Below are 57671 nucleotides of genomic sequence, written 5' to 3' on the forward strand. Positions count from 1 at the left end.
CCGTCGTTGATTAACGCCCTGGAAGCGGACGACAAGGGAAGCTCTCACGCGGGGACGTTCCGCAATATTCGCATTGTGGGTAAAGGGACCATCGACGGTAATGGCTGGACGCGGGGGGTGAAGCACGGCGGGGCGGAGTCTATCGTTGATGAAGCCGGTAATACGCTGCCGCAGTATCGCGCCAGCAATGCCAAAAAAGTGGGCGAAGACGGTATTCTGGCAAAGCATCAGACCGAGCTTGCGGTATCTGAAGGAATGGACCGTGACAGCGCGTATAAAAACCGCCGCTCCAGTCTGATGACGTTGCGCGGCGTCAGCAATCTCTACATCGAAGGGCTGACCATCCTCAACCCGGCATTTCACGGGATCATGGTGCTGGAGTCGGAAAACATCGCGCTGAATGGGCTTAGCCACAAGACCTTTGACGGCAATAACGCCGACGGTATTGAGCTGGGTAACAGCCAGAATGCCCTTGTCTTCAATAACTTCTTTGATACCGGCGACGACGGGATGAACTTTGCCGCAGGCTACGGCAAGGGCGTCGAAACCTTTAGTCAGAAACCGCAGAGCGGGGCGTGGATCTTCAATAACTACTTCCGCAAAGGCCACGGCGCGGTAGTGACCGGCAGCCATACCGGCGCCTGGATCGAGAAGATCAAAGCGGAAGATAACGTCATGTATCTGACCGATATCGGTCTGCGAATGAAAAGTCGCCCGTACTACGGCGGCGGCGCGCGCGAGGTGCTGTTCCGCAATAATGCAATGAAAGACCTGGCGAAAGAGCCGTTTATCTTCACCATCAAGTACAGCGCTGACGTTAACGACACCACCCCAGCCGCCGAGCCTGCGCAGTTCCGCAACGTCACCGTTGAGAACGTCACCGTTGATGGGACGGCGGCGAAGAAAAGCATTCTGGTGGATGGCATGACGGTGCAGGAGATGACGGCGGCATACGGCATTACCTTCCCGCGCGATGCCTATCATCAGAACCTGGCGTTCAGTAACGTGAAGTTCCGCAACGTGCAGGCGAGCAAAATCACCTTCCTGCATGACAGCCAGTTTACGCACGTCACGTTTGATAATACGGAGCATGCCTGGAACTTTGCGCAGGTGAGCGGTATTACGCTTTCAGACAGCGCGAATAACGAGGTAATAACGGCAGCAGGGAAGGAGACGGTCGTGCGGGAAGCGGCGAAGCAGTAAAAAAAAACGGCTCCGTAAGGAGCCGTTTTTTCGTCACGAAGACTTGTCGGCGATTAAGCGCGAACGAAGTCGATGTGAGCCAGTTTTGGCTTGAACGGGTGACGCTGCACCGCCTGAGCCTTAACTTTTTCTTCTTTACCATCAACAACGATGGTCAGAACTTCGCTGTAAAATTCAGCGTTGTTCTGCAGGTTCCACAGCTTGTCGTGATCCAGTTCGATAGCAATCGGAGCTGCTTCGCCACCATAAATGATAGCTGGGAACTTGTTAGCTGCGCGCAGGCGGCGGCTCGCACCCTTACCCTGCTCTTTACGTACTTCTGCGTTAATAGTAAACATTGATAGCTCTCTTAATTAATCCTGCTACAGGCGACCCAGCAGCAGGCAAATGATCTGCTTCACGGATGTGAAAGCGGGCGGCATTATAGCTTTCAATCCTCATGCGGGCAATTAAAAAGCACGTTTAAAACGTACAAGAGATTGTTGATAAAGGATTGTCGCGTATGCATGCCGGGTGGCGGCTGCGCCTTACCCGGCCTACAAACCCATTAATATCAAGGTTTTTGTAGGCCTGATAAGCGAAGCGCCATCAGGCACCCAAATGTCAATTTGCCGTTAAGCGCAGCCGCAGACTGTCCGGATACGGCGAAAAATAGCGCTGCGTCAGCAGGTAATCATCCGGGTGCTCGGCCAGATAGTGCTTGAGCAGCGTCAGCGGCGCGAGAATGGGTAGGTGCCCGGCGTGATAGTTGACGATAACGTCGCGAAGCTCCGCCCGCTGGCGGTCGTTGAGCTGTTTACGGAAATAGCCCTGAATATGCATCAGCACATTGGTGTGGTTTTTACGCGAGGCGGGGTGGCGCAGAATCGCCATCAGCTTGTCGCGGTAGGCGACAAAAAAGGCCTCCAGGTCCTCCCATTCGTGCAGATGGGCGATAAACGGGCCAATTTCACGATAGCCCGGCTGGTTGTGAGCCAGCAGGTGCAGCTTATAGCGGCTATGAAAGGCCAGCAGAGCCTGACGAGTCAGTCCTTCTTCCCGTAACGCGTTCAGTTCGTGCAGTGCAAAGACACGCGCCACAAAGTTCTCGCGCAGTACCGGGTCGTGTAACCGGCCATCTTCTTCCACCGGCAGCCACGGGTAGCGCGCCTGCAGCGCCGCGGTAAACAGGCCAACACCTTCCTTTGCGCCGCGGTTGCCGCGTTCATCGTACAGCCGTACCCGCTCCATCCCGCAGCTCGGGGATTTCGCACAGACAATAAATCCGGCGAATTGCGCCGCGCCCGGCAGCATCTCATCGGCAAAATGGTGCATTTTATCGGTGAGGTCGTTATCCAGATCCTGGCTCATACGTATGCGGGTATCGCCATTGGCGGTCTTCACCAGACGCAGCGCAGGGCGCGGCGTAGGCAGGCCGATGCCCATTTCCGGGCAGACGGGTTTAAAAGTCACCCATTCGGCGAGCTCGTCCATAATAAATCCCATCCGCTTATGCCCGCCGTCAAAGCGAACGGCGGCACCGGTCAGGCAGCCGCTGATGCCGAGAATCGGTTTGTCGTTCATATTATTGTCCTGTTTGTCGAGGGCCATAGTTCAAGCATAGGTTCTCCCGCTTGTGACAGCGTGGGTTTTTATCCTCTACACTTAACCCATTATTGTCAAAAGGGAGAGGTCGCATGAAGCTATGGCCCGTTGTCACCGGTGTCGCTATTTCGCTGGCTCTGGTAGCCTGCCGTTCACCGACGCCGCCTAAAGGGGTGACGCCAATTAGCCACTTTGATGCCAGTCGCTATTTAGGAAAATGGTATGAAATCGCCCGTCTGGATAACCGCTTTGAGCGCGGTCTGGAGCAGGTAACCGCGACCTATGGCAAGCGCAAAGATGGCGGTATCAGCGTGTTGAACCGTGGGTTTGACCCCGCGCGGGGCGAGTGGAAAGAGAGCGAAGGGAAGGCGTACTTCACCGGCGAGCCGAGCGTTGCCGCGTTGAAGGTCTCCTTCTTTGGTCCTTTCTACGGCGGCTATAACGTTATTGCACTGGATGACGACTACCAGTACGCGCTGGTCAGCGGGCCGAACCGCGACTACCTGTGGATTTTATCGCGTACGCCAACGCTGCCGCCGCAGGTACAGCAAAACTACCTGACCATCGCCCGCGGACTGGGGTTTGCCGTCGACGACTTGTTGTGGGTGAAGCAAACGCGCGACTAGCGTAGCTCATTAGCCCGGCGATAGCGGCCTTCATAGTCGAACACTTTTTCGCGCACCTGCCAGTAGATGCCTTTTTTACGGGCAACGACAAAATCCGGTGCGCGGAGCAGCGCCTGCTGAGCGATGATATCGCCCGGCGTTATCCAGCGCAGCGGTACGCCAGGCGTGCGGGTATGCGGGCGGATAAACAGCTGCTCGAACGCCGTTTTCTGCGCGGGCGTGTGCAGGCGGAAGCGCTCACTTACGTCTGCGCCGTCTTCGTCGTAATAGGTGATTTTGAGCCAGCCGCCTTTCTCGTCCATGCCGTCCTGTAACACCATGCCGCTACAGCGCAGCACCAGCGCATCTTTCAGCTTCAGCGCGGCTTTCAACATATCGTCGGGGTCAACCAGCACCGTGTCACACTCCCGACAGCGGCGGGCGGCGATGTCATTTTCAGCATTACACTGCGGGCAGTTTTTAAAGCGGAAACGGTAGTCGCACTGCTCGCGATGGCCTTCATCATCCTCCAGCCAGCCCTGACAGCGACGGCCAAAGTGCTCAATAATGGTGCCGTCGGCGGTGGTTTTCCCCCAGAAGGTATTGGCGAAGCCGCAGCCGGGGCAGAACACCTGCACCGGCACGTTATCGCTCTTGCCTTTTGGCGAACCCACTTCCGGCGTGTAGAGGTCGTGCGGGTTTCCGGCGTAGTCGAGAATAAGGCAGTCCGTTTTCCCCGGCGCCAGGCGCAGGCCACGACCGACGATTTGCTGATACAGGCTGATGGACTCGGTAGGGCGCAGAATCGCAATCAGGTCGACGTGTGGAGCATCAAAACCGGTGGTCAGGACGGCGACGTTAACCAGATAACGGAACTGCTGATTTTTAAAGGCTTCAATCAGCTCGTCGCGCTGCGGGCCTGGCGTTTCACCGGTAATCAGCGCAGCGTCATCGGCGGGCAGCAGGCCGGTAATTTCGCGGGCGTGCTCGACGGTAGCGGCAAAAATCATCACCCCTTTGCGAGTCTCCGCGAACTCCTCAATCTGGCTGATGATATGCGGCGTAACACGCTGTTGCTGCTTGAGTTCACGGTTGAGGTCAGATTCACTGAACAGACCATTGCTGTTGGCCTGCAGGCGGCTGAAATCGTACTGCACCACGGGCATGTCCAGCCGTTCTGGCGGCGCCAGGTAGCCGTGTTTAATCATGTAGCGCAGCGGTAACTCATAGATGCAGTCGCGGAACAGCGCTTTCTCGTCGCCGCGCACCATGCCGTGGTAGTGGAACTGGTAAATCCAGCCTTTGCCCAGACGGAACGGCGTGGCCGTGAGGCCAAGCAGGCGGATGTGAGGGTTCACTTTCCCCAGATGGGTGAGGATTTGTTGGTACTGACTATCGTCGTCGTCGCTGATACGGTGGCACTCATCAACAATCAGTAACGAAAATTCGCCCTGAAAATGGTCAAGGTTCCGCGCGACGGACTGCACGCTGCCGAACACCACCTTGCCGTGGCTCTCTTTACGTTTCAGGCCGGCAGCATAAATATCGGCCTCCAGCCCCAGCGCGCAGTATTTTGCGTGGTTCTGGGCAACAAGCTCTTTAACGTGCGCCAACACCAGCACGCGGCCACGCGCTAGCCGCGCCAGCTCGGCGATAACCAGGCTTTTCCCGGCACCGGTGGGCAAAACGATCACCGCAGGTTGAGTATGACGACGGAAGTAAGCGAGGGTCGCGTCAACCGCTTCCTGCTGATAGGGGCGAAGTGTAAAAGTCATTGGCGTGATGATTGTCCTTAATAGACAAATAGTATGCCATGAATCTTTTCACTTGAGTGGGATAACAACCCCGTTATACTTACAGATTGTTATACTCCTCGTCTTTCCCGTTGTCGGTGTTTTTTGCCCGACGGTGGAAAATCCAGAGAGTAGATTACCCCATTTTTCGGACGTTTCGTCCGGCACCCGGCACTATTACAGGCTAAAAATACTTCATGCGACTTGATAAGTTTATCGCTCAGCAACTCGGCGTCAGCCGTGCTATTGCCGGGCGTTTGATCCGCGGCCACCACGTGACCATCGATGACGAAGTGGTGCGTGACACCGCATTTAAACTGCTACCAGAACACGACGTAGCCTACGAAGGCAACACGCTGACGCAGCAGAATGGCCCGCGCTATTTCATGCTGAACAAACCGCAGGGCTATGTTTGCTCCACCGAAGACCCGGATCACCCAACGGTGCTCTATTTTCTGGACGAGCCCGTGGCGTATAAGCTGCATGCCGCAGGGCGTTTAGATATTGATACCACCGGTCTGGTGCTGATGACCGATGATGGTCAGTGGTCTCACCGCATCACCTCACCGCGCCATCATTGCGAAAAAACCTACCTGGTGACGCTGGAAAACCCGGTGAGTGAAGATACCGCCGAGCAGTTCGCCAAAGGCGTACAGTTGCACAACGAAAAAGATCTCACCAAGCCTGCCGTGCTGGAAGAGATTACGCCGACCGAAGTACGTCTGACCATCAGCGAAGGCCGTTATCATCAGGTGAAACGCATGTTTGCCGCCGTGGGTAATCGCGTAGTTGGGCTGCATCGCGAACGTATTGGTGAGATTGCGCTCGACCCTGCACTGGAACCGGGCGAATACCGTCCGTTAACGGAAGAAGAAATTGCCAGCGTTGGCGCGCCCGAGCGCTAATTAATAACCGAGGTAGATTGTGACGTCCAGGCCGCGCTCGTCGTTAAAAATTGTGTTTATTCTTGGCCTCCTGGCCATGTTAATGCCGTTATCGATCGATATGTACCTTCCGGCGCTGCCGGTCATTTCGGAACAGTTTGGCGTGCCGGCAGGCAGCGCGCAGATGACCCTGAGCACCTATATTCTGGGCTTTGCGCTGGGCCAGCTGTTGTACGGCCCGATGGCGGACAGCCTTGGACGTAAGCCAGTCATTCTGGGCGGGACGCTTATCTTTGCGGCGGCGGCGGTGGCCTGTGCCATGGCGCCGACCATCGATTATCTGATTGTTACGCGTTTCTTCCACGGCCTGGCGGCCGCGGCGGCAAGCGTGGTTATCAACGCCCTGATGCGTGATATCTACCCGAAGGAAGAGTTCTCCCGCATGATGTCGTTTGTCATGCTGGTCACGACCATTGCACCATTGGTGGCACCAATGGTGGGCGGGGCGGTGCTGGTCTGGTTTAGCTGGCACGCGATCTTCTGGATCCTGGCAGCAGCGGCGCTGCTCGCTTCAGCCGCAATCTGCTTCTTTATCGATGAAACGCTGCCGGTGGAAAAACGTCAGCCGTTTCGTCTGAGCACGACGCTTGGCAACTTTGCGTCGCTGTTCCGCCACAAGCGGGTACTTTCTTACATGCTCGCCAGCGGCTTCAGCTTTGCTGCGATGTTCTCCTTCCTGAGCGCCGGTCCGTTTGTTTACATCGAGCTTAACCATGTGTCGCCGCAGCACTTCGGTTACTACTTCGCGCTGAACATTGTGTTCCTCTTTATTACCACCACGATAAATAGCCGCTTTGTCCGTCGGGTAGGGGCGCTGTGGATGTTCCGCGCCGGGCTGACGGTGCAGTTCGTCATGGCAATCTGGATGGTGGTTTGTGCGCTGCTGGGCGTCGGCTTCTGGTCGCTGGTGCTCGGCATTGCGGTGTTTGTTGGCTGCGTATCGATGGTCTCTTCCAATGCGATGGCGGTGATCCTCGACGAGTTCCCGCACATGGCGGGGACGGCATCTTCACTGGCGGGGACGTTCCGCTTCGGTATCGGAGCCATTATTGGCGCGCTGCTGTCGTTTGCGACCTTCACCACCGCCTGGCCGATGCTGATTTCCATCGCGTTCTGCGCGACCTGCTCAATTCTCTTCTACCTCTACGCCAGTAGACCCCGCAAAACCTTACGCAAATCATAATTCGGCAAGCCGGATAGGGCATTTACGCCGCTATCCGGCAACGTAAAAGCGCGCACTTATCATCCTTTCGGAGGGCGAAATGCACTCCTTTGTTGATACACATCAACAGAAATTGCATTCCTGATAGGGTGCAATGTTTCTTTTATGTAAAATCCATTTATGTAAATAGTCACATTGTTGTAGATAAAAAGGTTGCGTTAGATCACAGATACGGGTACATATAGCGCGAAAACGCATCAGTGCACCGAACTATGTCGTAAGAAGAATGTTGAATGCTGGCGTTTTTTTTCTGGATGCAGGACGATTTGTCAACAATGTGTTAATATGGATGTGAAATAATTGTGAAGCTGTCGCTTCCGGGGAAAAGAACGTAATGACATTACAGCTATCTATCGTACATCGACTGCCGCAGGACTATCGTTGGTCTGCGGGTTTTGCAGGTTCGAAGGTTGAACCGATTCCGCAAAATGGTGCGTCCAGCGACAATACGCTGGTGGCGCTCAAATTGCTGAGCCCGGACGGCGATAGCGCCTGGCCGGTGATGCATTCCCTTAGCCAGGCGTTAACCGATATCTCCGTTGATTGCTCAGTGCTTGAGTGCGAAGGGGAGCCGTGCCTGTTTGTGAAACGTCAGGATGAGTTTGCGGCGACCTGTCGCCTGAAAAATTTCGGCGTTGCTATCGCCGAGCCGTTCTCAGGTAATAACCCATTCTAACCGTCAGCTCAGCGCAATGAGCTGACGCGTGTATTCCTGCTGCGGTGCTGAAAAGACGCGCCTGCATTCCCCTTGCTCGACCACTTCTCCCTGCCGCAATACCATCACCTGGTGGCACAACGAACGCACAACGTGCAGATCGTGGCTGATAAAGATATAGGTCAGCCGATGTTTTTCCTGTAATGCCTTAAGCAGCGTCAGAATTTGCGCCTGAACGGTGCGATCGAGCGAGGACGTGGGTTCGTCCAGCACGATGAGCTCAGGCTGCAGGATAAGCGACCGCGCGATAGCGATACGCTGACGCTGGCCGCCGGAAAAGGCCGACGGGTAGCGCTGTCGGGTTTCGGGATCGAGCCCCACTTCTCGCATCGCGTCAATCACCTTCCGTTCACGTTCCGCCGCGTTCAGCGAAGGGTGGTGTACTCGCAACCCTTCTTCGATAATTTGCTGAGCAGTCAGCCGTGGGTTAAGCGACGAGTTGGGATCCTGGAATACCACCTGGATGCGACGACGCAGCGGCAGCATCTGCTGACGGCTACGCCCCTGAATCACCTCGCCGGCAAAGCGAATATCACCCTCAGAGCTGATAAGACGCAACAGCGCCAGCCCGGTGGTGCTTTTACCGGAGCCGGACTCGCCGACCAATCCCAACGTTTCCCCTTTGCGCAGGGTAAAACTCAAATTGTTAACCACCTTATTGTGGCTGACGACCCGCCGCAAAATGCCCTTGCGGATGGGAAACGCCACGCTGAGACGGTTGACCTCAAGCAACGGTACGGCATCCTGCGGCAAAGGCACCGGGTCGCCTGTGGGCTCGCTGTCCAGCAGTTTGCGGGTGTAAGCATGCTGCGGCGCGGCGAAAAGCGCGGTGGCGCTGTTCTGCTCCACGCAGCGGCCCTGCTGCATGACCGCGACCCGGTCGGCCAGCTTGCGGACGATACTGAGGTTATGGGTGATAAACAGCAGCCCCATATTGAGCTCGGTACGAAGCTCTCTCAGTAACTGCAGGATTTGTGCCTGTACCGACACATCGAGCGCGGTGGTGGGTTCATCGGCAATCAAGAGTTCCGGGCGTGTCAGTAGCGCCATGGCAATCATCACCCGCTGGCGCTCGCCGCCAGAGAGCTGATGCGGATAGTCAGCCAGCCTTTTGGCCGCGTTGCGGATGCCCACGCGGTCAAGACAGTCGAGGATCTCCCCGCGCGCGGCCTCTTTACGCATTCCCCGGTGCAAGGAGAGCACTTCATAAAGCTGCTTTTCCAGATTATGTAGCGGGTTCAGCGACACCATGGGCTCCTGGAAAATCATCGCAATACGGTTACCGCGCACGCCGCGCAGCGTCTGCGGGCTGGCGTGCAGCAATGATTCCCCGGCAAAGCGGATATCGCCAGTAGGGTAGCTGACCGGCGGCTCTGGCAGCAGGCGAAGAATCGACAGCGCGGTGACGCTTTTTCCCGAACCTGACTCTCCGACCAGCGCCAGCGTCTCACCGGCATTCAATGACAGCGACAGCCGATCAACGACGGTGGTGGCGATGCCCTGCTGGTGGAAGGCAATAGAGAGGCTGTCGATTTCCAGAAGTGGTTGCTGCATCTTATACCGCCTTAGAAGGATCGAAGGCGTCGCGCACCGCCTCGCCGATGAAAATCAGCAATGAGAGCAGCACGGCGACGCAGAGAAACGCGGCGATCCCAAGCCAGGGGGCCTGTAGATTGTTCTTGCCCTGAAGCAGCAGTTCACCGAGTGACGGTGAGCCGAGCGGCAGACCAAATCCGAGGAAATCGAGCGAGGTGAGGGTGGTAATCGAACTACACAGAATAAACGGAATAAAGGTCAGCGTAGCAACCATGGCGTTGGGCAGCATATGGCGCAGGATAATACTGCGGTCGCCCACCCCAAGCGCCTGCGCGGCGCGAATATAGTCGTAGTTGCGGGTACGTAAGAATTCCGCGCGCACCACGCCAACCAGCGACATCCAGCCGAACAGCACGGTAATCGCCAGCAGCCACCAGAAATTAGGCTGTACCACGCTTGAAAGCAGGATAATCAAAAACAGCGTTGGCATCCCTGACCACACTTCGATAAACCGCTGTCCCCAAAGATCGATACGCCCGCCGTAGTAGCCCTGAACCGCGCCGACAATAACGCCCATCACGCTGGAACAGACGGTCAGGATCAGCCCAAACAGCAGCGAGATGCGGGTGCCGTAGAGAATACGCGCCAGCACGTCACGACCGTTAGCATCGGTACCGAGCCAGTTTTGCCGCGACGGCGGGGAAGGGAAGGGGACGTCGGTGCTGAAGTTAATGCTGCTGGCACCGAAGCGGATAGGTGTCCATAGTACCCAGCCGTTTTTTTCCAGCCGCTGCTGGAGCCACGGGTCCTGATAATCCGCGGCGGTGGCGAATTCTCCGCCGAAGGTTTTTTCGCTGTAGTTTTTGACTACCGGCACATACAGGCTGCCCTGGTAGCTCACCAGCAGCGGGCGGTCGTTGGCGATAAGCTCTGCGCCGAGGCTACAGATGAAAATAACGAGGAAAATCCACAGCGACCAGAAGCCGCGTCGGTTGTGACAAAAACGTGCCCAGCGGGCCTGATTGACGGCGTTTAACGTCATGGTTAGCGGCCCTCAAAATCAATGCGTGGGTCTACCAGCGTGTAGCTGATATCGCTGACGATATTCATCAGCAGGCCAATCAGGGTGAAAATATAGAGCGTGCCGAACATCACCGGGTAGTCGCGTGATACGGTAGCTTCATAACCCAGCAGCCCCAGCCCGTTCAGGGAGAACATCACCTCGATAAGCAGCGAGCCGGTAAAGAACATGCTGATAAACGTCGCCGGGAAGCCCGCTATCACCAGCAGCATGGCGTTACGAAAGATATGCTTCCAGAGGATCTGCTTTTCACCGACCCCTTTTGCCCGTGCGGTAACCACGTACTGTTTGCGGATCTCATCGAGAAACGAGTTTTTAGTCAGCATGGTCAGCGCGGCGAAACCGCCGATCACCGTCGCCAGTACCGGCAGGGTGATATGCCAGAGATAGTCGGTGATTTTCTGGTACCACGGCAGGGTGTCAAAGTTGGCGGACACCAGCCCGCGCAGGGGGAATATGTCGTAATAGCTGCCACCGGCAAAGAAGACGATCAGTACAATCGCGAAAAGAAATGCCGGGATGGCATAGCCGATAATAATGCCCGTACTGCTCCAGATATCAAAACGGCTGCCGTTGTACACCGCTTTGCGAATGCCCAGCGGTATCGAAACCAGATAGATAATCAGCGTGCTCCAGAGCCCGAGCGTAATAGAAACGGGAAGGCTCTCTTTCATGAGCTGCATGACCGAAGCGTTGCGAAATAGGCTATTGCCAAAATCAAAGCGCAGATAGTCGCCCAGCATTTTGAAATAGCGCTCGTGCAGCGGTTTATCGAATCCGTAGCGATGGGTAATTTCGGCGATGACCTCTGGGTCAAGCCCGCGCCCTCCGCGATACTGGCTTTCCGCAATATTGCCCACGCCCGCGCGTGCCTGCGTGCGCTCCATCCCGCCGCCGCCGGGTAATCCCCCCTGATGACCGAACTCAACCGCCGCAATCGCCTGGTCAACCGGGCCACCTGGCGCTATCTGTACGATAAAAAAGTTGAGCGTGATGATGGCCCACAGCGTGGGGATGATAAGCAATAGTCGACGAATCAGATAGGCGCCCATGTTCTCTCCTTAGCGTCGGGAAGCGGGTAACTTCGCCGCTTTGTTCACGTTGTACCACCATGTGTCGAAGCCGGGCGCATCCGTGCCGGAGGCATAAAGCGGGTGTACGCTGGGGTAGGAAAACTTATCCCAATAGGCCGTTCGGCTGCCGGACATATACCACATCGGCAACATGTAATAGTTCCAGGTCAGCACCCGGTCGAGGGCGCGTCCTAGCGGCAGCAGTTTCTGCTTGTTGCCCTGCCAGCGGATTATCTGGTTGATCAGGCTGTCGATGGCCGGGCTGGCGACGCCGGGCGAGTTGTAGGAGGAGTTGATGTACTCTGATGACCAGGAGATTTGCAGGTCTGAGCTTGGCCACGGCATCGCCCGCCATAGGCGCGGCATCATGTCATAGTCACGCTTACGCATGCGGTTGGTAATCTGCGAAATATCGACCTGGCGGATATCCATCTTCACGCCCAGACGCTGTAGATTACGCTGGAAGGGCATCACCCACTGATCGTTACCGCCGGAGGGGAGCAGCAGTTCAAAGCGCAGCGGCTGGCCGGTTTTCGCATTCACCCGCTGCTGGCCCTTCAGCACCCAGCCGGCATCGGTAAGCAGATTGCCTGCTTTTAACAGATTGTCGCGGTCAAAACCGTGGCCGTCAGAAGTGGCTGGTTGATAAATCGAGGTGAAGACTTCTGGCGGCAGTTCGCTTTTTAGCGGTGCCAGCAGCGTCAGCTCATCGGCATCAGGGTAGCCGCGTGCGGCGTATTCGGTATTCTGGAAATAGCTGTTGGCGCGGCTGTAGGCGTTGTAAAACAGCGCCTTGTTCATCCATTCAAAATCAAAGGCCATGCTGACCGCCTCGCGTACCCGTCGGTCTGTAAAGACCGGGCGCTGGATGTTAAAGGCCAGCCAGCGGGTGTCCTGCGCGGCATTATTCTTTTGTTCATCCTTAACGATATAGCCGCTGGCGAAGTTTTTGCCGATGTAGCGCGTGGCCCAGTTTTTGGCGCTGCTCTCGGTGCGTACGTCGTAGGCTCCGGCTTTGAAAGCCTCAAAGGCAACGTTGTCATCGAGATAATAGTCGTAGCGAATGGTGTCGAAGTTCCAGCGTCCACGGTTTACCGGCAGGTCCGCGCCCCAGTAATCTTTTACCCGCTGGTAGACGATGTATTGCCCCATACGCCAGTCGCTAATGCGATAAGGGCCGCTTGCCAGCGGTGGCGTGCTGAGCGGCTCGCTAAGGTTATGATCCTTCCAGAACTTCTCCGGCAAGATTGGCAGGGTAAAAAGGCTCAGCATATCCTCTTTACCCGGCTTCGCGAGCTCAATGCGCACCGTCAGCGGGGCGATAGCCTTGACGGTCGTGCCTTTATAGACCAGACGAAACTGCGGCACGCCTTCGGTCATAAACTTATTGAAGGTGAAGGCCACGTCGCGGGCGGTAATCGGGCTGCCGTCGTGAAAACGGGCGCGTGGGTTGATGGTGAGCTCTACCCAGGAGTAGTCGTCGGCATAGCGTGCCCGGTCGGCAACGAGCGGGTAGTAACTGCCCGGTTCGTCATCGGAAGTGGTGAACAGGGCGTCATACAGGGAATCGGTGCGAACGGCCGCGTTTCCCCGCAGCGCAAAGCGGTTAAAGTTATCGAAGGTGCCAAGTGCGGCAAGCGTCACGCTGCCACCCTTCGGTGCCGCAGGATTGACGTAATCAAAGTGGTTGAAGTCGACGGCGTATTTAGGCTCACCGATAACCGCAAACGCGTAGCTCTCTTTGATGGTCTGCGCCTGCAATGACAGGCTGAACAGCATCAGCAGGGGTATAAAGACGCGCGCTACGATCACGATAAGGCTACCCCGCATGGAAAAGTATTGATTGAAAAAGGCTTTTATCCTTGAATCTTAAATGACCTTGCTTAACTTGTGAAATACTTTGCCGGCTTACGATATTCCACAATCAGCTGTTGCAGCGTGAGCGGGCGGCTTATCAGGTAGCCTTGCAGGAAGTCGACGCCGTGATCGCGCAGCCAGGCCGCCTGCTCTTCGGTTTCAACGCCTTCGGCCACGGTGACCAGGTTCAGACGATGGGTCAGGGTGAGTACGGCATCCAGTACTGGTGAGGTAATCGTCTCACGGCCGATGGCGTTGACAAAACCACGGTCGATTTTCAGGTAGTCGAGAGTAAAGCGTTCAAGATAGATAAGCGCGCTGTGCCCGGTGCCGAAATCATCAATAGCGATCTCGATACCTTCACCGCGTAGCCAGGCAAACAGGTTCATCGCCCGTTCCTGATTCAGCATATCGCGCTCGGTTATCTCCAGCACAATCTGGAAATAGTTATCCGGCAGGCTTGCCGCCAGATGACGGATATCGTGCTGGAAGCTCTCGGCGTGCAGATGGCTGGGTGCGATGTTGATACCAAGCTTAGCACCCGGCGGCAGAAGGTCTTTCAGCACCTGCGCATCGCGGGCAATCAGTTCGAATAGATGATGGGTGAGGGGAACAATTAAATCCTGCGCTTCGGCGTAACTGATGAACGCATCGGGTGGAATATTCCCGACCGTTGGATGCGACCAGCGCATAAGTGCCTCTACGCCAGTAATCTGGCGGTTTTTCGCGTCCACTACCGGCTGATAAACTACATAGAACTGTCGATGTTTAATTGCGGCAAGGATCTCTTTTCCAGGGCGTGAGCGAATCGCCAGAATATAGAGGCAGAGCAGGCCGCCAATCAGGCCACACGTCAGCCCGAGCAGGAGAGAATAGAGCGAATTATCGGTACTGAGCGCGTTGCTGTAGAGATAGATCTCCAGCGGGACGCCTTTTATCTTTACGTGACGAACGGCGGTATCGGGTATCTGGTCGAGCGTAAGGGGTTTGCTACTGAAGGTGGAAATAGCCGTTTTGCCGTTGACGACCAGCGCGACGCCGTTATAGGGACTTTGCTTAGAGGAATAAAGTACCCAGGGCATCAGGTTGGCGTTAATGGAGGCAAAGATGCCGCGATTTTCCAGCAGCGGGCTTTTGACCCACAGCACGAATGCTGGGGTGGTTGGCATCATTGGCGTGCCGGAGACGATCCCCATTACATGTGATTTTGTGAGATCGAGATCCGGCACCAGTTCCTTGAGCCCCAGCGACATCGGACCGGTGGCGGAAGAGCAGTAAGCAATGTGATCTTTAACCAGCAGAAAGGCGCGTACGTTCATGCTAAACGCCGCGCGTTCGGTGAGTTCCGAAGAGACCGCTTTGCAGGGATCCATGGTGAGCGGTTGCAGGGAGTCTATGGTGACCAGTATCTGGTTAAAGTAGTTGTCCAGGTAGTTTTGCAGGCTGGAGATGGTGTTATCGAACTGGGCCGCACGACGATGGTGAAAGATAGAATACTGTGCCAATCCTGCAGCAAGGGCAATGAGCAGGCCGACGACAACGCTAGTCAGAACAATGCGGCGGTTAATTAATGAGTGACGAGTAAACATGCAACTTCTCTATGCTACGGAACTCTAAAGAAAAGAATACTGATTAAGCATAAAAAAAGCACTGCCGGAGCAGTGCTTTTTTTATGCTTACCGTCAGCCAAGGGAAACCGACGGTAAACGACATTACGAACGACTCAGGACGCGGCGAGCTTCGTTGTAACGTTTATTCCAGTACGGTTCGTTCATGCTGGAAATGGTCACACCGCTGCTGGTGGAAGCATGAACAAACTGGTTGTTGCCGATGTAGATACCGACATGGCGGCCAGTAGAGCCCGCGCGGAACAATACTAAATCACCGGTTCGGAGCTGGCTGCGTTTAACGGATTTACCCGTTTCCTGCTGCTCCCAGGTGGAGCGCGGCAGCTCTAAGCCAAACTGTTCGCGGAAGGTACGCTGCACAAAGCTGGAGCAGTCGATACCACGCTTGGTGTCGCCGCCCAAGCGGTAACGAACACCTTTCCATCCTGCGTATTGATCCATCAGACGGGACTTCACGTCGAGGTTACGCACCATGGTTTCAAATTCATCCTGAGAGGCTTGCAGTGACGAGGCATCTTCGGTGCCCACTGCATGCGTCTCAGAATGCATGTTCTTAGCGGTGTTACTTGTGTTACTACAGGCAGAAAGCAGAACCGCAACTGCTACTGCTGGAATCGCTCGCAAGATATATCTCAAAATCGGCTGAGATTTGACCATTTTCGTTGTTTTCCCTTGAAGTCCTTAACGATGGAGTCGTTATAAAAAATGCCAAACGCGTCTGAGACTAAATACACGCAATCAATGAGACAATTCTTTGAATTCAGTTTTGTGGCATAGCGCACAAAGTTTTATTTGAGAACCGAATAATTGCTCTTTGAAACGACAAACGCAAATGAGATTACCTTAACGAAAGCGGCATTGCGAGCGCTTTTGGCTGATTTTTTATAAGAAATAGTGATACACAAAGTTAAAAATTGTGAATGGGCAAAATTACGGCATTTATGAATAAAAAGTGGGCAACTCATTCATTATAAAAATGAATATTGTGACGAGAAGATGACCGTTGCGGTAAGCGATTAAAAAAAGAAAAGAGGGTGAATACCCTCTTTCTGGAATATCAGATGAATTGGTTATTTAATGCGCCGATTTTGCTTTGGTCAAATTGGGCAAATTTCGCTCGAATAGGGCAATCACATTATCGCTTAATGACGTCATCAGAACCCATGGCGCGCCAATCAGTACTGCAGTTAACGAGCCGACGGCAATATCGGTGAACCAGTGAGCGCCAATCATCACGCGCGGGAAGGCAAAAACCACAAAAATGACCAGCGAAATAAGAAACGCGTTACGGCCGAAATAACGCCACATGAAGGTCGCGAATATCAGCAGCATCATTCCGTGGTCGCCCGGGAAACTGTCCCGCGAACCGTCTTTGGTCGAGAAGTCGATAAAGTCGCTAACGCGGTGTACGCCCGGCACAGAGAGCGACGGGCTACTGCGGGTCACCGGCATCAGGTGCTGCGCTAACTGGTTAATAATCACCGCGGCCAGCAGCATCACCAGGCCGATAATCACAATACGGCGACGACCCGCCGTCGTTTCTTTCAGCCAGAAGCTCAGCATCAGGCAACCCATGGCCAGCAGCGAGCAGCCGTCGAACGCGCGGTTATTAATAATGGCTAAGAACCAGGCGTAACCCAGATTATCTGCGTTTAAACCCTGGTTAAAGGCGTGAAAAATAGCGAGGTCAGCAACGGACCAGAATCCGTGGTTGGCCGGCAGAAACCAGGAGAGAAATAACGCCACACCGGCAGCGTTAAGTAGAAGAATCAGGGGAAAACGTGTACGCATCTTAGTCATCATCGCAATTAGTCTCGGCTGAAACCTTAGCGGTTTCACCCTAAACGAAGTTTCAACAGCGCCGTTTGTAGTGGATTCCAGTCGGTTTGCGCATCGTTTATCAACTCAATACGGCTGTCTGGTGGCGCAACATTCTGCGTTTCTATGTGCAGGTCTGCGCCCTGGCGGTTAATGCGCACCAGCCCTTCAGGAATGCGCATGACCGCCTTCAAACGAGTGACAGGCGCCAGACGTGCCCACTCCAGCAGGCCGATGGTGTCAAATGCGGTATCGGCATCAAAAATCCAGCCGCAGGCAAAGTAGCCCTGTCCCTCATTGACGCTGCGGCGCCAGCGTTGGTGCTCCGGCAGGCTCAGCGCGCCAAGCCCCTTATTTGATGGGTGGGAGTGGGAATGCGCGGCGCTGGCTTTCAGTTCCACGGTGTTGCTACGGGGCTTATCCAGCAGGGCAATATCAATATTGCCCTGGGTGGCTTCAACGTGCAGGCGCTCGGCGCCATTGCGTTGCCACCAGTTGGTCATCGCGTGCTGGCTTTCCGGGGTCGCGCGGTCTGCCTTGTTGCTCACGATAATATCGGCCGCCGCGAGCTGATCGCGGAAGTTTTCGTTAGTGGCGATTTTTTCGTCCAGCAGCTGACGCGGGTCCATGACGCACAGGGTGGCGCGCAGGTCGATCCACGGCTCGTAAACCGGAGCGGTGAGCAAGTCGAGGATCTGCTTAGGATGACCGAGGCCAGTAGGTTCAATCAGCAGACGATCTGGCTTTCCCTGACGCAGCAGCGTATTCAGGCCGACCTGCATCGGCAGCCCGTTAACGCAGCACATACAGCCGCCGGGGATCTCTTTTAACAGCGCGCCGCTGTCGGCAAGCAAAGCGCCATCAATGCCGACTTCGCCAAACTCGTTGACCAGAACGGCCCATTTTTCATCGGCGGGTTTATTGGCGAGCAGATGTAGAATTGAAGTGGTTTTCCCGCTGCCGAGAAAGCCGGTGATCAGATTGGTTTTAGTCACGAAAACTCCGCCGAGGACATAGTGAGAGTGTTAACTGGATCACTTTATCCTGGCGAAGCTGGGTCAAAAAGAGAAGTGTTAAGGCGGGCCAATCCGCAGTTAGCCCACAAAACAGCAGAAAATGCTAACTATTGAGCGCGGTCAGCACGGCCTGGCGTGCACCTTGATGAACGAGATTTTGCCAGGCTTGCTGGACCGCCGCGACAAACTGCGGATTGGCAGGTAAATCGCTACCGAAGATTTCCTGCAACGTCAACAGCGCAGTAACGCGGTTTTCATCAGTGCTGTTAGCCACAATACCGCGGATTTTTTCCGCCAGCGGGTCGCGTACATCAATTGGTTGACCGGCATCATCTACCCCGCTCACGTAACGCATCCAGCCTGCTACGGCTAACGCCAGCAGCGGCCAGCGGCTGCCGTTTTTGAGATGAATGCGAATGCCGTTTAGCAGACGCTGTGGCAGCTTCTGGCTACCGTCCATCGCAATCTGCCAGGTGCGGTGCTGAAGCGCTGGGTTGCTGAAGCGCTCGATAAGACTGTCAGCATACGCGCCGAGGTCCACATCGGTAATCCGCAGCGTAGGAGCCTGTTCGGCCATCATCAGATGACGCGCGGCGCGGCGGTAGGATTCATCCTGCATGCAGTCGCTGATGTGCGCATAGCCAGCAAGATAGCCGAGGTAGGCAAGGAAGGAATGACTGCCGTTGAGCATACGCAGTTTCATCTCTTCCCACGGTAGGACGTCACTCACCATTTGCGCCCCGGCGCTGCCCCAGTCAGGACGTCCGGCAACAAAGTTGTCTTCTATGACCCATTGAATAAACGGTTCGCAACTGATGGCGCACGGGTCTTCTACGCCTAATTCCTGGCTGATTTCTGCCAGCGATGCTTCAGTCGCCGCTGGCACGATACGGTCGACCATGGTGCCTGGGAAACTGACGTGTTCCGCAATCCAGCTTGCTAATTGCGGATCCCGACGGGTCGCCATATCCAGCACGGCGTTTTTCACCACGTGGCCGTTATCAGGAATATTGTCACAGGAGAGCACGGTAAAGGCCTGCAGCCCACGCTCACGGCGGCGATGAAGCGCTTCGACGAGGATGCCTGGCGCAGAGTGCGGCTCGGTTGGATGTTCAAGATCGTGGACGATCCGCGGCTGGGTAAAGTCCAGATGGCCGGTCGCCGGATCGATGCAATAGCCTTTTTCGGTGATCGTCAGCGAGACGATCGCCACCTGGGGCTCGCAGAATTTTTCGATGATGGCGGCAAGCGAGTCGAGTTTAGCGTTCAGGCACTCGTGGACAGCGCCAATGACGATAGGTTGATTGCCCGTAGCGCTCTTTTCCATCACCGTAAAGAGGTGATCCTGCTGGCGAAGCTGGCTCATCAGCACGTCGCCGCTGAAAAGGCTGATTTCACAAATACCCCAATCGCCACCGTGCTGGTTCAGCACCCGGTTGGTCAGCAGCGCCTGGTGGGCGCGGTGAAAGGCACCAAAACCGAAGTGCACAATCCGCGAACGTAGCTGTTGTCTATCATATTGCGGTAACTGTACGTTGGCGGGGAGGGCGCTTGAGGCGATTGTATTCATTGTTCACACATCCAATTAACGATTAATTAACGTTTGCAGTGTAAAGTTATATGACAGCAAATTGAATTGGTGTGCCGTATTTATCGCGTTAATGTGAGCTTGATCAATCAATCCCAGCGGATTTATTGACGCTTATAAATAAACATGTATGGTAGTCGTCATTAACAGCGATTTTATTGGTATAACAACTTTAGAGGGTTGAGCAATGGAACAAACCTGGCGTTGGTACGGTCCGAACGATCCGGTATCTCTTGATGATGTGCGTCAAGCTGGCGCGACGGGTGTTGTAACGGCGTTGCACCACATTCCAAACGGTCAGGTATGGCCGGTTGAAGAAATCAAAAAGCGTATCGCGTTGCTGGCTGAGAAAGGGCTGACCTGGTCCGTTGTGGAAAGTATTCCGGTTCACGAAGACATTAAAACCGGCTCCGGTGAGTACAAAACCTGGATTGCTAACTACCAGCAGAGCATTCGTAACCTGGCTGAATGTGGCATTGATACCGTCTGCTACAACTTTATGCCTATCCTCGACTGGACGCGTACTGACCTCGAGTACACGCTGGAAGATGGTTCTAAAGCCCTGCGCTTTGACCAGATTGCGTTTGCCGCGTTTGAACTGCATATCCTGAAACGTGAAGGCGCACAGGCGGACTACACCGAGGAAGAGCAGCGCCAGGCGCAGGAATACTTCCAGGCGATGACCGAAGCGGAAGTGACTAAGCTGACCCGCAACATCATTGCTGGCCTGCCGGGCGCTGAAGAGGGTTATACCCTGGACCAGTTCCGTGCGCGCCTCGCGGAATACGACCACATCAGTAAAGAAAATCTGCGTGAAAACATGGCCGTCTTCCTGCGCGCTATCGTGCCGGTTGCTGAAGAAGTTGGCGTGCGCCTGGCCGTTCACCCGGACGATCCACCGCGCCCAATCCTCGGCCTGCCGCGCATTGTCTCCACCATTGAAGATATGCAGTGGCTGAAAGAGACCGTTGATAGCATCAACAACGGCTTCACCATGTGTACCGGTTCTTACGGCGTGCGTGCAGATAACGATCTGGTGAAAATGATTGAGACCTTCGGCGACCGTATCCACTTCACGCACCTGCGCTCTACCTGCCGTGAAGGGAACCCGAAAACCTTCCACGAAGCCGCGCACCTGCAGGGTGACGTGAATATGGTAGCGGTGGTTGATGCCATCCTGACCGAAGAACAGCGTCGTAAGAAAGCGGGCGATCTGCGTCCTATTCCAATGCGTCCTGACCACGGTCACCAGATGCTGGACGATCTGAAGAAGAAAACCAACCCAGGCTACTCGGCGATTGGCCGTCTGAAAGGTCTGGCGGAAGTGCGCGGCGTTGAGCTGGCGCTGAAAATGACTAAGTTCCGCGATCTGCTGTAATTCGTCATTCTCTCGAGATAAAAAAAGGGCAGCCACACGGCTGCCCTTCTTGTTTGCACTATCGAGTAGGCCTGATAAGCGAAGCGCCATCAGGCAGACCGATGCACATGGCCTAATGCAGATTAGTCTGCACGGCCCATATAGCGTTTTTCTTCGATATGAATGCGGATTTTCTCGCCGGTAGTCAGGTACTCAGGAACCTGGACAACCAGACCGGTAGTCAGCGTCGCTGGCTTAGTACGGGAGCTTGCAGATGCACCTTTGATACCAGGGGCCGTTTCCACGATTTCCAGGTCAACGGTTTGCGGCAGTTCCAGTGCCAGAACGCGGCCGTCCCACAGCAGAACCTGCATTTCCGGCATACCGCCTTCAGGAATGAACTGCAGCTCTTCAGCAATCTGGTCGTGGGTGAAGATGTACGGGGTGTAATCTTCTTTATCCATGAACACGTATTCGTTGCCGTCGATGTAGGAGAAGTCAACGAAGCGGCGATTCAGGGTCACGGTATCGACCATGTCGTCGCCTTTAAAACGTTCTTCAACTTTCAGACCGGTGCTGACGTCGGAGAAGCGCATTTTGTACAGCGTTGCCGCGCCACGGGCGCTCGGTGACTGAATATCAATGTTTTTTACAATCAGCAGCTTGCCGTTGTAATTCAGCACCATACCTTTTTTAATTTCGTTCGCTCTTGGCATTGCAATTATCCTGTGAACTAGGGTGTCAAAAATATCGCGTAAAAGTACTCGTGCCGGGCGTTTCAGGCAAGAGGATTTAAAGGCTTTTGCTATGCTTGCTCAAAAGGTGGTACTGTGCGCGCAATCACCTATCAACACAACTGAGAACCCGCGATGGAATGTCGTCCGGACTGCGGGGCTTGCTGCACTGCACCTTCAATTTCTAGCCCAATTCCCGGCATGCCCAATGGCAAACCGGCGAACACGCCCTGCGTACAGCTTGACGAACGTCAGCGCTGTAAAATCTTTGGTTCACCGCTGCGCCCTAAAGTGTGCGCCGGGCTACAGCCCGCACGGGAAATGTGCGGGGTAAACCGAGACGCGGCGATGACCTATTTGCTGAACCTTGAAGCGCTGACCGCGCCCTAAACGTCTTTAATGCGTACCAGACAGCCGAGGGTCGCGACGCAAAGCACCAGCGCAATCCAGAACACGGTGTGGTAGTTCCAGATTTCGGCTACCACGCCTGCCAGTGAACCGGCGATAATCCAGCCAACGCGCGAGGTGTTGGCGTACAACGTGGTTGCTGAACCTGCCTGGCCGGGCATCAGATCCTGGAAGTAAAGCATTCCAATCCCACCGAGAATACCGATATAGATGGCGTTCAGCAGCTGCATCGCAAGCAGTAACGTTGGGCTGTTGAAGGTCAGCATGCCTATATAGAAGCATAGCCCGGCGACGGCCGCCAGACGCATCAGAAAGCGTTTCCCCAACCGTTTAGCAAAATAGCCCGCAATGAGCATGGTTGGGATCTCAAGCCCGGCAGCCGTGCCCATCATCACCCCGGCCAGTTTCTCCGGCAGGTGCAGTTCATTGATGATGTAGAGCGGCATATTAATGATATAGAGGCTGTTGGTGCCCCACATCAGCGTGCAGATAACGAACAGCAGCAGGGCGTCTTTGCGGTTGGTACGCGGAGCCTGAATCGAACCGCTGGTGACCGCTTTCTCTTTACGCATGGTAGGCAAGAATAGCCAGACCATTGCACCGCACACCACAAACGCGACCGCAGCACTGAGATACATCACCGTAAAGCTGAAGCCCATCGCCAGGGCGTAAGCCAGCGGTGGGCCAATCACCCATGCCAGCGAAACCTGCGCACGCATAATCGAACTGAACATCACCGCTTCACGGCCGGTTTTATCGGCGTGCTCGCGGGCAAGGGCGAACATTTGCGGGTTTGCCGTTGAGCCAAAGCTGCTCAGGAAGACGCCGACAAACAGCAGAATAAAGTAGTTACGGTTCCAGGCAAACAGCACGCAGGCGAACACGCCAAGCAGACAGCAGCCAACGATCAGATTTTTACGGTCGCCGCGTTTATCCGAGTAGCTTGCCAGAAACTGGCTGACGAGAATGCCAATAACCGCGCTGCCGGTGAAAAAGAAGCCTACCATTGCCGGGCGAACGTGTACTTCATTACTCAGGAACAGACTCAATGTAGGGGTCTGTAGCGCACCGGCAATACCGGTTAAAAATGCCACAATCAGAAAAGACGACGAGGTGAAATCAAACGATCGCCGTGGGGCGGCGGCGGTACTGTTTTGCATGTTGTTTTATCGGTCACATAAGGAGAGGCGGGGAGTTTACGACGCGACTCAGAAAATGAACAGTAACCTAAATCAAATTCGGCACGAAAAAATAAAAGGCCATTTCAAAAATCTGGCTTACGTCTAGCTGAAGTGGCTGATGAGACCGTACGGGCGCTTCAGCAAATGTGGCGAGAATGATAATGAAATGTGCTGTAGATCTAATTTATGCAATCAATTTGTCAGCAAAACTTGCAGGCTGATTAAGAAAGGCACAAAATTATTGAAACGTTTCAGCGTCGTCTTCAGCACCTAACCCGCTAAGTACGGCGATTTTTTCTCACAAAAGCTGAATCGATTCAATTCAGCGAGCGAGGGGAACCATGTTCCAGTTAACTGTTCAGGATATTCATCCCGGCCAGCAGGCCGCGAATAAAGAAGAGGCTATTCGGCAGGTTGCTGCAGCGCTCGTCAGCGCAGGCAACGTCGCTGATGGTTACGTTGCCGGTATGCTGGCGCGTGAGCAACAAACCTCCACTTTCCTTGGCAACGGCATTGCGATTCCGCACGGCACCACTGATACCCGCGATCAGGTGCTGAAGACCGGTGTTCAGGTTTACCAATTTCCACAGGGCGTCACCTGGGGTGAAGGCCAGACGGCGTATGTCGCCATCGGTATTGCCGCCAGCTCCGACGAACATCTCGGCCTGCTGCGTCAGCTGACGCACGTCCTGAGCGATGACGCGGTGGCTGAACAGCTGAAAACCGCAACTACCGCTGAAGAGCTGCGTGCGCTGTTGATGGGTGAAAAACAAAGCGAAGCGCTGAAACTTGATAACGACACGCTCTCGCTTGACGTTGCCGCCAGCGATCTTGTAACGCTGCAGGCGCTGAACGCCGCGCGTCTGAAAGAAGCCGGTGCGGTAGACGCTAACTTTGTGGCGCGCGTGATTAACGATCAACCGCTGAATCTGGGTCAGGGTATCTGGCTGAACGACAGCGCGGAAGGCAACCTGCGTAGCGCCATTGCGGTGAGCCGTGCGGCGACGCCATTTACCGTTGGCGATGCTGCTGCCTCCGTGCTGATTACCGTCGCGATGGCCGATGCTCAGCCGACCGCGGTGCTTAACCGTCTGGTTAACCTGCTGCTGGACAACAAAGCTGAACGTCTGCTGAATGCTGATGCCGCTACGCTGTTGGCGCTGCTGACCAGCGATGACGCGCTGGCCGACGACCTGCTGAGCGAAGAGTTTGTCGTCCGTAACGAACATGGCCTGCACGCCCGTCCGGGCACCGTGCTGGTGAATACCATCAAACAGTTTAGCAGTGACATTACCGTAACCAATCTTGACGGCAGCGGTAAACCAGCCAACGGACGTAGCCTGATGAAGGTTGTCGCGCTGGGCGTTAAAAAAGGTCATCGTCTGCGCTTTACGGCACAGGGTGATGATGCTCGTCAGGCGCTGGACGCTATTGGCGAAGCCATTGCTTCAGGCCTCGGGGAGGGCGCATAAATGAGCAGAAGAGTAGCCACTATTACCTTAAACCCGGCCTATGATTTGGTAGGGTTCACGCCAGAAATCGAGCGTGGAGAAGTTAACCTGGTGCGTACCACCGGTCTGCATGCCGCGGGTAAAGGCATTAACGTTGCGAAGGTGCTGAAAGATCTTGGTATCGACGTCACCGTTGGCGGTTTCCTCGGTAAAGACAACCAGGATGGTTTTCAGCAGTTGTTCAGCGAGCTGGGCATTGCTAACCGTTTCCAGGTCGTACAGGGCCGTACCCGTATTAACGTCAAGCTGACCGAGAAAGACGGCGAAGTCACCGATTTTAACTTTTCCGGCTTCGACGTTACCGCGTCTGACTGGGAACGCTTTGTTAACGATTCCCTGACCTGGCTTGGCCAGTTCGACATGGTGTGCGTGAGTGGTAGTCTGCCAGCAGGCGTTAGCCCGGAAGCGTTCACCGACTGGATGACGCGTCTGCGCAGCCAGTGTCCGTGCATTATTTTCGACAGCAGCCGCGAAGCGCTGGTTGCAGGTCTGAAAGCGGCGCCATGGCTGGTGAAGCCAAACCGTCGCGAGCTGGAAATCTGGGCTGGCCGTAAGCTGCCTGAGATGAAAGATGTGATTGAAGCGGCTCATGCGCTGCGCGAGCAGGGCATTGCCCATGTGGTGATTTCACTGGGTGCGGAAGGCGCGCTGTGGGTTAACGCCTCCGGCGAGTGGATTGCCAAGCCGCCGTCAGTGGAAGTGGTGAGCACGGTAGGGGCTGGGGATTCCATGGTTGGCGGTCTGATTTATGGCCTGCTGATGCGTGAGTCCAGCGAACATACCCTGCGCCTGGCGACTGCCGTTGCCGCGCTGGCGGTCAGCCAGAGCAACGTCGGCATCACCGATCGTACCCAGTTGGCCGCGATGATGGCGCGCGTCGACCTGAAACCTTTTAACTAACAGCAGGGGAGAGGCGTATGAAAACGCTGCTGATTATCGATGCCAAACTTGGACAGGCTCGCGCTTATATGGCGAAGACCCTGCTGGGCGCGGCGGCGCAGAAAGCGCGCCTGGAGTTAATTGATAACCCGAACGATGCTGAACTGGCCATCGTGCTGGGCTCCGCTTTACCGTCCGATACCGCGCTGGCGGGCAAACAGGTTTACCTTGGCGATATCAACCGCGCAGTTTCCCACCCGGAGCTGTTCCTGAGCGAAGCCAAATCTCACGCCCTGCCTTACGAGGCTCCGGCGCAGGCTGAACCAACCGCGAAAGGTGCGGTAAAACGTATCGTAGCGGTCACCGCTTGCCCAACCGGCGTGGCGCATACCTTTATGGCGGCCGAAGCGATTGAAACCGAAGCCAAAAAACGCGGTCTGTGGGTGAAGGTTGAAACCCGTGGTTCCGTGGGCGCCGGTAACGCTATCACCCCAGAAGAAGTCGAAGCGGCTGACCTGGTTATCGTGGCGGCGGATATTGAAGTGGATCTGGCGAAATTCGCCGGTAAGCCAATGTATCGCACCACCACCGGCCTGGCGTTGAAGAAAACGGCGCAAGAGCTGGATAAAGCTATGGTTGAAGCGAAGCCGTATCAACCTTCCGGCCAGACAAAATCTCCGGCGGATGCCGGGAAGAAAGAGAGCGGTGGCGGGGCATATCGTCACCTGTTAACCGGCGTTTCTTACATGCTGCCAATGGTCGTGGCGGGCGGTCTGTGTATCGCGCTGTCATTTGCCTTCGGTATTAAAGCCTTTGAAGTCAAAGGCACGCTGGCTGCGGCGCTGATGCAGATTGGCGGTGGTTCCGCCTTCGCGCTGATGGTGCCGGTGCTGGCCGGTTTTATCGCCTTCTCCATCGCTGACCGTCCGGGTCTGACCCCAGGTCTTATCGGCGGTATGCTGGCGGTGAGCGGCGGTTCCGGCTTTATCGGTGGTATCATCGCGGGCTTCCTGGCCGGTTACGTGGCAAAACTCATCAGCACCAAGCTGAAGCTGCCGCCAAGCATGGAAGCGCTGAAGCCTATTCTGATAATCCCGCTGGTCTCCAGCCTGATTGTCGGCCTGGCAATGATTTACCTCATTGGTACCCCGGTTGCCGCGCTGCTGAACTGGCTGACCCACTGGCTGCAAACCATGGGCACCGCGAACGCGGTCCTGCTGGGCGCTATCCTCGGTGCGATGATGTGTACCGATATGGGTGGTCCGGTGAACAAAGCGGCATACGCATTCGGTGTAGGCCTGCTGAGTACCCAGACTTACGCACCGATGGCTGCCATTATGGCTGCCGGTATGGTGCCACCGCTGGCAATGGGGATCGCCACGCTGATTGCACGTAAGAAATTCGATCAGGGTCAACGTGAAGGGGGCAAAGCGGCGCTGGTTCTGGGCCTGTGCTTTATCTCTGAAGGGGCGATTCCGTTCGCGGCTCGTGACCCGATGCGCGTTCTGCCTTGCTGTATCGTTGGCGGCGCGGTAACTGGCGCTATCTCGATGGCGGTAGGCGCGAAGCTGATGGCACCGCACGGCGGCCTGTTCGTCCTGCTGATCCCTGGCGCGATTACGCCGGTGCTGGGTTATCTGATTGCGATCATCGTTGGTACGCTGGTGGCTGGCCTCTCTTACGCGGTGTTGAAACGCCCGGAAGCTGGGGTTGTCGCGAAAGCGTAATCCAGGTACAAACGTAAAAAAGGGCCGATGATTCGGCCCTTTTTTATGTCTGATGGCGGCTGCGCCTTATTATGTCTACCCGAACCCGTAGGCCCGGTAAGCGCAGCGCCACCGGGCAATTAAGCGGTGGTGGTCTCGGTCTGCTGCGCTTTCAGCCACGCAATCTCTTCCGCCCAGATATCCGGGTTAATGGTTTCCAGCACCAGCGGGATACCGTCAAAACGGTTGTCCTGCATGATAAAGCGGAACGCATCGTGCCCAATATTGCCTTCGCCCAGGCTGTGGTGGCGGTCAACGCGGCTACCGAACTCGCTTTTGGCGTCGTTCAGGTGCATTCCGCGCAGATACTGGAAGCCGACAATGCGTTCGAATTCCGCGAAGGTGTCTGCACAGGCTTCGGTGGTGCGCAGGTCATAGCCCGCGGCGAAAGCGTGACAGGTATCGATGCACACGCCAACGCGGGACTTATCTTCCACGCCATCAATGATGGCTGCCAGATGCTCGAACTTAAAGCCGAGGTTGCTGCCCTGACCAGCGGTATTCTCGATCACCGCCGTCACGCCCTCGGTCTGGGTGAGCGCAATGTTGATGGACTCGGCAATACGCGCCAGGCATTTGTCTTCGTCGATTTGCAGCAGATGGCTACCCGGGTGGAAGTTCAGCAACGTCAGCCCCAACTGCTGACAGCGCGTCAGCTCGTCGATAAAGGCTTCACGGGATTTCTCCAGCGCTTCTTCTACCGGATGACCGAGATTAATCAAGTAGCTGTCGTGAGGAAGAATTTGTGCCGGGGTGTAGTGATACTTTTCACAGGCGGCTTTGAAGTCGTCGATAATCTCGGTGGTGAGCGGCGCGGCGCGCCACTGGCGCTGATTTTTGGTGAACAGGGCGAAGGCGGTGGCTTCGATTTCCGCTGCCCGAATTGCGGCGTTTGCCAGGCCGCCCGCGGCGCTGACGTGCGCTCCGATGTATTTCATAATTGGTTCCCTAAATAGTTCGAGTTGCAGGAAGGCGGCAAGAGAGAGACAAATTCGTCAGGAACGAATTTGACCAGCCAAAGGCTGACCTCTGGTGAGGGACATGGATGTCCCTCATTAATCCCCGGGAGCGTACTTCAGTACGTGACTGGGGTGAACGAGCGCGGCCAACGCGCCTGCAACTTGAAATATGACGGGAAAACCCGCCATACTCAAAAGGGGAGAGTATAGCGGGTTCGGGAGGGTTAGTCGTTGTCGATTATGCCATCACGCTGTGGATGAAGTAGTTAATCGCACCGCCGCCAACAATCAGCCAGATGAACAGCACCAGCGCCATCATCAGCGGTTTTGCACCGGCTTTTTTCAGTGCGCTAACGTGAGTGGTCACACCCAGCGCCGCCATGGCCATCGCCAGCAGAATGGTGTCCAGCGTAATCAGCATCTGCACAATGCTGTTTGGCAGCAGGTGGAACGAGTTGAAGATAGTGACCACGATGAACATGATGGCAAACCATGGGATCGTGATTTTACTTTTCTCGGTCGCACCGGCCGGAGCCAGCTGTTTAACACGAGCCGCCATAAACAGCAGGAACGGAGCCAGCATCATCACGCGCAGCATTTTGGCAATCACCGCCGCGTTTTCCGTTTCTGGCGTCACCGCATGGCCCGCCGCAACAACCTGCGCCACTTCGTGCATGGTAGAGCCGATGTAAATGCCGTAAGCCTCAGGGCTAAACCAGTGCGCCAGCAGCGGGTACATCGCTGGGTAGATAAAGATAGCCAGAGTACCGAAAATCACCACGGTTGCTACCGCGACGGTGACTTTACTCGCCTCGGCCTTCACCACCGGTTCGGTCGCCAATACCGCTGCCGCGCCACAGATACTGCTCCCTGCGCCAATCAACCAACTGGTGTGTTTATCGAGCCCAAAGACTTTCTGCCCGAGCCAGCAGGCCATCATAAAGGTACTGCATAGCGTCAGGGCGTCGATGATGATGCCGCTTACGCCCACGTCGGCAATCTGAGCGAAGGTCAGGCGGAAGCCGTAAAGAATGATGCCCAGACGCAGCAGATGCTGCTTGGCAAACAGCACGCCACCGTCGCAGGACTGCCAGAGTTTTGGGTAAATCGTGTTACCAATCACCATCCCGAACAGGATGGCCAGCGTCAGAGCACTCATGCCGACGCCTGCGACGGCCGGGATATTGCCGATCCAGACGGCGGCGCCGGTAATCACGGCGCTAAGCGCGAGCCCTGGGATAAAATGTTTGATACCGCGATGATGATGCGTTTCTAAGGTGACCTGTGTCATAGCCTTCTCCTTTGTCTGGCTAAAAGGTTACGCCTCGCTGGTTTAAAGATAAAATTGATTATATATTTATAATTAATCGTAATAACTGGTAAGGGCGGTCCGTACGGGCTGAAGCACTATGCATATCACGCTGCGGCAGTTAGAAGTTTTTGCAGAGGTACTGAAAAGTGGCTCAACGACTCAGGCATCACAGATGCTGGCGCTGTCGCAGTCGGCGGTGAGCGCGGCGCTGACCGATCTCGAAGGGCAGCTTGGCGTACAGCTTTTTGATCGCGTCGGCAAACGTTTGGTGGTCAACGAGCACGGCCGCCTGCTGTACCCGCGCGCGCTGGCGCTGCTGGAACAGGCCGGAGAGATAGAACAGCTGTTCCGTGAAGATAACGGGGCGATTCGCGTCTACGCCAGTAGCACCATCGGCAACTATATTCTGCCGGGCATCATCGCCCGCTACCGCAAGGATTTTCCTGCGCTGCCGTTGGAGCTGAGCGTGGGAAATAGCCAGGATGTGATTAACGCGGTGGCGGACTTCCGCGTCGATATCGGCCTGATTGAAGGCCCATGCCACTCTGCGGATATTATCGCCGAGCCGTGGCTCGATGATGAGCTGGTGGTGTTCTCCGCGCCGAACAGCGCCTGGCTGCTGGGGGAGGTGACGCTCGAAAAGCTGGCGATGGCGCCGTGGATCCTACGTGAGAAAGGATCGGGCACCCGGGAAATTGTCGATTACCTGCTGCTTTCGCATCTGCCGCAGTTCCAGATGGGCATGGAATTGGGTAACTCTGAAGCCATCAAACACGCGGTGCGCCACGACCTCGGCATTAGCTGCCTGTCGCGGCGGGTGATTGCTGAACAGCTTGAAGCTGGAACGCTGGTGGAAGTGGCCATCCCGCTGCCGACGCTTAGCCGCACGCTGTGGCGCATCCATCATCGGCAAAAACACCTCTCCAACGCCCTCAAGCGTTTTCTGCGCTACTGCGATATCTAAAATCGCCATCGGATGCTTTACTTATAATAAGAGAGCGATCATGAAGCTCTCTTATAACTGCGCATTTCTACCGTGATATGCCGGAATCGTCTGTTACAATCGCGCCTCATTTTTTGGATGGATAGCATTTTCACATGGGTTCCGAAACAAAAACCACACAAGCGCCCGCGTTACGTCGCGAACTCAAGGCGCGTCACCTGACGATGATCGCCATTGGCGGTTCCATCGGTACTGGCCTGTTTGTTGCGTCCGGCGCAACCATTTCTCAAGCGGGCCCGGGCGGCGCGCTGTTTTCCTATATTCTGATTGGCCTGATGGTGTACTTCCTGATGACCAGTCTTGGCGAACTGGCAGCCTATATGCCGGTATCCGGTTCTTTTGCCACCTATGGTCAGAACTATGTGGAAGAGGGCTTCGGCTTCGCGCTGGGCTGGAACTACTGGTACAACTGGGCGGTAACGATCGCCGTTGACCTGGTGGCCGCACAGCTGGTGATGAGCTGGTGGTTCCCGGATACTCCAGGCTGGATCTGGAGCGCGCTGTTCCTGTGCGTTATCTTCCTGCTGAACTACATCTCGGTGAAAGGCTTCGGCGAAGCGGAATACTGGTTCTCGCTCATCAAAGTGGCGACCGTTATCATCTTTATTATCGTCGGCATCATGATGATCCTCGGCATCTTCAAAGGTGCACAGCCTGTGGGCTGGAGCAACTGGACAACCGGCGACGCGCCGTTTGCCGGTGGGTTATCGGCGATGATTGGCGTGGCGATGATCGTCGGCTTCTCCTTCCAGGGTACCGAGCTTATCGGTATTGCGGCGGGCGAATCTGAAGATCCCGAGAAGAACATTCCACGTGCGGTTCGTCAGGTGTTCTGGCGTATCCTGCTGTTCTATGTGTTCGCGATCCTGATTATCAGTCTGATCATTCCTTACACCGACCCAAGCCTGCTGCGTAACGACGTGAAAGATATCTCCGTCAGCCCGTTCACGTTGGTGTTTGAACACGCGGGTCTGCTCTCTGCGGCGGCGATTATGAACGCGGTTATCCTGACGGCGGTGCTGTCGGCGGGTAACTCCGGGATGTACGCTTCCACCCGTATGCTCTACACCCTGGCCTGCGACGGCAAAGCGCCGCGCATCTTCTCGAAGCTGTCTCGTGGCGGCGTACCGCGTAACGCGCTGTATGCAACAACCGTGATTGCAGGCCTGTGCTTCCTGACCTCTATGTTTGGCAACCAGACCGTTTACCTGTGGCTGCTGAACACCTCCGGGATGACCGGCTTTATCGCCTGGCTGGGGATTGCGATTAGCCATTATCGCTTCCGTCGCGGCTACGTGTTGCAGGGTCATGACCTGAACAACCTGCCGTACCGTTCCGGGTTCTTCCCGCTGGGGCCAATCTTCGCCTTCGTACTGTGCCTGATCATTACCCTGGGCCAGAACTACGAAGCCTTCCTGGCCGATACCATCGACTGGGGCGGCGTAGCGGCAACCTATATCGGTATCCCGCTGTTCCTGGTTATCTGGTTCGGCTATAAGCTGACCCGCGGTACGCACTTCGTGAGCTATAGCGAAATGCACTTCCCGGAACGCTTTAAGAAATAATTAGCCGTTCGGTTAAATGTGAAAAACCTCTCTTCGGAGAGGTTTTTTTATGCCTGCCGCCTATGAAATAGACGTAAATAGTTACTTCTTGACATAACTTTAAATAAACTGAATTGATAATCATTATCATTACGTTTATTATCACGCCCCATATAAATGGATGAAGCCACTTCCACTCCTGAGGGAAAAACCTGGAGGGACCAGCCACATCTGCATAAAACAACAGGCCGCCGGTCAGCGGCATTGCAGCAGTGTTGTGAGTAAGACCCCTTTGTTTTAATTCAGTATTCACCTCATGGAGATTGGAAATGTTCAGGTTAAACCCCTTGGTTCGGGGCGGGCTTTGTGCGTCCGTTATGTCCCTTGCGCTGCCGGTCAGCGCTGCCGATGATAAAGACGTGATGGTCGTGACGGCCGCGGCTACCGAGCAAAGCGTCAAGGATGCCCCCGCCAGTATCAGCGTGATCACCCAGGAAGACTTGCAGCGCAAACCGGTGCAGAACCTGAAAGATGTGCTGAAAGAAGTCCCGGGTGTCCAGCTCACCAACGAAGGGGATAACCGTCAGGGCGTGAGTATTCGCGGCCTGGACAGCAGCTATACCCTGATTCTGATCGACGGTAAGCGCGTCAACTCGCGTAACGTCGTCTTCCGCCACAATGATTTCGACCTCAACTGGATCCCGGTAGACGCCATCGAGCGCATTGAAGTGGTCCGCGGGCCGATGTCTTCGCTGTACGGTTCCGATGCGCTGGGCGGCGTGGTCAACATCATCACCAAAAAGATTGGCGCCAAATGGACGGGGACCGTCACAGCCGATACCACCATTCAAGAACACCGCGACCGTGGGGACACCTGGAACGGTCAGTTCTACACCTCAGGTCCGCTGGTGGACGGCGTGCTTGGCATGAAAGCCTTTGGTAGTCTCGCAAAACGTGAGAAGGACGACCAGCAGGCTTCCAGCACCAGCGCAACCGGTGAGACTCCGCGCATTGAAGGCTTCACCAGCCGCGATGCGAACGTCGAGTTCGCCTGGACACCGAACGAAAGCAACGACATTACCGCAGGCTATGGCTTCGACCGCCAGGACCGCGACTCCGATTCGCTCGACCGTAACCGCGTTGAACGTCAGAACTACTCGTTAAGCCATAACGGCCGCTGGGAACTGGGTAACAGCGAGCTGAAATACTATGGCGAAAAGGTGGTGAACAAGAACCCTGGCAATGCCAATGAAATCACCTCGGAAAGCAACACCATCGACGGAAAATACGTGCTGCCGCTGGGGGTGATTAACCAACTGGTGACCTTTGGTGGTGAATGGCGCCACGACAAGCTGAGCGACCCGATTAACCTGACGCGCGGCACCAGCAGCGAAACTTCAGCCAGCCAGTATGCGCTGTTCCTCGAAGATGAATGGCGTATCTTCGAGCCGCTGGCGCTGACTACCGGTATCCGTATGGACGATCACCAGACCTATGGCGATCACTGGAGCCCGCGTGCGTATCTGGTCTATAACGCGACCGACACCGTGACGGTGAAAGGGGGCTGGGCTACGGCGTTTAAAGCCCCTTCTCTGCTGCAACTGAGCCCTGACTGGGCCACCAATTCCTGCCGTGGCGGCTGCCGTATTGTCGGTAGCCCGGATCTGAAGCCGGAAACCAGCGAGAGCTTCGAAGTCGGTCTTTACTATCAGGGCGAAGAGGGTTGGCTGGAAGGCGTGCAGGCCAACGTCACCACCTTCCAGAATGATATCGACGACATGATTAACATCAGTCGTACGCGCGATAAGAATGCTGCGCCGGGTTACCCGAACTTCGTTGGATTTGATAACGGCGTACCGGTGTTTGCCTACTACAACGTAAACAAAGCGCGTATCCGCGGCGTGGAGTCCGAGTTAAAGGTACCGTTTGGTGACGACTGGAAGGTGACGCTGAATTATACCTACAACGACGGTCGAGACCTGAGCAACGGCGGTGACAAACCGCTGCAGGAGCTGCCGTTCCATACCGGTAACGGACGTGTAGACTGGAACCCGATTCAGGACTGGACGTTCTATCTGGCGGGAAGCTATACCGGTAAGCAGCGGGCTACTACGGCAACCTCGAAAACACCGGGCGGCTATACCACCTGGGATATCGGCGGGGCATGGCAGGCGACCAAAGACATCAAGCTGCGCGCGGGCGTGCTTAACGTTGGGGATAAAGACCTGAAGCGTGATGATTACAGCTATAACGAAGATGGACGCCGCTACTTTATGGCGGTGGATTACCGCTTCTAAGGCTGTGCTAACCCCGGCGGCGCTTCGCTTGGCCGGGCTACATACCAGGGTAGCCCGGGCGAGCGCAGCGACCCCGGGAGTTGCAGGCCCGATAGGCGCAACGCCATCGGGCCTTTTCTCACCAGTAGCTCTGCCAGTTCTGCGTCGCTCGCACCATCGCTTCCATCAGGAAGTAATCCCCCCAGCTACAGCACTCGTCCACGCCAATCCCCCCCTTGAAGTAATAGACCGAATGCTTAAGCAGACCCTGGCCCGGCGTATGCTCGCGGTTAACGTAACCGTCTAGCATATTGCCAATCATCCGCAGCGCCAGCGTTTCATAGCTCTCACGATCCGGATGGGTAGCGGGCAGATGCTTAACCAGCTCCAGCAGGGCGCCGGCTACAATCGCCGCCGCTGAACTGTCGCGCTCGCTGGCAGGATCGGTCAGCGCCAGATCCCAATAGCAGATGAGATCCTCCGGCAGCCGATTCAGGTAGTAATTCGCCAGCGTCTGGCTCAGCGTCAGCAGCCGCTCATCCCCGGTGTGCAGGTAGTTCAGCAGGAAACCGTACACGCCCCATGCCTGGCCGCGCGCCCAGCACGAATCGTCGGAGAAGCCCTGATGGGTGTTGCCAAAGCGCGGTTCGCCGGTTTCTACATCCATATACCAGGTATGGAAGGTCGAGCCGTCTTCACGCACGATATGGCGACGCGCCCGCTCAATATGCTGCTTGGCCGCCTCGGCGTAGCGCGGGTCGCCGCTGGCCGCGCTGGCTTCATACAGCAGCGGCAGGTTCATGTTGCAGTCAATTATCATGCGGCCCTGTTGCTCTGGGTTATTCAGTTCGCCCCATGCCTGAATGATCCCGGCCTTCTCGTTGTAGCGTTCCATCAGCGCCTCGGCGGCGAGCAGGGCGATGTAGCCCGCCTCGCGGTTGCCGGTCAGACGCTCGCCCGCCACGCAGGAGAGGCTATAAAGGAAGCCCAGATCGTGATGGTTAGTGTGGTCGCGGTTAATAATCCGCTGGCCGAAGGAGTGAATATGCTGCTCCGCCAGCGTGCGATAGCGCTCAAGCCCTGTCCACTCATAGGCCAGCCACAGCTGTCCGGTCCAGAAGCTGGTGGTCCATTCGACGTTATCAATAATCGGATAGACGCCGTTTTTACAGGCCGCATCCGGGAAGCGCGTGCCAAAATAGTCGGCGTTATCATCAATAGCCTTCAGCAGCGCGGGCATCGCCCCGCGAATTTTACGGCTAATCTCTTCACGTTCGCCCGGTTTCAGGGTATGTGAGGCGAGCGGTTCTTTTCTGATCTGTTCAGACATCATGCTGGCATATTCCCGTTTTAATTTAGCGCTTGCTGCTTGATTTCCTGTTCTACAGCGCGCTTTTTGTGGCTGCAGCAGGTCGATAAGGTGAGGGCTGAGACGCCGGTGAACACCAGGGCGATAATGCCCATGATGAGATAGGTGTGCTCAAAGCCGATGGTTTGATAGGCATAACCCGCCGGTGGCGCGACGACGATAGAACCGACGTAGATCATCGCCTGGTAGCCCAGCAGGTACATGGTGGCGTTAACGCGTTTGTCGAAATGCTCGGCAATATATTTGAAGACCGATACCAGAATCAGGGCGATCTCAATGCCGTAGAGCGGTTTGACGAGGCAAATAATCAGCGGGTCGTTGGTCAGGCCGGAGATAATCAGGCGCAGGCTGATAACCAACCCGGTGAGCAGCATGCCCTGCTTGGCACCGATGCGGTTGATAATCGCCGGTACCAGCATCATGCCGAAGAATTCAGCGGCGGACTGTGCGGTGCTCATATAACCGAACATTGCGTTGCCTTCCTCTTTGGTAGAGAAGAAGGTGACGAAGTAGCGTGAGAATTGCTGCTCGGCGATAAACATCATCCAGGCCACGCCCGCGATGTAGAGCGAAAACATCCAGAACTTGCGGTTTTTCAGCAGGTTCAGCACGTCGGTAATCACGATTTTTTCTTTCGATAAGACGTTATTTTCTTCTTTGCCGAAATGGTCCACCTTAAGCGTCAGCAGCACCGCGAACATGCACAGCGCCGAGACGCTACTGATGGCGAAGTTGATTTTGGGCGAAATGTTATAGAGGAAGCCGGAGAAGGAGGAAGCGGTTGCCCAGCCGAGCGCCGCCCACATGCGGATACGGCCAAACTCCATGTTGTACAGACGGCTGAAGCGGTCGACGTAGGACTCTTCCGCCGCCACGCCCGCGTACCAGCCCAGGCTAAAGAACAGTGCGCCGACAATCATGCCGATGATGAAATGGCTTTGCAGCAACGGCAGGTAGATCCAGATATAGAACGGTGCCATCAGCGCCGAGACGATACAGACAAAATAGAGCAGGTGCTTCTTCATGCCGATTTTGTCCATGATGTAGCCGTATACCGGCTTAATCACCACCGCGAACACGCCGTTCACCGCGAAGACGGTGCCAATATCCACGGCATCGAGCCCCGCTTTATCGCCAAGCCAGATGGCGTACAGGCCGAAGCTTGCCGCCCAGGTAAAGGTAAACAGAAAAACAAAGAGACTGAGTTTTATATACGCCGAACGTGTCGACTGAATCATCGTGGTCATTGCGGTCTCCGCCGTTATCCAGAGGTCAGGGTTATTTTATGGTGAGCGTCAGGTCGTTCACGGTTAACTGCTGTGTCGTAACATCAAAATGTAAGGCATCCGGCAGCGCACGCACCGCGCCCGGGTCGGCGCTGACGTAGCAGGCAAGCCAGTGGGTTCCGGCGCTAAGCTGCGTGCGAAGGCAGGGGATAGTGGCCGGTGCGGCGTACAGCAAATTGCTGTTCGGCGGCGTGGTGACGGTGAACGGTTGACGGGCGTTGGTCAGGCTCACCACCCGGCTGTAGTGGTGCGTAGTTTCAAGGGTGACGCCGTTGGCGGTAATGGTCTGGTGCGTTTGCTGGTGGCGGTTAGCGGCAAACCCGCCCTCAACGCATTCCAGCGTTCGCGGCGTGTTTACGCGGTGTACGCGCACGTGGCCTTCCGGCAGCGCAACCAGCCAGGTGCTGACGGTCACGTCGGCCCACGGACGCCATTCGCTGCGTACCCAATCATCCGTCACTCCTGCGCTGTCGCACTCGCGGCGGCCGCGATAGTAGTCATCGCCGTTGCTGAACAGCAGCATGGAGTCTACCGCCGCATGGCTAAGGCCGTAGCGCCCACGCTCCAGGGTAAAACCAAACTGACTGGAGTAGGCGAATTTGCAGTACTTTTGCTCGAAGTTGACGAAGTTGTTTTTGTCGAACTGACCGGACATCAGCATCCACGCGTGTTTCTGCTTATCGCTATGGACGATGATTTGCCCGGCTTCGGGAATCGGGTGAATCGCATCCAACGATGGCAGTGGTTCGCAGGCAGCCTGCCAGAAGGCGCTCTCTTCCGGCAGCGCCAGAATCAGCATCGCTTTCAGCGCCCAGTAGGGGGAGCCGGGGCTGTTGTAGTCCTCGGCCATAATCAGGTTTGGGTAGCTGTAGCCAATGGTGAACAGGCCATCGGCGCCGATAAACGGTTTGTCGAGCCAGCTTTCAAGATGGCGCAGAATCAGCCCCTTTACCACGCCCGGGGTAAAGACCTCCAGTTCGGTAAAGGCGGCCGCGCTCCAGAACGCGACCTGCACAAAGCGATAGGTCAGGCTGCGGCCAAACGGAATACCTTCGCCGTTAGCGGCAAAATAATAGGCGTAATCTTTGGCGAACTGCTGGGCGCGTTGGCGATAGCGCAGGCAGCGTTCCGGGTCAACGTCCTGCATAAAGTGGCTGTAGATCAGGCCATAAAAATGGAAGGCGCTGGAGATGTAATAATCGCGCGGCTTGCCTGCGCCGTCGCTGTACCAGCCGTTGCCGAGCCAGAAGGGCTCAATGGCATCGAGATGACGGTTGATGACTGCCATGTCGTAGGGGCGTCCGACGCACTTCAGCCCCAGTTGGATAAGCACCGGGAAGAAGTGCCAGTTGTTGTCCGGCACCGTAACGTCTGCACTCTGGCTGAGCCAACGGGAGAGATTATCCTGCTCTTCGGTCGAGAGCGACGACCACAGCTTACCGTTGGGCAGCGCCAGGCCGAGGCCAAAGGCCGCCATTTCCACGCAGCGCTGGTCGTTGTCGCCGACATCGCCCCAGTAGCCTGGGTGCTGAGGGTTGCTGCCGTTGCGCACGCCAGTGACGAACGCGTCGTGCCATGCCGGCACGGTACCGCCGCTCACCAGCGGAAACAGGCCCCACATCAGACGAACAAAACCCTCCATTCCGGCGACGTCGTCCGGGTACTGCGCGGCGGTATCGCCCGCGTGAAGCCGCGTGCAGTCTGCCGATAAACGGGGCACCGCCGCTGCTATCCAACCCTCGACTAACGCGCTGTATTCTTGTCTCGTCCGCATGATGAAATCCCGTTTCAGTTTGTTGATGGCGGACGAATAATAGGAATTTGGCGCGGTTGGCAAATGTGATAGTGCTCTTACTTTTAAGCATGAAGGGTAATTAAAAATAATTTTATGGCGTAATTTGGCGCAAAAGTTTTATTCCGATGATGAAAGTTTAAGTTTATTAACCTGCGGGGCTGGCGCTGTGGCACATTCACAACCAACGGAAGACACTACCTATCTCGAACAGATTCATCTCAACGATAAATCTATCTATTTCAACCGGATGCAGAATCTTCCCGCCAACTATTACCACTGGCACCAATGTGCGGAGATCCTTACCGTTTCACGGGGCGTGGGTATCGCACTGATGGAGCATCAGCAATATACGGTGAAGCCGGGGCGACTGTTTATTTTCCCGCCGGGTAAGCTGCACAAGGTCTACGTCGAGCAGAGCGAGCGCAACCTTTATCACCGTACCACGCTGCATTTTAACCCGTCGTTGATTGAACCCTGGCTGCGGGATTTTCCCCGTCAGCAGATGCTGTTACGCCATCTTTGTGGGCGCGGCGAAAAGGCGAGGGTGTTTGACGTTGGCGATCTGCAACCGGTGATTGAAACGCTGTTACAGCGCTTTGAAACCTTAACGCACGAAGAGAGCTGGAGTACCAGCGACAGCGCGTTGTTGATTATGCAGCTGATTAGCCTGCTGCCGCAGCAAGAGCAGGCGGTGGGGCATAACACCTTCTCGTCGACGATTATCCGCTGGCTGGAGAACCATTATCATGAGCGCTGCTCGTTAGAGGAGATTGCCGCTGTGATGGGCTGTTCGCGCGGGCATACCTCACGGCGGTTTCATGATGAAACCGGTGGGACCATTCAGGAGTATTTGATGATGCGGCGTATTCGCCAGGCCTGCGAGCTGTTGCTGCACTCACAGCATTCGGTACGGGAGATTGCTGAAAGGGTCGGCTTTACCGAGTATGCGTGGTTTATTACCTGTTTTCGCAAAAATATGGGGAAAACGCCGTTGCAGTATCGCAAGGCGTATCCTTACACGTTGCCGGAGCAGTAGCCGATGCGATTGGCTTACGACCCGTAGACCTGATAAGCGCAGCGCCATCAGGCAGGCATTGCCGGATGGCGGCGCGAGCGCTTTATCCGGCCTACTTGAAGAGGTATTCCGCGTGGAAACGCAGGTGATCTTCAATAAACGTGGCAATAAAATAATAGCTGTGGTCATACCCAGGCTGAATACGTAGGGTCAGCGGCCAGTCTTTCTGCCGCGCCGCTTCGGCGAACACCGCAGGCTGCAGTTGATCGGCGAGGAACTGATCGTTATCACCCTGATCAATGAGCATCGGAATGGCATGCTCTGCCTGGCTTGCCAGCAGCAGTTCGGTGCTGTCCCACGCTTTCCAGCGGGCAACGTCATCACCCAGATAGGCATTAAACGCTTTCTGCCCCCACGGCACCCGGCTTGGGTTGACGATTGGCGCAAAGGCCGACGCGCTGCAATATTTGCCCGGGTTTTTCAGTGCCAGCATCAACGCACCGTGGCCGCCCATTGAGTGACCGCTAATCGCGCTGCGTGCGCTCACGTTAAACTGCGCTTGAATCAGCGCCGGCAGTTCGTCGCACAGATAATCATACATCCGGTAATGCGCGGCCCACGGCGACTCAGTGGCGTTCAGGTAAAAACCTGCGCCCTGGCCGAGGTCGTAACCGGCATCATTGGCAACACCCTCGCCGCGCGGGCTGGTGTCAGGCATCACCAGCACAATGCCCAGCTCGGCAGCAACGCGCTGAGCCCCGGCTTTGGTGGTGAAGTTCTCATCGTTACAGGTCAGGCCGGACAGCCAGTACAGCACCGGTGGCGGCGTTTTTTTCCCTTCCGGAGGCAAAAACAGACTAAAGGTCATCGTGCAATTTAGCGTGGCGGAATGGTGCTGCCAGCGCTGCTGCCAGCCGCCATAACAGCGGTGCTCTTCAAGCATTTCCATGCGGGCTCCTCGCGGTTTTGGTCAAAATATATCAATCCATCATACAGATAATTCATCAGCGGTGAGTAACTTTCACTTCCGCATAACATCGACATGTTGCATCATAAAGATAACTTTACATTTACATCCGGGGCGTTCATGCCGGTACGTATTGCGCTAAGCGGTTTTCTGGTACTGGTGGCTACCATGGGGATAGGGCGCTTCGCGTTCACGCCGCAGGTGCCGCTGATGATCGGTGAAGGCGAACTGACGCTGACCAGCGCTGGGCTGGTTGCCGCGCTGAACTATCTGGGGTATCTGGTCGGTGCGTGGGACGCGATGCGCGCCCATCGCGGCGTGGAAACGCGTCTCTACCTGGGCATTATTGGCGCCGTTGCCCTGACCTTTATCTCCGCGCTGGCAGATAACGCCTGGTTGCACGGTGCGCTGCGCTTTGTGATTGGCTGCATGAGCGGCTGGGCGATGGTGCTGACCGCCGCGTGGGTCAATGAACGGTTAGCGCATTACGCCAGGCCGGGCTTAAGCGCAGCGGTATTTGCCGGGCCGGGCGCAGGCATTGCGCTAAGCGGGCTGCTCGGCGTATTTATTCATGCACAGTCGCTGAGTGCCGCGGCAGGGTGGCAGCTGTATGGCGTGCTGGCGCTGTTGCTGGTGGCGCTGATTGGCCGCTGGCTGCCGCGCCCCGGCGAGCTGCATCGCAGCGGTGAAAAACCCGAGCCGCTGACCTTAACCACCAACCTCAAACGGCTGGTGTGGAGCTATAGCCTGGCAGGCTTCGGTTACATCCTGCCCGCGACCTTTTTATCGCAGATGGCAAGCCAGCGTTTTCCTGAGAGCCTGTTTGCGCAGTTTATCTGGCCGATTTTTGGGCTGGCGAGCATGGTGGGGATTGGCCTGAGTATCGCCATGCGTGGGGTAGGTCACGCTCATCAGCGTCTGGCCGTCGTACTGTGGCTTCAAGGAGTGGGCGTACTGCTGGCCTGGCTGCTGCCGGGGATGAGCGGGCTGGTGTGCGGTGCGCTGCTGGTCGGCGGCGGATTCTTAGCGGCGGTTCAGCTTTCCCTACTTTATGGCCGCGAACTGGCACCGAAACACGCGCGATATATGGCCGGGTTACTGACCACGGGTTACGCCGTTGGGCAACTGGTTGGGCCGATGACCTCGGCGATATCCACCTGGCTCACCCAACGGCTGGAGCCTGCGCTGGGCATTGCCGCGGTAGCCTTACTGATTGGCGGCGCGCTGGTCTGGCGCCCTCAGCCTGAAAGATAAGAACGATTGCAATAATTATCGCGACGAATACTGGATTCTGTGCGTCGCCTCACGCACAATGAGTGCAAACTTTGCACCGATAAAAGCAAAGCGCCACACCTGCAGGAGAATAAAAATGTCATCACTGAGTAAAGAAGCGGTCCTGGTACACGAAGCGCTGGTCGCCCGTGGTCTGGAAACGCCGCTGCGCCCATCGGAGCGCGAAATGGATAATGAAACCCGTAAGCGCCTGATTACCGGGCATATGACCGAGATCATGCAGCTGCTGAACCTCGATCTGAGTGATGACAGCCTGATGGAAACGCCGCATCGCATTGCCAAAATGTATGTCGACGAAATTTTCTCCGGTCTGGATTACGCTAATTTCCCGAAAATTACCGTCATTGAAAACAAGATGAAGGTCGACGAGATGGTCACGGTGCGCGATATCACCTTAACCAGTACCTGCGAACACCATTTTGTCACCATCGACGGTAAAGCGACCGTGGCTTACATCCCGAAAGATTCGGTGATTGGCCTGTCGAAAATCAACCGTATCGTGCAGTTCTTCGCCCAGCGCCCGCAGGTGCAGGAGCGTCTGACGCAGCAGATCCTGACGGCGCTGCAAACGCTGCTCGGTACTAACAATGTGGCAGTGTCTATTGACGCGGTACACTACTGCGTAAAAGCACGCGGCATTCGCGATGCGACCAGTGCGACCACCACAACCTCTCTGGGTGGCCTGTTCAAGTCCAGCCAGAATACCCGCCAGGAATTCTTGCGCGCGGTACGTCACCACAACTAATCGACTCACGGAGCAGGTACATGGAACGAAACGTCACGCTGGATTTTATTCGTGGCGTAGCCATACTGGGTATCCTGCTGCTGAACATCAGCGCCTTCGGCTTGCCGAAGGCCGCTTATCTTAACCCCGCCTGGTACGGTGAGATTACCTCTCGTGATGCCTGGACGTGGGCCATCCTCGACCTGTTTGCGCAGGTAAAATTCCTCACGCTGTTTGCACTATTGTTTGGTGCGGGTCTGCAATTGCTGTTACCGCGCGGCTCGCGCTGGATCCAAAGTCGTCTGACGCTGTTGGCGTTGCTCGGGTTTATTCACGGGCTGCTGTTCTGGGACGGCGATATTCTCCTTGCCTACGCGCTGGTGGGGCTGGTCTGTTGGCGGCTGGTGCGCGACGCGCGTGACGTAAAAGCCTTATTCAATACCGGCGTGATGCTGTACGTCATTGGCGTGGCGGTGCTGCTGTTGCTTGGGCTGATTGCGGATAATGGGCAAAGCCGCTCGTGGGTGCCGGATGCCTCAAGTCTGCTTTATGAACATTACTGGAAGCTGAACGGCGGATTCGAAGCCATCAGCAACCGCAGCGATATGCTCTCAGCAAACCTTCTGGCGCTGGGGGCGCAGTATGGCTGGCAACTTGCTGGCATGATGCTGATAGGTGCGGCACTGATGCGCTGCGGCTGGCTGAAAGGGCAGTTCAGCCATCGTCATTACCGCCGTTGCGCGGTGCTGTGCATCTCCCTTGGGATGCTGATTAACCTACCGGCGATTGCCGCGCAGTGGCATCTCGACTGGGCCTATCGCTGGTGCGCATTTTTGCTGCAAGCCCCGCGTGAAATTAGCGCGCCTATCCAAACGCTCGGCTATGCTGCGCTGGCCTTCGCCTACTGGCCACAAATCAGCCGTTCGCGGCTGGCGGCAGCGGTGGTCTGCGTGGGGCGTATGGCGCTGACGAACTACCTTCTGCAAACGCTCATCTGCACCACGCTGTTCTATCACTTCGGTCTGTTCATGAAGTTCGACCGCCTGACGCTACTGGCGTTTGTGGTCCCTGTCTGGCTCGTCAACCTTGGCTTCTCTGTGCTGTGGCTGCGTCATTTCCGTCAGGGCCCCGTTGAGTGGCTGTGGCGTCAATTGACGGCAAAAGCAGCAGGTGTGTCATTCCGCAACACATTTAGATAACGATCCAGATCACAACCATTAACAAAACGGATGTAACCGTTTCCAAGGCTGTGACCTTACTCACGTAGTTGCCGCAGACTCACTGCCAGAATAGCGCTCTCGCTGTACATAGGGGGTGTAACGTGAACTGCAGCAATATTAAATCGGGCGGTGAGTATGATCACCATTCGTGATGTCGCCCGTCAGGCGGGCGTTTCCGTTGCCACCGTTTCACGGGTGCTGAACAACAGCGCTCTGGTCAGCCAGGATACCCGCGATGCCGTGATGAAAGCGGTGTCAGCATTGGGTTATCGTCCGAATGCGAACGCGCAAGCGCTGGCCACGCAGGTCAGCGATACCATTGGCTGCGTGGTGATGGACGTATCCGACGCCTTCTTTGGCGCGCTGGTGAAAGCGGTGGATACCGTCGCCCAGCAGCATCATAAATATGTTCTTATCGGCAACAGCTACCACGAAGCAGAAAAAGAGCGCAACGCCATTGAGGTGCTGATTCGTCAGCGCTGTAGCGCGCTTATTGTCCACTCTAAAGCGTTAAGCGATCGGGAGCTCAGCGAGTTTATGGCCCACATGCCCGGCATGGTGCTGATTAACCGTATTGTTCCCGGTTACGCCCATCGCTGCGTCTGCCTGGATAACGTCAGCGGTGCGCTGATGGGAACCCGGATGCTGCTCAATCACGGGCATCAGCGCATTGGCTATCTCGCTTCCAGTCACAGCATTGAAGATGATGATATGCGTCGGGAAGGGTGGGCGCGCGCGCTGCTGGAGCAGGGCATTGTGGCACCCGATAGCTGGGTCGGTACCGGCTCGCCGGATATGCAGGGTGGGGAAGCGGCTATGGTCGAACTGCTCGGACGCAATGCCGGGCTAACCGCCGTGTTTGCCTATAACGACAATATGGCGGCCGGTGCGCTGAGCGCGCTTAAAGATAACGGTATTGCGGTGCCACAGCAGGTTTCTGTCATTGGCTTTGATGATATTCCTATTGCTCGCTATACCGATCCACAGCTAACGACCATCCGCTACCCGATTGTTTCTATGGCAAAACAGGCGACAGAATTGGCGCTGTTAGGGGCGGCGGGCAAGCTTGACGGTGAGGCCACTCACTGTTTTATGCCGACCCTGGTTCGTCGCCATTCCGTGGCGCAGCGGCAATCTGTGCATCCCATCACGAACTAACTTGTTAGTGTTATGTAACCGTTTTCAATCTGTGAGTAAATTCACAGATTGTTAACATCGGCGTCGCTATGATGGCAGCGTTTATCAGGCTGAAACATGATGTAACGGTGATTAATCACTTTTTATAACGTAAGTCAGCTGCACAAACAGTTTAGAACGTCATCTGGATTGTTACTCAACACGGAAGAACAAATTTTTATCAGTGAATTTCGTCGTGCAGTAACAATTTATTAACACTGCCCGCCGACTATTTTCACCCGAACTACCCTGCATAATAAAACCGGAGATACCATGAATAAGAAGGTGTTAACCCTGTCTGCCCTGATGGCCAGCATGTTTTTCGGTGCAGCAGCGCACGCTGCCGATACCCGTATTGGTGTAACTATCTATAAATACGACGACAACTTTATGTCCGTTGTGCGTAAAGCTATCGAGAAAGATGGCAAATCCGCGCCGGACGTTCAGCTGCTGATGAACGACTCCCAGAATGACCAATCTAAACAAAACGACCAGATTGACGTGCTGCTGGCAAAAGGCGTGAAAGCGCTGGCGATCAACCTGGTTGACCCTGCGGCAGCAGGCACGGTAATTGAAAAAGCGCGCGGCCAGAATGTGCCTATCGTCTTCTTCAACAAAGAACCTTCTCGTAAAGCGCTGGATAGCTATGACAAAGCGTTCTACGTGGGCACCGATTCTAAAGAATCCGGTATTATCCAGGGCGACCTGATTGCTAAACACTGGGCGGCAAACCCGAACTGGGACCTGAACAAAGATGGCCAGATTCAGTTCGTGCTGCTGAAAGGCGAACCGGGTCACCCGGATGCTGAAGCGCGTACCACCTACGTTATCAAAGAGCTGAACGACAAGGGCCTGAAAACCCAGCAGCTGCAGCTGGATACCGCAATGTGGGATACCGCGCAGGCTAAAGACAAGATGGACGCATGGCTGTCCGGCCCTAACGCCAACAAAATTGAAGTCGTTATCGCTAACAACGATGCGATGGCAATGGGTGCGGTAGAAGCGCTGAAAGCACACAACAAATCTTCCATTCCGGTATTCGGCGTGGATGCTCTGCCAGAAGCGCTGGCGCTGGTTAAATCTGGTGCAATGGCAGGTACCGTTCTGAACGATGCTAACAACCAGGCGAAGGCGACCTTCGATCTGGCGAAAAACCTCGCTGCTGGTAAAGGCGCCGCTGATGGCACCAACTGGAAGATCGAGAATAAAATCGTCCGCGTACCTTACGTTGGCGTAGATAAAGACAACCTTAGCGAATTCACCGGTAAGTAATCTTTAAATATATAGGGCGCGCATTGGTGCGCCCTATAAATACTGACGCAGAAATATCGCAGCCAGGTATATATATGGACAACAATAATAGCGAGCCGTCTGGCGAATTCTTGTTGGAAATGAGCCAGATCAACAAGTCATTTCCGGGCGTAAAAGCACTCGATAATGTTAACCTGAAAGTTCGTCCACACTCTATCCATGCATTAATGGGTGAGAATGGTGCGGGCAAATCAACGTTATTAAAATGCCTATTTGGGATCTACCAAAAAGATTCCGGCAGCATTCTATTCCAGGGTAAAGAAATCGATTTCCATTCCGCTAAAGAAGCGCTGGAAAATGGTATTTCCATGGTTCACCAGGAACTTAACCTGGTATTACAACGTTCGGTCATGGACAACATGTGGTTAGGTCGTTACCCAACCAAAGGTATGTTTGTCGACCAGGACAAAATGTATCGCGATACCAAAGCCATCTTTGATGAGCTGGATATCGATATCGACCCGCGCGCGCGCGTCGGTACGCTCTCCGTGTCGCAGATGCAGATGATTGAAATCGCCAAGGCCTTCTCCTATAACGCGAAAATCGTAATCATGGATGAGCCTACGTCGTCGCTGACGGAAAAAGAGGTAAACCACCTGTTTACCATTATCCGTAAGCTGAAAGACCGCGGCTGCGGCATCGTCTATATCTCGCACAAGATGGAAGAAATTTTCCAGCTGTGTGATGAAATCACCGTTCTGCGCGATGGTCAGTGGATTGCCACCCAGCCGCTGGAAGGGCTGGATATGGACAAGATCATCGCCATGATGGTGGGTCGTTCGCTGAACCAGCGTTTCCCGGACCGCCAGAACGAACCGGGCGAGGTTATCCTCGACGTGCAGCACCTGACGTCCCTGCGTCAGCCGTCGATTCGTGACGTCTCGTTCCAGCTGCGCAAAGGGGAAATCCTCGGCATCGCTGGGCTGGTGGGCGCCAAGCGTACCGATATCGTGGAAACGCTGTTTGGCGTGCGCGAAAAATCGGGCGGCACCATTACCCTGCATGGTAAGAAAATTAATAACCATAGCGCCAACGAAGCGATTAATAACGGCTTTGCGTTGGTGACCGAAGAGCGTCGCTCAACCGGTATTTACGCCTACCTTGATATTGGATTTAACTCATTAATTTCTAATATCAAGAGCTATAAAAATAAAGTGGGTCTGCTGGATAACTCTCGCATGAAGAGCGACACCCAATGGGTTATCGACTCTATGCGTGTGAAGACGCCTGGACATCACACACAAATTGGTTCGTTATCCGGTGGTAACCAGCAAAAGGTCATTATTGGACGCTGGCTGTTAACCCAGCCTGAAATATTGATGCTGGATGAACCAACCCGTGGTATCGACGTAGGTGCAAAATTTGAAATTTATCAATTAATCGCCGAACTGGCGAAGAAAGATAAAGGGATCATTATTATTTCTTCAGAAATGCCAGAACTACTGGGTATTACTGACCGCATCCTTGTCATGAGTAATGGCCTGGTTGCTGGGATTGTTGAAACGAAAACCGCAACGCAAAACGAAATTCTCCGTCTTGCGTCATTGCACCTTTAATTTCAGGGGCTCGACATGAGTGCGTTAAATAAAAAAAGCTTTCTCACTTATCTGAAAGATGGCGGTATTTACGTTGTTCTTTTGGTTCTGCTGGCCATTATTATTATCCAGGACCCAACTTTCTTAAGTTTGTTGAACCTCAGTAACATCCTGACCCAGTCTTCCGTACGTATTATTATCGCCCTCGGCGTTGCCGGGCTGATTGTGACCCAGGGTACCGACCTGTCGGCAGGCCGCCAGGTTGGCCTCGCGGCGGTCATTGCAGCGACGCTGTTGCAGTCGATGGAGAACGCCAACAAGGTATTCCCGGAGATGGCGACCATGCCAATCTTCGTGGTGATGATTATTGTCTGTGCCATTGGCGCGGTGATTGGTCTGATTAACGGGATTATCATTGCTTACCTGAACGTGACGCCATTTATCACCACGTTGGGTACGATGATTATCGTCTACGGTATCAACTCCCTGTACTACGACTTCGTGGGCGCATCGCCGATTTCTGGCTTCGATAGCGGCTTCTCGACGTTCACGCAAGGGTTTATCGCGCTGGGCAGTTTCCGCCTGTCGTATATCACCTTCTATGCGCTGATTGCCGTTGGCTTTGTCTGGGTACTGTGGAACAAGACTCGCTTTGGTAAAAATATCTTCGCTATCGGCGGTAACCCGGAAGCGGCTAAAGTTTCCGGTGTTAACGTGGCGCTGAACCTGCTGGTGATTTATGCGCTGTCCGGCGTGTTCTATGCCTTCGGCGGGATGCTGGAAGCGGGGCGTATCGGCTCGGCAACCAACAACCTCGGCTTTATGTATGAACTGGATGCGATTGCCGCCTGCGTGGTCGGTGGGGTGTCATTCAGCGGCGGCGTAGGTACCGTGCTGGGCGTGGTGACCGGTGTGATTATCTTCACCGTTATCAACTACGGCCTGACCTATATCGGCGTGAATCCATACTGGCAGTACATCATCAAGGGCGGGATCATTATCTTCGCCGTGGCGCTGGACTCCCTGAAATACGCACGTAAAAAATAAAACAAGCCCGGCGAAATGCCGGGCTTTTACGTTGTAGCCCGGCCAAGCGCAGCGCCGCCGGGGTTTACCACCGAACAACCCCGGAGTCGATGCTGCGCACCTCGTCCGGGCTACTTGCTTAAAGCACCACCGCATGTGCTTTTTCCCCCGGTTTAAAAGCTATCTCCCCAAGGCTGATGCAGGCCACCGGGCAGACGTGTCCGCAGAGCAGACAGCCAACGCATTTCTCGGTATCGCAGTGCGGCGCACGAGTTTCTTCGTTCCACCCCATCGCCTGATGTCCGCCGTCGTAGCAGGAGATATAGCAGCGGCCGCAGCCGACGCATTTTTCCTGATGAATATGCGGATAGACGATGTAGCTACGGTCGAGGTCTTCGGCCGGCACGATGTTGTGATTGGCTATGCCAATCATCTCATCAAGCGAATGGAAGCCCTGATCGTTAAGGTAGTGGGAAAGGCCGCTTATCATATCTTCGACGATACGATAGCCGTACTGCATAATGCCGGTCGTGACCTGCAACGTCGCCGCGCCCAGCAGTAAAAACTCGGCGGCGTCTTCCCAAGTTTCAATCCCGCCGATCCCGCTGATTGGGAAATCCTTCAGTTCGGGATGCGTGCGCAACTGTTGGATGAAGCGCAGGGCAATCGGCTTCACGGCTTTACCGGAATAGCCAGATACGCTGGATTTGCCGTTGACCACCGGCATACCGATTTTACGGTTGAGGTCGATATTGGTAATGGATTTAACGGTGTTGATGGTCGCAATACCGTCGGCACCGCCGCGTTTAGCCGCCAGTGCCACTTCGCACATATCACCGATGTTCGGCGTCATTTTGGCCAGCATCGGCAGAGAAGAGCCCCGTTTCACTGCCTGGCAGTATTTCTCTACCAGTTCCGGGCTTTGCCCGACGTCGCTGCCCATCGCGTGAGAGGTCATCTGCGGGCAGGAGAAGTTGCACTCAATCATGTCGGCGCCGGCTTCCTCGACGAGCTTCGCCAGACTCTGCCACTGCTGCTCATTTTCGCCCATGATCGAGGCGATCAATACCTTATCGGGATAATCCTGCTTCAATTGGCGGATCGCCGCCAGGTTTTCTGCCAGCGGGTGCTCGGCAATCTGCTCCATGTTTTTAAAACCGATAAACCCGGTGTCTTCTTTGGTCAGATGATCGAAGCGCGGCGAGACTTCGTTGGCAATAAAGAAGCCGATAGTTTTAAACACAATACCGCCCCAGCCGCTGTCATAGGCCTTGGCGCACATGTCGTAGCAGTTGCCCACCGGTGAAGACGAGAGGCAGAACGGGTTGGGGAATTTGACGCCGCAGAAGGTGACCGACAGATCTTTAGTTAACATGTTCATACCTCCTCTAAATAGTGATGAATGGCCTGAGCGGCTTCTTTCCCGGTCTTCACGGCGTAGACCACGGTTTTGTCTCCCTTGACGATATCGCCCGCGGCGAACAACGCAGGGTCACTGGTCTGATAGCCATGTGTTTCCACGATGTTGCGCTGTACCTGAATGTCGGCAAAAGCGTCCAGCTCGGCGCGTTGACCTACGGCGAGGTAAATACGTTCCGCCGTCAGCGTCAGTTCGCCGGGCAGGCGAACGTGCTGGAACGTGACCTTGTTGTCCTGGGCGGCGACAGGCGTAAAGCCATCAATAATCGACACGCCTAGCGCCTGGGTAGTGGTGAACTCTTTATCGCTTGCTGGGAATTCGGCCAACTCTTCTCGTGCGACGCAGGTGACGGATGGGCAGCCGATAATTTTTAGCGTGCTGGCAACGTCCATCGCCACGTCGCCGCCGCCGATAATCAGGGCGCTTTGCGGTACGCTGATACCGCCGCCCGAGGTACGGGCGCGCTGGAGAAAGTCGACGGCAATTTCGACCGGGCTGGTGTCGTTAAATAGCGGCAGCGTCGAGCCTTTGGACATGCCAACGGTCAGCAGTACGGCGCGGTAGTCGGCTTTTAGCTCGGCGAGCGTCAGGTTTTTACCGACTTCGCAGCCGCAGCGAATTGTCACGCCCATTTCGCTGATACGCGCAATTTCAGCATCCAGCACCTTTTGCGGCAGGCGGAACTCCGGAATGCCGTGACGCAACCAGCCGCCCGGCTGAGCTGCTTTTTCGAATAGCGTGACGTCATAGCCCAAATTGGTGAGCGTCACGCTGGCCTGTAATCCGGCAGGGCCCGCGCCAACAATCGCCACTTTGCCCTTATCTTTACGGCCCGGTTGGTAAATCTGCATCGCCGTTTGCTGCTCAAAGTCGGTAATAAAACGCTGCAGGCGGCCGATATCAATCGGCGTATCGATTCCCGAGCGGGAACAGCCCTGTTGGCACAGCTTTTCCGTTGGGCACACTCGTGCACACACCGCCCCTAACGCATTATTTTCTCGAATGGTTTCGGCTGCGCCTTTTACGTTGCGGAAATAGAGTGAGCGAATGAACTTGCCTGGGTCGGTTTCCGCCGGACAAGACTGGCTGCACGGCGCGTCGTGGCACAGCAGACAGCGGGAGGCTTCTTTGATCGCCAATAGCGGCGTAAAGGCGGGGATCAGCTCATCCTGGTATTCGTGTTGTGACATAATTGCTCCCTTAACGATTAGTTTAATTAAGGCAAATAAAGTGAAACAACTACCGGCAGGCTAAGCGGATGAGGGGGGCAGATTCTGTGAAAGCATTCACAAATAACCTGATGATTGACGTGGCTTATTGGGGACCGCAAGAATACATAAGATGCAAATAGAAATTATTAGTGAATGGGAACCCATTAGCTAATTTAATGACAAGAATGATGGCATTCAGAAAGGGTTAGTTTGCTTTCTTCTTCTGCAACTCCAGCAGCTGCTCTGGCGTCACCGCCGGATACCCCTGAGCGCCTGCTGGTACTTCCTGCTGGGCAGGAATTGGGATCAGCGGGCCTAAGAAACGCGGCTCGCGCTTAAAGATATAGAGGTCAGCCAGCGCGCCGAAGCGGGCGCCGAACTCGCGCAGGCGGACGCTCCACATATCTTTCGGCGACGGTACGGCGTAGCACTGCGCCTGAATCCCCATATGCAGGGCGATAAACAGCGCGCGCTCGCAGTGGAAGCGCTGGGTGATGATGATGAAATCGTTGGTGTCGAACACTTTACGAGTGCGTACGATGGAGTCAAGCGTACGGAAACCGGCGTAGTCGAGCACGATATCGGCAGGTTCGACGCCTGCTTTGATCAGATCGCGACGCATGGTCATCGGTTCGTTATAGCTTTGCAGCGCGTTATCGCCGCTCAGCAGCAGGTAGTTGACCTTGCCGCTATTGTAGGCGTTGAGCGCGCCCTGAATGCGGTAACGATAATACTGATTAATCACGCCTGTGCGGTAGTACTTGGCGGTGCCGAGCACCACGCCAACCTGACGGTAGGGGAGATCCTGCAGCTCATCGTAAATATAAGGGGATGTTTTCCAGCTCATCCACCGGTCAAGACCCAGCACGGTCAACAGCAGCAGGCCGAACAGGACTAACAGGCTGTATAACACACGCTTTAACATGAACTTGACTCAATAGTGGACGAGGGAGACATCAGGCTACTTTACCCGTCGGGCAAGAGCAAGAAACCATCGTTTAATTGCGGGGAATTTAACCGGTGCGTTGTCATTTGTAGGCCGGATAAGGCAGCGCCGCCATCCGGCATCGTACGCAGAACAGCCTGATGGCGCTGCGCTTATCCGGCCTACAGATTATGCTAGCAGTACGCGATCGATATTGTGGCAGCCCAGCGCCTTCAGTGTGGCGGCGGTGGCATCCCACTGAATCAGCGGCGCATCGGCGCGTTCGGCCAGAATGGCGCGCTGGATATCCGGATAGTCGTAACCGTTCAGGCTCAGCAGGTTCAGGGCACCCTGCAGCGGTGGCAGCGTTGGGTTAAACGCGGCGTTTTCCGCATAGCTGCCGCTGAAAATGGTACCGTCGCGCAGTTCCAGCGCCACGCCGGAAGGGGCTTTACTGTACGGGGTATGACTGTGGTTGGCGGCCTGAATTGCAGCCTGTGCCAGCGCATCGCCTTCGAGCGGATAACCATGATCCTGCGCGTCCATCAGCAGGGTTTTGATATCGAGGTCTTTTGGCCCGAACGCATCCGGCAGGTAATCTTTCAGCGTGTGAGGCTGACGACCCGGCAGATTGATACGCAGCGCCAGCCCGCTGTTCAGTTCATTCATAAACTGCCGGCAGTGGCCGCACGGCGTGTAGTTAACGGTGATGGCCTGCAGGGATTTTTCGCCGCGCAGCCAGGCGTGGCTGATGGCGCTCTGTTCCGCGTGCACGGTCTGCTGCATGGTCGCACCGAGGAACTCCATGTTGCCACCGAAGTACCAGGTTCCGCTCACGCCGCGGGCGATAGCGCCAACGTTAAAGTGAGACAGGTCGGCACGGGCACAGGCAGCGGCCAGCGGCAGGAGCGCAAAAGCGAGCGCGTCTTCGTCCAGCCCCGTCGCTGTTTTAAGCGAAGAGACCTGCTCGGCGCTTAGCAGAGCAGGGAAGTGCGGATCGGCTAGCAGCGGAGCGATAGCGGTCTGCAGATCTGCCGCCAGTTGCGAAAAAGCAGATTGAAAACGTGGATGCATGGCGTTGTGCCTCATAACAATGTAATGGGATCGTAGTGTACGGGGCGCAGAGGCCCTAATTAGTGATCAATATCTCATTGTTAATGCAACGTGTGTAACATCAATTAAAAATGTGTGATTTGTCTCGTTTTATCCCACAACCGACAGAATAACCGGGAATAGGAATGGCGCAATTAGTGAGGTCATGATGCCGCAGATAACCAACGCCAGCGAACTAAACGCCCCTTCCTGATAATCCATCTCAGCGCAGCGCGCGGTGCCCAGGGCGTGTGAGGCGGTGCCCATCGACAGCCCGCGCGAAGCTTTGGTGGTAATCCGCATCAGGTTCAGCAGGGTATGACCAAACACCGCACCGAGAATACCGACGTAAATCACGCACACGGCGCTAATCGCCGGGATACCGCCGATACTGCCGCTGACCGCCATCGCAATCGGAGTGGTCACTGATTTTGGCAGAATAGAGGCGGCGATTTGTGGTGAAGCCCCCATCATCAATGCCACCGACGTGCCGGTGATCATCGCCACCGCGCTGCCGATAAAGCAGATAGTGATGATGGATTTCCAGCGCGCGCGGATCTGGTGCAGCTGTTCATACAGCGGAAAAGCAAGGGCGACAACCGCTGGCTGCAACAGGTCGTTCAGGACTTCGCTGCCTTTAAAGTAGTGATCGTACGGAATATCGGTCAGCAGCAGGAACGGAATAATCACCACCATCGACACCAGCAGCGGGTTGAGCAGCGGCATTTTAAAGCGTGCGGCAAGCTTACGGGCGGCAAAAAAGACAACCAAAGTCAGCGGCAAAGACCACCAGATATCGTGCAGCATTATTTATCCGCTCCATCACGACCAACCACTTTACGCTCACCGTGAACCAGGTGAGAGCTCCAGCTCACCACCACCAGCACCACTAACGTACTGATGGTGCAGGAGACGACCACCGGGCCGAACTGTGCGCTCAGCAGCGAGAAGTACTGCATGACGCCGACGCCAATCGGCACAAATAGCAGCGCCATATAGCGGATCAGGATGTAGCAGCCGGGGTTAACCCACTTCGCAGGCAGGATTTGCAGCGCCAGCAGCACAAACATAATAAGCATGCCGATAATGCTACCGGGAATGGTAATGGGCAGCAGCGACGAAATAAAAATACCGGCATACAGACAGGCGTAAATCAGCACGAATGCACGCAGGTATTGCCAGATTAAATTCAGCGATTTGAGCATGGGATTCACCTTTGGTGGAATGCATTCATCATACAATTAAACCCTGGAATGTGCTACCGATCACATCATGAATTCTGAGCATACCTGATATAGATAATGCGAACATCAGGCATCTGCCCGGCGTTACCCCTCCATTTGTACCGGATGCGACAAATAGTGGAGAAACCGGCTTAGCGCAAGGGAGGGCGTGCTCGATTTGCGCCAGAATACGCCGACGCTGCCTTTCTGCTCAATCTTTGGCAGCGCCAGAATGGCGAGCTGGCCCTGATTTTGATAACGCTCGGCCAGGCGCAGGGACAGAATCGAAATCATGTCGCTGCTTTGCAGCAGGTTAACGCTGACGTTCATCGACGCCGACTCAATGGTGTTTTCCGGCAGCATGACGCCATTTTCCACCAGCGCGTTGTCGATGCTTTGACGAATTGGTGTGCCGTTAGGCCAGACTATCCAGCGCCATGCTGCCAGATCTTCCCACGACAGACGGTTGCGGTGGGCGAGGGGATGGTCGGTTCGCGCCACGAAGCAGACCGGTTCGGTGTACAGCACCTCGTAGTTCAGCGGCAGCTCCAGCGCCCGGCCGCCGATGCGCCCAACTACCACGTCCACGACGCCGGACTGCAAATCATGCAGCAGCGGTGTCATCACCTTCTCTTCAATATTCAGATGCAGCGTCGGCATCTCGGCCAGCAGCGGGAAAATCGCCTGGGAGACGCAGTCGGTGGCAACCGGCGAGCAGCCAATTTTCAGGCTTCCCACGAGACCGCCCTGCTTAAAGCGCTCCATCTCGAACTGCGAGCGTTCGATATCGTTGATCAGCCGTTGGGCGTGCTGGAGAAGCAGTTTGCCGCCTTCCGACACGCGCAACCCCTTACTGTGCCGTTCAAACAGCGTGAGACCCAGCTCCTCTTCAAACTGGGTTAACCACTTAGAGAGCGCGGGCTGGGTGATATGCATCATCTTCGCGACCTGAGTCAGGTTTCCCTGCTCGCCGAGTGCGACCAGCATTTTCAGATGGTGGAGCTTCAGCTTCTGCGTCCAGTCAGCCATGAGATATAACCTCCAGGTTATGGAAGGGCATGAAATGCCATTGTACAACTCATTTCACTTATCACAAGATAGCAACATAAAAGCAAAAAAATAAACATCTTACTCTGAGCCGCTCTGGCGAAAGCGCGAACGGCGACGTGGATAACCTGCATATACAGAGGCCCTCCCTATGACGCAACGACGTGAACTACAGGCACTCATCGATGTCGCTCCGATCGGCAAGATGCAGTGGCGCGTCATCATCTGCTGTTTCCTGGTGGTGATGATGGACGGTTTTGATACCGCCGCGATTGGCTTTATCGCCCCGGCCATTCGTGACCACTGGCAGTTGACCGCAGGCGACCTGGCGCCGCTGTTTGGCGCAGGGCTGCTGGGGTTAACCGCTGGTGCCCTGCTGTGCGGCCCGCTTTCTGACCGGCTCGGGCGTAAGCGCGTAATCGAATGGTGTGTGGCACTGTTCGGCCTCTTCAGCCTGCTGTCGGCGTTCTCTCCGAATCTTGAAGCCTTGATCATCCTGCGATTCTTAACCGGCTTGGGCCTCGGCGGCGCAATGCCAAACACCATCACCATGACATCTGAATACCTGCCGGCCCGCCGTCGCGGCGCGCTGGTGACGTTGATGTTCTGCGGTTTCACGCTCGGCTCAGCCTTTGGCGGCATCGTCAGCGCGCAGCTGGTGGGGGTGATTGGCTGGCACGGCATTCTGGTGCTGGGCGGGGTGCTACCTATCGCGCTGTTCTTCGCGCTGCTGGCCGTTCTGCCTGAATCCCCACGCTGGCTGGTACGCCGTCAGCGTCCGCAGGCGGAAATTCGCCGCACCGTCAGCGCCATGACCGGTGAACGCTATAACGATACCGAGTTCTGGCTCGATGAACCGGCGGCGACCAAAAAGGGCAGTATCAGCCAGCTGTTTACCGGGCGCCAGCTCACCATCACGCTGATGCTGTGGGTCGTGTTCTTTATGAGCCTGCTGATCATCTATTTACTCTCTAGCTGGATGCCAACCCTGCTCAACCATCGCGGTATTGACCTCCAGCACGCCTCGTGGGTCACAGCGGCGTTCCAGGTGGGCGGCACGCTGGGCGCGCTGATGCTCGGCGTCTTAATGGACAAATTCAATCCGTTCTGGGTGCTGGCGGTGAGCTATGCGCTGGGCGCGGTGTGCATTGTGATGATTGGCCTGAGTGAAAACGGCCTGTGGATGATGGCGCTGGCGATTTTCGGCACCGGCATCGGCATCAGCGGCTCGCAGGTGGGGCTGAACGCACTGACCGCCACGCTTTACCCGACCCAGAGCCGCGCCACCGGCGTGAGCTGGTCAAACGCCATTGGGCGCTGCGGCGCTATCGTCGGCTCCATTTCCGGCGGCGTGATGATGGCGATGAACTTCTCATTCGACACCCTGTTTTTTGTGATTGCCGTACCGGCCGCCATTAGCGCCATCATGCTGACGCTCCTGAC

Annotated in this window: 49 protein-coding genes (2 of these 49 cut by a window edge); 22 read left to right on the forward strand and 27 right to left on the reverse strand. The window is 55.6% G+C overall.

Features of this window, described 5'->3' with window-relative positions:
• Positions 1–1203, forward strand: the 3' portion of a protein-coding gene (locus tag ACH1XZ_RS01565; protein ID WP_395594054.1) for a glycosyl hydrolase family 28 protein. The gene continues 765 nt to the left of window position 1, outside the view; only the last 1203 of its 1968 coding nucleotides appear in the window; its start codon lies off the left edge, out of view; its stop codon occupies positions 1201–1203.
• A 53-nt stretch (positions 1204–1256) separates the two neighbouring features.
• Here ACH1XZ_RS01565 and rplY read toward each other — a convergent pair whose 3' ends face one another.
• Both rplY and ACH1XZ_RS01575 read right to left on the reverse strand, forming a co-directional pair.
• Entirely contained in the window at positions 1257–1541 is a 285-nt protein-coding gene (gene rplY / locus ACH1XZ_RS01570) for a 50S ribosomal protein L25 (RefSeq protein ID WP_395594055.1), read from the reverse strand.
• 265 nt (positions 1542–1806) lie between these two features.
• Positions 1807–2766, reverse strand: a complete 960-nt coding sequence (locus tag ACH1XZ_RS01575) for a YbgA family protein (RefSeq protein ID WP_395594056.1) — start codon at positions 2764–2766, stop codon at positions 1807–1809.
• Positions 2767–2879: 113 nt separating this feature from the next.
• On the opposite strand from ACH1XZ_RS01575, the gene ACH1XZ_RS01580 reads away from it, so the two are divergent.
• Entirely contained in the window at positions 2880–3413 is a 534-nt protein-coding gene (locus tag ACH1XZ_RS01580; protein ID WP_395594057.1) for a lipocalin family protein, read from the forward strand.
• Here ACH1XZ_RS01580 and ACH1XZ_RS01585 read toward each other — a convergent pair.
• Entirely contained in the window at positions 3410–5167 is a 1758-nt protein-coding gene (locus ACH1XZ_RS01585; RefSeq protein WP_395594058.1) for a DEAD/DEAH box helicase, read from the reverse strand. The genes ACH1XZ_RS01580 and ACH1XZ_RS01585 overlap by 4 nt on opposite strands.
• A 215-nt stretch (positions 5168–5382) precedes the next feature.
• Here ACH1XZ_RS01585 and rsuA point away from each other — a divergent pair, with 215 nt between their 5' ends.
• The 3 genes from rsuA to ACH1XZ_RS01600 all read left to right on the forward strand — a co-directional run bounded on the left by rsuA (position 5383) and on the right by ACH1XZ_RS01600 (position 8027).
• On the forward strand, positions 5383–6090 hold the full coding sequence (gene rsuA / locus ACH1XZ_RS01590; protein ID WP_395594059.1) for a 16S rRNA pseudouridine(516) synthase RsuA: 708 nt from the start codon (positions 5383–5385) through the stop codon (positions 6088–6090).
• A 19-nt stretch (positions 6091–6109) separates the two neighbouring features.
• Entirely contained in the window at positions 6110–7312 is a 1203-nt protein-coding gene (locus ACH1XZ_RS01595) for a Bcr/CflA family multidrug efflux MFS transporter (protein WP_395594060.1), read from the forward strand.
• Positions 7313–7685: 373 nt separating this feature from the next.
• The gene (locus ACH1XZ_RS01600; protein ID WP_395594061.1) at positions 7686–8027 is read left to right on the forward strand and encodes a YejG family protein; all 342 of its coding nucleotides are present in this window, start codon (positions 7686–7688) and stop codon (positions 8025–8027) included.
• A 3-nt stretch (positions 8028–8030) separates the two neighbouring features.
• On the opposite strand, the gene yejF is transcribed toward ACH1XZ_RS01600, so the two are convergent.
• From yejF to ACH1XZ_RS01645, 9 genes are all read right to left on the reverse strand, one after another.
• The gene (gene yejF, locus ACH1XZ_RS01605) at positions 8031–9620 is read right to left on the reverse strand and encodes a microcin C ABC transporter ATP-binding protein YejF (protein WP_395594062.1); all 1590 of its coding nucleotides are present in this window, start codon (positions 9618–9620) and stop codon (positions 8031–8033) included.
• A gap of 1 nt (position 9621) precedes the next feature.
• Entirely contained in the window at positions 9622–10644 is a 1023-nt protein-coding gene (locus tag ACH1XZ_RS01610; RefSeq protein ID WP_395594063.1) for a microcin C ABC transporter permease, read from the reverse strand.
• 2 nt (positions 10645–10646) lie between these two features.
• Positions 10647–11735: a microcin C ABC transporter permease YejB gene (locus ACH1XZ_RS01615; protein WP_248538509.1), complete on the reverse strand. Its 1089-nt coding sequence runs from the start codon at positions 11733–11735 to the stop codon at positions 10647–10649.
• Positions 11736–11744: 9 nt separating this feature from the next.
• Complete coding sequence (locus ACH1XZ_RS01620) at positions 11745–13535, reverse strand: extracellular solute-binding protein (RefSeq protein ID WP_395594673.1); 1791 nt, start codon at positions 13533–13535, stop codon at positions 11745–11747.
• A gap of 104 nt (positions 13536–13639) precedes the next feature.
• On the reverse strand, positions 13640–15202 hold the full coding sequence (locus tag ACH1XZ_RS01625) for a cyclic di-GMP phosphodiesterase (RefSeq protein WP_395594064.1): 1563 nt from the start codon (positions 15200–15202) through the stop codon (positions 13640–13642).
• A 123-nt stretch (positions 15203–15325) separates the two neighbouring features.
• Entirely contained in the window at positions 15326–15898 is a 573-nt protein-coding gene (gene mepS, locus ACH1XZ_RS01630) for a bifunctional murein DD-endopeptidase/murein LD-carboxypeptidase (protein ID WP_395594065.1), read from the reverse strand.
• A gap of 417 nt (positions 15899–16315) precedes the next feature.
• On the reverse strand, positions 16316–17041 hold the full coding sequence (locus tag ACH1XZ_RS01635; RefSeq protein ID WP_395594674.1) for a phosphatase PAP2 family protein: 726 nt from the start codon (positions 17039–17041) through the stop codon (positions 16316–16318).
• 35 nt (positions 17042–17076) lie between these two features.
• Positions 17077–18054, reverse strand: a complete 978-nt coding sequence (locus ACH1XZ_RS01640) for a CobW family GTP-binding protein (protein WP_395594066.1) — start codon at positions 18052–18054, stop codon at positions 17077–17079.
• A 124-nt stretch (positions 18055–18178) separates the two neighbouring features.
• Complete coding sequence (locus tag ACH1XZ_RS01645) at positions 18179–19645, reverse strand: mannitol dehydrogenase family protein (protein WP_395594067.1); 1467 nt, start codon at positions 19643–19645, stop codon at positions 18179–18181.
• A gap of 205 nt (positions 19646–19850) precedes the next feature.
• On the opposite strand from ACH1XZ_RS01645, the gene uxuA reads away from it, so the two are divergent.
• Positions 19851–21041, forward strand: a complete 1191-nt coding sequence (gene uxuA / locus ACH1XZ_RS01650; RefSeq protein ID WP_395594068.1) for a mannonate dehydratase — start codon at positions 19851–19853, stop codon at positions 21039–21041.
• 122 nt (positions 21042–21163) lie between these two features.
• Here uxuA and yeiP read toward each other — a convergent pair whose 3' ends face one another.
• On the reverse strand, positions 21164–21736 hold the full coding sequence (gene yeiP / locus ACH1XZ_RS01655) for an elongation factor P-like protein YeiP (protein WP_035893477.1): 573 nt from the start codon (positions 21734–21736) through the stop codon (positions 21164–21166).
• Between the two features lie 153 nt (positions 21737–21889).
• Between yeiP and ACH1XZ_RS01660 the strand changes: the two genes are divergently transcribed.
• Positions 21890–22144 (forward strand): YkgJ family cysteine cluster protein, encoded by a 255-nt coding sequence (locus ACH1XZ_RS01660; RefSeq protein ID WP_395594069.1) that lies wholly within the window; start codon positions 21890–21892, stop codon positions 22142–22144.
• Here the strand turns inward: ACH1XZ_RS01660 and setB are convergent.
• The gene (gene setB, locus ACH1XZ_RS01665) at positions 22141–23322 is read right to left on the reverse strand and encodes a sugar efflux transporter SetB (RefSeq protein ID WP_395594070.1); all 1182 of its coding nucleotides are present in this window, start codon (positions 23320–23322) and stop codon (positions 22141–22143) included. The two genes, ACH1XZ_RS01660 and setB, sit on opposite strands and share 4 nt — an antisense overlap.
• A gap of 362 nt (positions 23323–23684) precedes the next feature.
• Here setB and fruB point away from each other — a divergent pair, with 362 nt between their 5' ends.
• Genes fruB through fruA form a run of 3 tightly spaced genes read left to right on the forward strand, consistent with a single transcriptional unit; the run spans position 23685 to position 27460 of the window.
• Complete coding sequence (gene fruB, locus ACH1XZ_RS01670; protein WP_395594071.1) at positions 23685–24815, forward strand: fused PTS fructose transporter subunit IIA/HPr protein; 1131 nt, start codon at positions 23685–23687, stop codon at positions 24813–24815.
• Positions 24816–25754 (forward strand): 1-phosphofructokinase, encoded by a 939-nt coding sequence (fruK, locus tag ACH1XZ_RS01675; RefSeq protein ID WP_035893469.1) that lies wholly within the window; start codon positions 24816–24818, stop codon positions 25752–25754.
• 17 nt (positions 25755–25771) lie between these two features.
• On the forward strand, positions 25772–27460 hold the full coding sequence (gene fruA / locus ACH1XZ_RS01680) for a PTS fructose transporter subunit IIBC (RefSeq protein ID WP_395594072.1): 1689 nt from the start codon (positions 25772–25774) through the stop codon (positions 27458–27460).
• Positions 27461–27579: 119 nt separating this feature from the next.
• On the opposite strand, the gene nfo is transcribed toward fruA, so the two are convergent.
• Both nfo and ACH1XZ_RS01690 read right to left on the reverse strand, forming a co-directional pair.
• A complete protein-coding gene (gene nfo, locus ACH1XZ_RS01685; RefSeq protein ID WP_395594073.1) occupies positions 27580–28437 on the reverse strand; it encodes a deoxyribonuclease IV in 858 nt (285 codons plus the stop codon).
• Positions 28438–28696: 259 nt separating this feature from the next.
• Positions 28697–29749 carry a YeiH family protein gene (locus tag ACH1XZ_RS01690; RefSeq protein WP_395594074.1) on the reverse strand — a complete coding sequence of 351 codons (1053 nt, stop codon included), beginning with the start codon at positions 29747–29749 and terminating at the stop codon, positions 28697–28699.
• A 118-nt stretch (positions 29750–29867) separates the two neighbouring features.
• Here ACH1XZ_RS01690 and yieE point away from each other — a divergent pair, with 118 nt between their 5' ends.
• From yieE to cirA, 3 genes are all read left to right on the forward strand, one after another.
• Positions 29868–30734: a DNA-binding transcriptional regulator YeiE gene (gene yieE / locus ACH1XZ_RS01695; RefSeq protein ID WP_395594075.1), complete on the forward strand. Its 867-nt coding sequence runs from the start codon at positions 29868–29870 to the stop codon at positions 30732–30734.
• Positions 30735–30868: 134 nt separating this feature from the next.
• Positions 30869–32338, forward strand: coding sequence for an amino acid permease (locus ACH1XZ_RS01700; RefSeq protein WP_395594076.1), 1470 nt, complete (start codon positions 30869–30871; stop codon positions 32336–32338).
• 308 nt (positions 32339–32646) lie between these two features.
• Positions 32647–34614 carry a catecholate siderophore receptor CirA gene (gene cirA, locus ACH1XZ_RS01705; protein ID WP_395594077.1) on the forward strand — a complete coding sequence of 656 codons (1968 nt, stop codon included), beginning with the start codon at positions 32647–32649 and terminating at the stop codon, positions 34612–34614.
• Positions 34615–34732: 118 nt separating this feature from the next.
• Here cirA and ACH1XZ_RS01710 read toward each other — a convergent pair whose 3' ends face one another.
• From ACH1XZ_RS01710 to ACH1XZ_RS01720, 3 genes are read right to left on the reverse strand one after another with little or no spacing between them, the layout of a single operon-like run.
• Positions 34733–35923 carry a glycoside hydrolase family 88 protein gene (locus tag ACH1XZ_RS01710; RefSeq protein WP_395594675.1) on the reverse strand — a complete coding sequence of 397 codons (1191 nt, stop codon included), beginning with the start codon at positions 35921–35923 and terminating at the stop codon, positions 34733–34735.
• Positions 35924–35943: 20 nt separating this feature from the next.
• Positions 35944–37209: an oligosaccharide MFS transporter gene (locus ACH1XZ_RS01715; protein ID WP_395594078.1), complete on the reverse strand. Its 1266-nt coding sequence runs from the start codon at positions 37207–37209 to the stop codon at positions 35944–35946.
• A 31-nt stretch (positions 37210–37240) separates the two neighbouring features.
• Positions 37241–39022: a DUF2264 domain-containing protein gene (locus ACH1XZ_RS01720; RefSeq protein WP_395594079.1), complete on the reverse strand. Its 1782-nt coding sequence runs from the start codon at positions 39020–39022 to the stop codon at positions 37241–37243.
• Between the two features lie 187 nt (positions 39023–39209).
• On the opposite strand from ACH1XZ_RS01720, the gene ACH1XZ_RS01725 reads away from it, so the two are divergent.
• Positions 39210–40079, forward strand: coding sequence for a helix-turn-helix domain-containing protein (locus ACH1XZ_RS01725; RefSeq protein ID WP_395594080.1), 870 nt, complete (start codon positions 39210–39212; stop codon positions 40077–40079).
• 91 nt (positions 40080–40170) lie between these two features.
• On the opposite strand, the gene fghA is transcribed toward ACH1XZ_RS01725, so the two are convergent.
• Positions 40171–41007 (reverse strand): S-formylglutathione hydrolase, encoded by an 837-nt coding sequence (gene fghA / locus ACH1XZ_RS01730; RefSeq protein ID WP_395594081.1) that lies wholly within the window; start codon positions 41005–41007, stop codon positions 40171–40173.
• 138 nt (positions 41008–41145) lie between these two features.
• Between fghA and ACH1XZ_RS01735 the strand changes: the two genes are divergently transcribed.
• The 7 genes from ACH1XZ_RS01735 to mglC all read left to right on the forward strand — a co-directional run bounded on the left by ACH1XZ_RS01735 (position 41146) and on the right by mglC (position 49331).
• Entirely contained in the window at positions 41146–42279 is a 1134-nt protein-coding gene (locus ACH1XZ_RS01735) for a YbfB/YjiJ family MFS transporter (protein WP_395594082.1), read from the forward strand.
• A 115-nt stretch (positions 42280–42394) separates the two neighbouring features.
• Positions 42395–43063, forward strand: a complete 669-nt coding sequence (folE, locus tag ACH1XZ_RS01740) for a GTP cyclohydrolase I FolE (protein ID WP_035893451.1) — start codon at positions 42395–42397, stop codon at positions 43061–43063.
• A 20-nt stretch (positions 43064–43083) separates the two neighbouring features.
• Entirely contained in the window at positions 43084–44241 is a 1158-nt protein-coding gene (gene yeiB / locus ACH1XZ_RS01745) for a DUF418 domain-containing protein YeiB (RefSeq protein ID WP_395594083.1), read from the forward strand.
• 156 nt (positions 44242–44397) lie between these two features.
• On the forward strand, positions 44398–45420 hold the full coding sequence (gene galS / locus ACH1XZ_RS01750; RefSeq protein WP_395594084.1) for an HTH-type transcriptional regulator GalS: 1023 nt from the start codon (positions 44398–44400) through the stop codon (positions 45418–45420).
• A gap of 291 nt (positions 45421–45711) precedes the next feature.
• Entirely contained in the window at positions 45712–46710 is a 999-nt protein-coding gene (gene mglB, locus ACH1XZ_RS01755) for a galactose/glucose ABC transporter substrate-binding protein MglB (protein WP_395594085.1), read from the forward strand.
• 74 nt (positions 46711–46784) lie between these two features.
• Positions 46785–48305 carry a galactose/methyl galactoside ABC transporter ATP-binding protein MglA gene (mglA, locus tag ACH1XZ_RS01760; RefSeq protein ID WP_395594086.1) on the forward strand — a complete coding sequence of 507 codons (1521 nt, stop codon included), beginning with the start codon at positions 46785–46787 and terminating at the stop codon, positions 48303–48305.
• Between the two features lie 15 nt (positions 48306–48320).
• A complete protein-coding gene (gene mglC / locus ACH1XZ_RS01765) occupies positions 48321–49331 on the forward strand; it encodes a galactose/methyl galactoside ABC transporter permease MglC (RefSeq protein ID WP_395594087.1) in 1011 nt (336 codons plus the stop codon).
• Between the two features lie 118 nt (positions 49332–49449).
• On the opposite strand, the gene preA is transcribed toward mglC, so the two are convergent.
• The 7 genes from preA to ACH1XZ_RS01800 all read right to left on the reverse strand — a co-directional run bounded on the left by preA (position 49450) and on the right by ACH1XZ_RS01800 (position 56210).
• The gene (gene preA, locus ACH1XZ_RS01770; protein ID WP_395594088.1) at positions 49450–50685 is read right to left on the reverse strand and encodes an NAD-dependent dihydropyrimidine dehydrogenase subunit PreA; all 1236 of its coding nucleotides are present in this window, start codon (positions 50683–50685) and stop codon (positions 49450–49452) included.
• Between the two features lie 2 nt (positions 50686–50687).
• Positions 50688–51920, reverse strand: a complete 1233-nt coding sequence (locus ACH1XZ_RS01775) for an FAD-dependent oxidoreductase (protein ID WP_395594089.1) — start codon at positions 51918–51920, stop codon at positions 50688–50690.
• A 226-nt stretch (positions 51921–52146) separates the two neighbouring features.
• A complete protein-coding gene (sanA, locus tag ACH1XZ_RS01780) occupies positions 52147–52866 on the reverse strand; it encodes an outer membrane permeability protein SanA (RefSeq protein WP_395594090.1) in 720 nt (239 codons plus the stop codon).
• A gap of 189 nt (positions 52867–53055) precedes the next feature.
• Positions 53056–53940, reverse strand: coding sequence for a cytidine deaminase (gene cdd / locus ACH1XZ_RS01785; RefSeq protein WP_395594091.1), 885 nt, complete (start codon positions 53938–53940; stop codon positions 53056–53058).
• A 129-nt stretch (positions 53941–54069) separates the two neighbouring features.
• Complete coding sequence (locus ACH1XZ_RS01790; RefSeq protein ID WP_395594092.1) at positions 54070–54765, reverse strand: CidB/LrgB family autolysis modulator; 696 nt, start codon at positions 54763–54765, stop codon at positions 54070–54072.
• Positions 54765–55163 (reverse strand): CidA/LrgA family protein, encoded by a 399-nt coding sequence (locus ACH1XZ_RS01795; RefSeq protein ID WP_035893432.1) that lies wholly within the window; start codon positions 55161–55163, stop codon positions 54765–54767. Before ACH1XZ_RS01795 ends, ACH1XZ_RS01790 begins: the two co-directional genes overlap by 1 nt.
• Positions 55164–55286: 123 nt before the next feature.
• Positions 55287–56210, reverse strand: a complete 924-nt coding sequence (locus ACH1XZ_RS01800) for a LysR substrate-binding domain-containing protein (protein ID WP_395594093.1) — start codon at positions 56208–56210, stop codon at positions 55287–55289.
• 169 nt (positions 56211–56379) lie between these two features.
• Between ACH1XZ_RS01800 and mhbT the strand changes: the two genes are divergently transcribed.
• On the forward strand, positions 56380–57671 hold the 5' portion of the coding sequence (gene mhbT / locus ACH1XZ_RS01805) for a 3-hydroxybenzoate transporter MhbT (protein ID WP_395594094.1). 67 nt of this gene lie beyond the right edge of the window; 1292 of the gene's 1359 nt are visible here — the first part of the coding sequence; its start codon is at positions 56380–56382; its stop codon lies beyond the right edge, outside the window.

Source organism: Kluyvera chengduensis, assembly GCF_044197065.1.
In the GTDB taxonomy this organism is placed as follows: domain Bacteria; phylum Pseudomonadota; class Gammaproteobacteria; order Enterobacterales; family Enterobacteriaceae; genus Kluyvera; species Kluyvera ascorbata_C.

Excerpts from the sequence above, each read along its gene's own strand:
- rplY (WP_395594055.1), bottom strand. The coding sequence starts at position 1,541 with ATGTTTACTATTAACGCAGAAGTACGTAAAGAGCAGGGTAAGGGTGCG.
- ACH1XZ_RS01575 (WP_395594056.1), bottom strand. The coding sequence starts at position 2,766 with ATGAACGACAAACCGATTCTCGGCATCAGCGGCTGCCTGACCGGTGCC.
- ACH1XZ_RS01580 (WP_395594057.1), top strand. The coding sequence starts at position 2,880 with ATGAAGCTATGGCCCGTTGTCACCGGTGTCGCTATTTCGCTGGCTCTG.
- ACH1XZ_RS01585 (WP_395594058.1), bottom strand. The coding sequence starts at position 5,167 with ATGACTTTTACACTTCGCCCCTATCAGCAGGAAGCGGTTGACGCGACC.
- rsuA (WP_395594059.1), top strand. The coding sequence starts at position 5,383 with ATGCGACTTGATAAGTTTATCGCTCAGCAACTCGGCGTCAGCCGTGCT.
- ACH1XZ_RS01600 (WP_395594061.1), top strand. The coding sequence starts at position 7,686 with ATGACATTACAGCTATCTATCGTACATCGACTGCCGCAGGACTATCGT.
- yejF (WP_395594062.1), bottom strand. The coding sequence starts at position 9,620 with ATGCAGCAACCACTTCTGGAAATCGACAGCCTCTCTATTGCCTTCCAC.
- ACH1XZ_RS01610 (WP_395594063.1), bottom strand. The coding sequence starts at position 10,644 with ATGACGTTAAACGCCGTCAATCAGGCCCGCTGGGCACGTTTTTGTCAC.
- ACH1XZ_RS01615 (WP_248538509.1), bottom strand. The coding sequence starts at position 11,735 with ATGGGCGCCTATCTGATTCGTCGACTATTGCTTATCATCCCCACGCTG.
- ACH1XZ_RS01620 (WP_395594673.1), bottom strand. The coding sequence starts at position 13,535 with ATGCTGTTCAGCCTGTCATTGCAGGCGCAGACCATCAAAGAGAGCTAC.
- ACH1XZ_RS01625 (WP_395594064.1), bottom strand. The coding sequence starts at position 15,202 with ATGTTTACTCGTCACTCATTAATTAACCGCCGCATTGTTCTGACTAGC.
- mepS (WP_395594065.1), bottom strand. The coding sequence starts at position 15,898 with ATGGTCAAATCTCAGCCGATTTTGAGATATATCTTGCGAGCGATTCCA.
- ACH1XZ_RS01635 (WP_395594674.1), bottom strand. The coding sequence starts at position 17,041 with ATGACTAAGATGCGTACACGTTTTCCCCTGATTCTTCTACTTAACGCT.
- ACH1XZ_RS01645 (WP_395594067.1), bottom strand. The coding sequence starts at position 19,645 with ATGAATACAATCGCCTCAAGCGCCCTCCCCGCCAACGTACAGTTACCG.
- uxuA (WP_395594068.1), top strand. The coding sequence starts at position 19,851 with ATGGAACAAACCTGGCGTTGGTACGGTCCGAACGATCCGGTATCTCTT.
- yeiP (WP_035893477.1), bottom strand. The coding sequence starts at position 21,736 with ATGCCAAGAGCGAACGAAATTAAAAAAGGTATGGTGCTGAATTACAAC.
- ACH1XZ_RS01660 (WP_395594069.1), top strand. The coding sequence starts at position 21,890 with ATGGAATGTCGTCCGGACTGCGGGGCTTGCTGCACTGCACCTTCAATT.
- setB (WP_395594070.1), bottom strand. The coding sequence starts at position 23,322 with ATGCAAAACAGTACCGCCGCCGCCCCACGGCGATCGTTTGATTTCACC.
- fruB (WP_395594071.1), top strand. The coding sequence starts at position 23,685 with ATGTTCCAGTTAACTGTTCAGGATATTCATCCCGGCCAGCAGGCCGCG.
- fruK (WP_035893469.1), top strand. The coding sequence starts at position 24,816 with ATGAGCAGAAGAGTAGCCACTATTACCTTAAACCCGGCCTATGATTTG.
- fruA (WP_395594072.1), top strand. The coding sequence starts at position 25,772 with ATGAAAACGCTGCTGATTATCGATGCCAAACTTGGACAGGCTCGCGCT.
- nfo (WP_395594073.1), bottom strand. The coding sequence starts at position 28,437 with ATGAAATACATCGGAGCGCACGTCAGCGCCGCGGGCGGCCTGGCAAAC.
- ACH1XZ_RS01690 (WP_395594074.1), bottom strand. The coding sequence starts at position 29,749 with ATGACACAGGTCACCTTAGAAACGCATCATCATCGCGGTATCAAACAT.
- yieE (WP_395594075.1), top strand. The coding sequence starts at position 29,868 with ATGCATATCACGCTGCGGCAGTTAGAAGTTTTTGCAGAGGTACTGAAA.
- ACH1XZ_RS01700 (WP_395594076.1), top strand. The coding sequence starts at position 30,869 with ATGGGTTCCGAAACAAAAACCACACAAGCGCCCGCGTTACGTCGCGAA.
- cirA (WP_395594077.1), top strand. The coding sequence starts at position 32,647 with ATGTTCAGGTTAAACCCCTTGGTTCGGGGCGGGCTTTGTGCGTCCGTT.
- ACH1XZ_RS01710 (WP_395594675.1), bottom strand. The coding sequence starts at position 35,923 with ATGTCTGAACAGATCAGAAAAGAACCGCTCGCCTCACATACCCTGAAA.
- ACH1XZ_RS01715 (WP_395594078.1), bottom strand. The coding sequence starts at position 37,209 with ATGACCACGATGATTCAGTCGACACGTTCGGCGTATATAAAACTCAGT.
- ACH1XZ_RS01720 (WP_395594079.1), bottom strand. The coding sequence starts at position 39,022 with ATGCGGACGAGACAAGAATACAGCGCGTTAGTCGAGGGTTGGATAGCA.
- fghA (WP_395594081.1), bottom strand. The coding sequence starts at position 41,007 with ATGGAAATGCTTGAAGAGCACCGCTGTTATGGCGGCTGGCAGCAGCGC.
- ACH1XZ_RS01735 (WP_395594082.1), top strand. The coding sequence starts at position 41,146 with ATGCCGGTACGTATTGCGCTAAGCGGTTTTCTGGTACTGGTGGCTACC.
- folE (WP_035893451.1), top strand. The coding sequence starts at position 42,395 with ATGTCATCACTGAGTAAAGAAGCGGTCCTGGTACACGAAGCGCTGGTC.
- yeiB (WP_395594083.1), top strand. The coding sequence starts at position 43,084 with ATGGAACGAAACGTCACGCTGGATTTTATTCGTGGCGTAGCCATACTG.
- galS (WP_395594084.1), top strand. The coding sequence starts at position 44,398 with ATGATCACCATTCGTGATGTCGCCCGTCAGGCGGGCGTTTCCGTTGCC.
- mglB (WP_395594085.1), top strand. The coding sequence starts at position 45,712 with ATGAATAAGAAGGTGTTAACCCTGTCTGCCCTGATGGCCAGCATGTTT.
- mglA (WP_395594086.1), top strand. The coding sequence starts at position 46,785 with ATGGACAACAATAATAGCGAGCCGTCTGGCGAATTCTTGTTGGAAATG.
- mglC (WP_395594087.1), top strand. The coding sequence starts at position 48,321 with ATGAGTGCGTTAAATAAAAAAAGCTTTCTCACTTATCTGAAAGATGGC.
- preA (WP_395594088.1), bottom strand. The coding sequence starts at position 50,685 with ATGTTAACTAAAGATCTGTCGGTCACCTTCTGCGGCGTCAAATTCCCC.
- ACH1XZ_RS01775 (WP_395594089.1), bottom strand. The coding sequence starts at position 51,920 with ATGTCACAACACGAATACCAGGATGAGCTGATCCCCGCCTTTACGCCG.
- sanA (WP_395594090.1), bottom strand. The coding sequence starts at position 52,866 with ATGTTAAAGCGTGTGTTATACAGCCTGTTAGTCCTGTTCGGCCTGCTG.
- cdd (WP_395594091.1), bottom strand. The coding sequence starts at position 53,940 with ATGCATCCACGTTTTCAATCTGCTTTTTCGCAACTGGCGGCAGATCTG.
- ACH1XZ_RS01790 (WP_395594092.1), bottom strand. The coding sequence starts at position 54,765 with ATGCTGCACGATATCTGGTGGTCTTTGCCGCTGACTTTGGTTGTCTTT.
- ACH1XZ_RS01795 (WP_035893432.1), bottom strand. The coding sequence starts at position 55,163 with ATGCTCAAATCGCTGAATTTAATCTGGCAATACCTGCGTGCATTCGTG.
- ACH1XZ_RS01800 (WP_395594093.1), bottom strand. The coding sequence starts at position 56,210 with ATGGCTGACTGGACGCAGAAGCTGAAGCTCCACCATCTGAAAATGCTG.